This window comes from Parasphingorhabdus sp., assembly GCF_036568145.1.
Lineage (GTDB): Bacteria > Pseudomonadota > Alphaproteobacteria > Sphingomonadales > Sphingomonadaceae > Parasphingorhabdus.
On sequence record NZ_DATCTC010000034.1, the window covers coordinates 1 to 44,279 of the forward strand.

The 44,279-nt window shown below is 54.9% G+C and carries 34 protein-coding genes and 1 pseudogene; 17 read left to right on the forward strand and 18 right to left on the reverse strand.

The annotated features are described in order from the left end of the window. Window positions 1–1,065: 1,065 nt before the first annotated feature. The 4 genes from VIN76_RS13930 to VIN76_RS13945 all read left to right on the forward strand — a co-directional run bounded on the left by VIN76_RS13930 (window position 1,066) and on the right by VIN76_RS13945 (window position 5,759). Window positions 1,066–2,238 (forward strand): ATP-NAD kinase family protein, encoded by a 1,173-nt coding sequence (locus VIN76_RS13930; RefSeq protein ID WP_332042472.1) that lies wholly within the window; start codon window positions 1,066–1,068, stop codon window positions 2,236–2,238. A 26-nt stretch (window positions 2,239–2,264) separates the two neighbouring features. Further along, window positions 2,265–3,662 carry an aminomethyl-transferring glycine dehydrogenase subunit GcvPA gene (gene gcvPA, locus VIN76_RS13935; RefSeq protein WP_332042473.1) on the forward strand — a complete coding sequence of 466 codons (1,398 nt, stop codon included), beginning with the start codon at window positions 2,265–2,267 and terminating at the stop codon, window positions 3,660–3,662. Window position 3,663: 1 nt separating this feature from the next. After that, on the forward strand, window positions 3,664–5,217 hold the full coding sequence (gene gcvPB / locus VIN76_RS13940) for an aminomethyl-transferring glycine dehydrogenase subunit GcvPB (protein WP_332042474.1): 1,554 nt from the start codon (window positions 3,664–3,666) through the stop codon (window positions 5,215–5,217). Window positions 5,218–5,507: 290 nt separating this feature from the next. Next, the gene (locus VIN76_RS13945) at window positions 5,508–5,759 is read left to right on the forward strand and encodes a hypothetical protein (protein WP_332042475.1); all 252 of its coding nucleotides are present in this window, start codon (window positions 5,508–5,510) and stop codon (window positions 5,757–5,759) included. A gap of 88 nt (window positions 5,760–5,847) precedes the next feature. Here VIN76_RS13945 and VIN76_RS16285 read toward each other — a convergent pair whose 3' ends face one another. Together VIN76_RS16285 and VIN76_RS13950 are read right to left on the reverse strand one after the other, a co-directional pair. Further along, window positions 5,848–5,979 (reverse strand): DUF4260 family protein, encoded by a 132-nt coding sequence (locus tag VIN76_RS16285; RefSeq protein WP_414696372.1) that lies wholly within the window; start codon window positions 5,977–5,979, stop codon window positions 5,848–5,850. 199 nt (window positions 5,980–6,178) lie between these two features. Continuing rightward, window positions 6,179–6,850: an AraC family transcriptional regulator gene (locus VIN76_RS13950; protein ID WP_332042476.1), complete on the reverse strand. Its 672-nt coding sequence runs from the start codon at window positions 6,848–6,850 to the stop codon at window positions 6,179–6,181. Window positions 6,851–7,575: 725 nt separating this feature from the next. On the opposite strand from VIN76_RS13950, the gene VIN76_RS13955 reads away from it, so the two are divergent. The 11 genes and pseudogenes from VIN76_RS13955 to VIN76_RS14005 all read left to right on the forward strand — a co-directional run bounded on the left by VIN76_RS13955 (window position 7,576) and on the right by VIN76_RS14005 (window position 21,430). Then, a complete protein-coding gene (locus VIN76_RS13955; protein WP_332042477.1) occupies window positions 7,576–7,764 on the forward strand; it encodes a hypothetical protein in 189 nt (62 codons plus the stop codon). A 279-nt stretch (window positions 7,765–8,043) separates the two neighbouring features. Next, window positions 8,044–8,352: pseudogene (locus tag VIN76_RS13960) on the forward strand (amidohydrolase family protein); the annotation flags it as partial. 66 nt (window positions 8,353–8,418) lie between these two features. Continuing rightward, entirely contained in the window at window positions 8,419–8,547 is a 129-nt protein-coding gene (locus tag VIN76_RS13965) for a hypothetical protein (RefSeq protein WP_332042503.1), read from the forward strand. Window positions 8,548–8,550: 3 nt separating this feature from the next. Then, entirely contained in the window at window positions 8,551–9,945 is a 1,395-nt protein-coding gene (locus VIN76_RS13970; RefSeq protein WP_332042478.1) for an alginate export family protein, read from the forward strand. 237 nt (window positions 9,946–10,182) lie between these two features. Then, window positions 10,183–11,133, forward strand: a complete 951-nt coding sequence (locus VIN76_RS13975) for a zinc-binding dehydrogenase (protein ID WP_332042479.1) — start codon at window positions 10,183–10,185, stop codon at window positions 11,131–11,133. Window positions 11,134–11,707: 574 nt separating this feature from the next. Beyond that, window positions 11,708–13,972 carry an autotransporter assembly complex protein TamA gene (locus VIN76_RS13980; protein ID WP_332042480.1) on the forward strand — a complete coding sequence of 755 codons (2,265 nt, stop codon included), beginning with the start codon at window positions 11,708–11,710 and terminating at the stop codon, window positions 13,970–13,972. A 1-nt stretch (window position 13,973) separates the two neighbouring features. Continuing rightward, the gene (locus tag VIN76_RS13985; RefSeq protein ID WP_332042481.1) at window positions 13,974–18,200 is read left to right on the forward strand and encodes a translocation/assembly module TamB domain-containing protein; all 4,227 of its coding nucleotides are present in this window, start codon (window positions 13,974–13,976) and stop codon (window positions 18,198–18,200) included. Further along, window positions 18,200–18,424 carry a hypothetical protein gene (locus tag VIN76_RS13990; protein ID WP_332042482.1) on the forward strand — a complete coding sequence of 75 codons (225 nt, stop codon included), beginning with the start codon at window positions 18,200–18,202 and terminating at the stop codon, window positions 18,422–18,424. The genes VIN76_RS13985 and VIN76_RS13990 overlap by 1 nt, the downstream gene beginning before the upstream one ends. Next, complete coding sequence (locus VIN76_RS13995; protein ID WP_332042483.1) at window positions 18,421–19,470, forward strand: YihY/virulence factor BrkB family protein; 1,050 nt, start codon at window positions 18,421–18,423, stop codon at window positions 19,468–19,470. Before VIN76_RS13990 ends, VIN76_RS13995 begins: the two co-directional genes overlap by 4 nt. A gap of 110 nt (window positions 19,471–19,580) precedes the next feature. Continuing rightward, the gene (locus VIN76_RS14000) at window positions 19,581–21,038 is read left to right on the forward strand and encodes a phospholipase D-like domain-containing protein (protein ID WP_332042484.1); all 1,458 of its coding nucleotides are present in this window, start codon (window positions 19,581–19,583) and stop codon (window positions 21,036–21,038) included. A gap of 68 nt (window positions 21,039–21,106) precedes the next feature. Further along, the gene (locus tag VIN76_RS14005; protein WP_332042485.1) at window positions 21,107–21,430 is read left to right on the forward strand and encodes a helix-turn-helix domain-containing protein; all 324 of its coding nucleotides are present in this window, start codon (window positions 21,107–21,109) and stop codon (window positions 21,428–21,430) included. Window positions 21,431–21,480: 50 nt separating this feature from the next. On the opposite strand, the gene VIN76_RS14010 is transcribed toward VIN76_RS14005, so the two are convergent. Continuing rightward, window positions 21,481–22,839 carry a PAS domain S-box protein gene (locus VIN76_RS14010; RefSeq protein WP_332042486.1) on the reverse strand — a complete coding sequence of 453 codons (1,359 nt, stop codon included), beginning with the start codon at window positions 22,837–22,839 and terminating at the stop codon, window positions 21,481–21,483. 265 nt (window positions 22,840–23,104) lie between these two features. Here VIN76_RS14010 and VIN76_RS14015 point away from each other — a divergent pair, with 265 nt between their 5' ends. After that, window positions 23,105–23,470 carry a PRC-barrel domain-containing protein gene (locus VIN76_RS14015; RefSeq protein ID WP_332042487.1) on the forward strand — a complete coding sequence of 122 codons (366 nt, stop codon included), beginning with the start codon at window positions 23,105–23,107 and terminating at the stop codon, window positions 23,468–23,470. A gap of 91 nt (window positions 23,471–23,561) precedes the next feature. Here VIN76_RS14015 and VIN76_RS14020 read toward each other — a convergent pair whose 3' ends face one another. The 3 genes from VIN76_RS14020 to VIN76_RS14030 form a co-directional block, all read right to left on the reverse strand. Then, a complete protein-coding gene (locus tag VIN76_RS14020) occupies window positions 23,562–23,906 on the reverse strand; it encodes a hypothetical protein (protein ID WP_332042488.1) in 345 nt (114 codons plus the stop codon). Between the two features lie 131 nt (window positions 23,907–24,037). Further along, complete coding sequence (lpdA, locus tag VIN76_RS14025) at window positions 24,038–25,453, reverse strand: dihydrolipoyl dehydrogenase (protein WP_332042489.1); 1,416 nt, start codon at window positions 25,451–25,453, stop codon at window positions 24,038–24,040. A 99-nt stretch (window positions 25,454–25,552) separates the two neighbouring features. Then, the gene (locus VIN76_RS14030; RefSeq protein ID WP_332042490.1) at window positions 25,553–26,875 is read right to left on the reverse strand and encodes a pyruvate dehydrogenase complex dihydrolipoamide acetyltransferase; all 1,323 of its coding nucleotides are present in this window, start codon (window positions 26,873–26,875) and stop codon (window positions 25,553–25,555) included. Between the two features lie 162 nt (window positions 26,876–27,037). On the opposite strand from VIN76_RS14030, the gene VIN76_RS14035 reads away from it, so the two are divergent. Next, complete coding sequence (locus tag VIN76_RS14035) at window positions 27,038–27,493, forward strand: universal stress protein (protein WP_332042491.1); 456 nt, start codon at window positions 27,038–27,040, stop codon at window positions 27,491–27,493. A 12-nt stretch (window positions 27,494–27,505) separates the two neighbouring features. On the opposite strand, the gene rnr is transcribed toward VIN76_RS14035, so the two are convergent. The 12 genes from rnr to VIN76_RS14095 all read right to left on the reverse strand — a co-directional run bounded on the left by rnr (window position 27,506) and on the right by VIN76_RS14095 (window position 44,049). Next, complete coding sequence (rnr, locus tag VIN76_RS14040) at window positions 27,506–29,809, reverse strand: ribonuclease R (RefSeq protein WP_332042492.1); 2,304 nt, start codon at window positions 29,807–29,809, stop codon at window positions 27,506–27,508. Beyond that, window positions 29,809–31,344: a proline--tRNA ligase gene (gene proS, locus VIN76_RS14045; RefSeq protein ID WP_332042493.1), complete on the reverse strand. Its 1,536-nt coding sequence runs from the start codon at window positions 31,342–31,344 to the stop codon at window positions 29,809–29,811. Before proS ends, rnr begins: the two co-directional genes overlap by 1 nt. Window positions 31,345–31,414: 70 nt before the next feature. After that, complete coding sequence (gene phaR, locus VIN76_RS14050; protein ID WP_332042504.1) at window positions 31,415–32,029, reverse strand: polyhydroxyalkanoate synthesis repressor PhaR; 615 nt, start codon at window positions 32,027–32,029, stop codon at window positions 31,415–31,417. 209 nt (window positions 32,030–32,238) lie between these two features. Then, a complete protein-coding gene (gene alr / locus VIN76_RS14055) occupies window positions 32,239–33,294 on the reverse strand; it encodes an alanine racemase (RefSeq protein ID WP_332042494.1) in 1,056 nt (351 codons plus the stop codon). A gap of 18 nt (window positions 33,295–33,312) precedes the next feature. Further along, entirely contained in the window at window positions 33,313–34,965 is a 1,653-nt protein-coding gene (locus tag VIN76_RS14060) for an MFS transporter (protein ID WP_332042495.1), read from the reverse strand. Window positions 34,966–35,018: 53 nt separating this feature from the next. Next, window positions 35,019–36,989, reverse strand: coding sequence for an acetyl/propionyl/methylcrotonyl-CoA carboxylase subunit alpha (locus VIN76_RS14065; protein WP_332042496.1), 1,971 nt, complete (start codon window positions 36,987–36,989; stop codon window positions 35,019–35,021). A 2-nt stretch (window positions 36,990–36,991) separates the two neighbouring features. Then, the gene (gene bioB / locus VIN76_RS14070) at window positions 36,992–38,077 is read right to left on the reverse strand and encodes a biotin synthase BioB (RefSeq protein ID WP_332042497.1); all 1,086 of its coding nucleotides are present in this window, start codon (window positions 38,075–38,077) and stop codon (window positions 36,992–36,994) included. After that, on the reverse strand, window positions 38,074–40,224 hold the full coding sequence (gene scpA / locus VIN76_RS14075) for a methylmalonyl-CoA mutase (RefSeq protein WP_332042498.1): 2,151 nt from the start codon (window positions 40,222–40,224) through the stop codon (window positions 38,074–38,076). The genes bioB and scpA overlap by 4 nt, the downstream gene beginning before the upstream one ends. Beyond that, window positions 40,224–41,009 carry an enoyl-CoA hydratase-related protein gene (locus VIN76_RS14080; RefSeq protein WP_332042499.1) on the reverse strand — a complete coding sequence of 262 codons (786 nt, stop codon included), beginning with the start codon at window positions 41,007–41,009 and terminating at the stop codon, window positions 40,224–40,226. Before VIN76_RS14080 ends, scpA begins: the two co-directional genes overlap by 1 nt. Window positions 41,010–41,045: 36 nt before the next feature. After that, the gene (mce, locus tag VIN76_RS14085) at window positions 41,046–41,480 is read right to left on the reverse strand and encodes a methylmalonyl-CoA epimerase (RefSeq protein WP_332042500.1); all 435 of its coding nucleotides are present in this window, start codon (window positions 41,478–41,480) and stop codon (window positions 41,046–41,048) included. A gap of 45 nt (window positions 41,481–41,525) precedes the next feature. Beyond that, window positions 41,526–42,512 (reverse strand): DUF808 domain-containing protein, encoded by a 987-nt coding sequence (locus VIN76_RS14090; protein ID WP_332042501.1) that lies wholly within the window; start codon window positions 42,510–42,512, stop codon window positions 41,526–41,528. Between the two features lie 10 nt (window positions 42,513–42,522). Continuing rightward, the gene (locus VIN76_RS14095; RefSeq protein WP_332042502.1) at window positions 42,523–44,049 is read right to left on the reverse strand and encodes an acyl-CoA carboxylase subunit beta; all 1,527 of its coding nucleotides are present in this window, start codon (window positions 44,047–44,049) and stop codon (window positions 42,523–42,525) included. Window positions 44,050–44,279 lie beyond the last annotated feature (230 nt).

Genomic DNA, 44,279 nt, shown 5'->3' on the forward strand with positions numbered 1-44,279 from the left:
TCTCCTCCTGCTCGCCGGCGTAGCACTCGTCGCCGGTGCGATCGATGCGACGCGCCGGATGAGGCGGGCTATTGACCATTCTGCCAAGCAAGCCTGCGCCGTCAGCGGCCCATTGATATGACAATTGGATGGTCCGCCCCCACAGCAGCTTTGGCTACCGACCGCCGACCGCGGAAACAGCTTCGCCGCGATTGCCGCCTTCCTGTTCCGCTACACTCCACCTCCAGGCGACAATGGCAACGGAGGCAATACTGCAGTAACAACTATCCGACACCGGCAGAATGTGGCGATGACCTCCCAACCCCGGTCGAGGACATGCGCGGCGATAGCCCTGCCGAAGCCCGAAGAGGTGCCGGTGAGGAGAATATGGGACATTGCATTCTTCCTCGATGGATTAGGAGATACGTAGGCGGCTCGCCTTATGAAGCGCGGACGAAAAGCCCATATTTATGAACGCGGTCTTCGTGCTGTGCTTGGTGATACCATAGCTACCGGAGCGGTTCTGGAACGGGGTGGAGATGGAGGCGATCACTTCCGGACATGGTGTCGCCCTGCATCCCTCCGATCTTGCTGCCGGTAACACTAGCCCACCGGACCAGAGCAAGGCGGAAAACTCCAGACCCGAGCGGTCCAAGGTTGGGTAGCAGTGCACAAACTGCTTGGCTCTAATCCGGCCGGTGGAAACCAGGGGGACACGTCACTTGCGCCGGACTCCGGGCGAGTAGCCGTGACCCGCTCGATAATCTTGCCCAGTTACCCACTCGGCTCCTTGGCTGACGTCAATGACGTGGGAGCCGGCGGGTAAGGACTTCCACCACGGTCAGGCATGTAGCGACGTCAAAACTGGCATTGACCGCAAGAGTCGCGCATCCACGGCAATATCTGCGCCGCACCTCGAAAAACTTCACCCTAAGGTAAGCCTCTATCGTCGGCCTCCGAAGATTACCGAGACGAAGGAGATAGTTGTGATCGATATTAGGTATAAGATGGAAAGATGTCCTTCTTGCGCAATATCTAAGTAGGTTCTTCTATTCATAAGCATCTACCGATGCAGAGATAATATTAGTGGAGAGGTGTGCAATGATATTCTCCGATCACGTAAGTGCTCACGGCAGGGCGGCCCCATCGTTGGGGTTCATTGTCAACCCGGTTGCGGGGATGGGCGGGAGTGTCGGCTTGAAAGGCACGGATGGAGAGGCGATCGTCCGCGAGGCTATTCGTCGCGGGGCCTCCCCGCTGGCAGGGCAAAGAGCAGCTAAAGCGATCACCCGGTTAACCGCCTCTTTGCCGCAGGTGAATGTCTTGACCGTCGCCGGTCCAATGGGTGAGCAGGTAGCGCGCGAGGCGGGGATTGAACCCAGCGTGTTGAACCTTTCCCACGTAGGCTCGTCCACCAGCTCCGATACGCGCAAGGCCGCCCAATCCATGGCAGAATTGGGCGTCGACCTGATCCTCTTTGCAGGCGGCGATGGCACCGCACGCGATATACTTAGCGCGAGCCGCAATCAGGTGCCGATGTTGGGTGTGCCGGCGGGCGTGAAAATGCATTCCGCCGTCTTTGGCACTACGCCTGCCAACGCGGGTCAGCTCGCTGCCCTGTTCCTGGCTGGCAGCCCGCGCGCGCTCTTGCGCGACGCCGAAGTGATGGACTTGGATGAGGATGCGATCCGTGCCGGCACGGTTTCGGCGCAGCTTTATGGCTATGTGCGAAGCCCATTCGAGCGTCGCCTCGTACAGAATGCAAAAGCCGGCTCTGTCCCGGGAGAAAACGAGGCACTTAACGCGGTGGCGCGGCAAGTAGCCGAGGGCATGCGGGACGGCACGATCTACATACTTGGGCCAGGAACGACCACACGCCGCGTGGCAGACGCTCTTGGTATCCCGTCCACGCTGCTGGGTGTCGATGCAGTCCTGGACCGCAAGGTCATTGGTCTCGATCTCAATGAGCAGGCACTTTTGCGTATTATCGGCGGGCGGCAGGCCGAGATCCTCGTCAGCGTGCTCGGCGGGCAGGGCAGCCTGTTTGGGCGCGGCAACCAGCAGATCAGCGCTGAAGTGATCCGCAGGGTGGGACGCGACAGGATCAAGGTTATTTCGACTGCTGAGAAGCTGATCAGTTTGCCCTCAGGGGCGCTACAGGTCGACACCGGAGACCCCGAAATCGACACCATGCTGACGGGACATATCCCCGTCATCACCGGCCCTAACCGCACCATGTTGGTCAAGGTTCGGATCTGAAAACCGCTAACCAAGGAGTAATCTGTATGAGAGAAGTGTCAGCCCATCCCTATATGGCCAATTCGGTGCCGGAAATTCAGCAGAAGATGTTGGATTCGATCGGTGTCGCCACGGTTGAGGAACTGTTCGTACAGATCCCCCAGGATCATCGCCTTACGCGTCCGCTGGATCTCCCCCCGGCTCTGAGCGAGCGCGAATTGCGCCGCCATATAGAGGGGATTCTCGCCAAAAACAGCAGCACAGAGGTTAATCTAAATTTCATCGGCGCGGGTATGTGGCAGCACCATGTGCCCGCCGCCGTCGACGAGATCGTGCGCCGCAACGAGTGGCTTACTTCGATTTTCGGCGAGCCCAGTTCCGATCACGGACGCAACCAGGCGTGGTTCGAATTTTGCAGCCAGCTTGGAGAGTTGCTCAACTTCGATTTTGTTGGTTTGCCGGTGCGCAGTTGGGGCTCCGCTGCTGGCCACGCCATGCGCATGGCCTCGCGGCTTACCGGACGCAACGAGGTGGCGGTCGTGCGGGCCATCGATCCAGAGCGCTTGTCTGTAATCCGCAATTATTGCGAGCCGCCAGAGATGGAGCATCACATCGCGATCCGGCTGGTCGCCTACGATCCCGCAACCGGTCTGATCGACATGGACGATCTTCGCCAAGCCGTCACCGATCGCACCGCCGCCGTCTATTTCGAGGTGCCGTCCTATCTCGGAGTGATCGAGGATCAGGCTGCCGAGATTGCCACCATTGCCCGCGCGGCAGGTGCCGAGACGATTGTCGGCGTAGATCCGATCTCGCTCGGCGTGCTTGCTGCCCCGGCCGACTATGGCGCGGATCTGGTGGTCGGCACGATCCAGACACTAGGCGTCCATATGCATGCCGGTGGCGGCGTAGGCGGATTTATCGCCTCACGCGACGAACCGCGTTATGCCCAAGAGTATCCGACGCTGTTCATCAGCATCGCAGAAACGCTCAAGCCCGGCGAACATGGCTTTGGCCTCGGGCTGTTCCACCAGACTTCCTATGGCCTGCGGGACAAGGGCAACGACTGGACCGGTCACTCCGTCTACATGTGGGCGATCGCCGCCACCGCCTATATGGCAATGATGGGGCCGCAAGGCTTTGCTGATGTCGGCAAGCTGATCCTCCAGCGCGCCCATCATGCCGCGCAGCTCCTGTCCGGTATCAAGGGCGTGCGCGTCACATTTCCGTCCGGCTTCTTCAAAGAGTTCGTCGTCAATTTCGACGACACCGGCAAGAGCGTCGCCGATATCAATGATGCGCTGCGTGCCAAGGGCATCTTCGGCGGTCGGGATTTGTCCGGCGATTTCCCCGAACTCGGCCAGAGCGCACTCTATTGCGTAACCGAGATCCATACCCTGTCCGACATCGAGCGCCTCGCCGGCGCCCTCAAGGAGGTATTGTAAAATGAGCATCGAACTCAAGAAATATCAGGCACCGGTCTGGAATGAGCCGGTCATCATGGAAATGGGCCATCCCGGCCGCCGCGGCGTGCTGTTTCCGCAGGCCGAAGCTGCGATGCCCGACGGTATCGACGATGCTATCGAGCTGGTTCCGCCGGCGCTGCGCCGGGAGGACAAGCCCGCGCTGCCCGAAATGTCGGAGCCCGAAGTCCTCTACCATTATCTGCGGCTGTCGCAGCAGACACTGGGCATGATGGGGATCAGCCTGTTCGGTACCTGCACGATGAAATATAACCCGCAGATCAACGAGGCACTGGCATGGCGTCCGGAACTCACTGAACTCCACCCGCTCCAGCATGAGGACACCATGCAAGGCGCGCTGGAAATCGTGCACAATATGGACCTTATCCTGCGCGAGGTGTCCGGCATGGACCAGTTCGTGTTCCAGGCGGGTGGCGGGGCCGAAGCGGCCTTTACCAGTTGTGCGGTCATCCGCGCCTACCATGCCTCGCGAGGCGAGCTGGAACAGCGCGACGAGATCATCACCACGATCGCGACCCATCCGTGCAATCCGGCAACCGCCGCTGCTGCCGGGTTCAAGGTGATCACCCTGATGCTCGACGAAGATGGTTATCCGTCACTCGATGCCCTGAAGGACGCGGTGTCCAATCGCACCGCTGCGATCATGGTCAACAATCCCGACGACATGGGAGTCTATAATCCCGAAATTAAGGAGTGGATCCGCATCGTTCACGAGGCGGGCGGCCTCGCCTTCTACGACTCCGCTAACCTCAACGGCACCATGTCCAAGATCCGGGCGCGCGAGATCGGCTTCGATGCTTGTATGTTCATGCTGCACAAGACGTTCGGCGCACCCAAGAGCGGCGTCGGTGGTCCGGCGACCGGAGCCTATGGCTGCTCGGCGGAACTGGCACCCTTCCTTCCCGCGCCGCTGGTAAAGCGCGAGGGTGATCGCTACCGGCTCGATTACGACCGGCCGCAGAGCGTCGGCAAGATCCGTGAGTTCTGGGGTAATACCCAAGTGGTCCTGAAGGCATATGCTTGGGCACGTGCGATGGGAGCCGAAGGCATCGCACAGGCATCCGACATCTCGGTGCTAGGCAATAACTATATGGAAAAGGGGCTCCTCGCGATCCGCGGCGTCACCCGCTCGCAGCCCGATGCAAAGCTGCCCCGTCTCGAGATGACGCGCTACTCACTCGAGACGATGAAGGAGGAAACCGGGGTGGACGTCCATGACGTTCAGAACCGGATGTCCGACTTCGGCATCGATCCGATCTGGAGCAGTCACGAACCGTGGCTGGTGCCCGAACCCTTTACCCCGGAGGCCGGCGAGATGTACGGCAAGGAAGCGCTGGACCGCTGGATCGCGGTGCTCGCACGCATCTCCGACGAAGCCTATTCGACCCCGGAGATTGTCAAGACCTCGCCCCATAACCAGGCCACACATCGGCTGAAACCAGGCGAGACCGACGATCCTTCCAAGCGGGCGATGACCTGGCGTGCATTCCAGAAGAAGCGAGCGCAAGCGGCTTAGAGCAGATGGCGGCGGTGTGATGCGACACTGCATCCACCGCCGCCTTCCACGATCGAGGGCCGCAGCGAACCCACCGAGAAGTACGGACTCGCGAGGCATTTCCGGGGTTCCAACTGAAAGGCGATGTCGAGGGCGGTTCACGGTGAGACGTTCTGCCGGGCGGTGGGGACACGCCGGATGCCATCAGAATTGCGGAGTCCACCGCGTGCAGAGAGGCGCCGGCCGGAGTGCTCGCGTGTATATATTCTTTGAACCAATTTACTATCCGGTGGGATATAGAAAGGAATATCATGAGTTTTAGGGCTATTATGGAAGATTGGGCCGTTTTTGCTCAAGATGGTGAGGTGAGTATTGGTACTGTACGATTCGTCCAGTCCAACCGATTGCTTGCCTACATTGAGAATTATGGCGAGGTTATTCTCGACAAGACGGATGTTGCCTGGGCCAGTGAGGGCAAGGTCGTGCTGCAGCCGGGCTGCCTACCGCGAAAGGTCTTGGATGCCATCGCGCATGCCCATGATCAGGAGCTTGGGACCCGATAGCCAAGCGACACACCGCCCCTCGAGCGCTAACGGCCGCAATGACCCGGCTCATCATCCTGTCCCGCGACCTTCCGACGGAAGAGCGAGATCACTGCCCAGGTGCTGGCTCGATCATCTCAAGATGAGTGAACCTGAAGCCACTACTTGCCTTGAGGTCATTGCCGAGAAGGCGGTCAAAATCCGAATGTGCCAGCCATAGGGCGCCCGTCGATGGCAGCACTTGGCGCGAGGTCTATGACCGCCTGACCGCAGAAGACAACCACGTCACGGACGTGCAGATGTCGCATCGCGCAGGTTCGAGGTTCGACGTTCGAGGATGTCGAGAACGGTTACATGCTGTCAATGACAAAACCCGACGAAGTGGCCGATGTGATCCGGCAGGCTGCCGAAGCGGTTGAAAAATCGAACGCGGGGGATCGTTACTGCAGTGCGATAGACCGGACGGGATCGCGAACGGCCCGACGATAGTCGGTCGGACTCAAGCGCATGTGCTTGAGAAATACCCGGGCCAGGACCTGGTTCGACGAGTACCCAACCTCCAGTGCGATCTGCGTGACCGGAAGGTCCGTCTGTTCGAGGAGTTCGCAGGCTTTCTCCACCCTCAACCGCGTCAGGTAGACACGCGGCGGCACGCCGACGCTTTGCTTGAACATGCGGGCAAAATGGAACGGCGAGAGCCGTGCCTCGGCCGCCAGATCGTTGAGGCTTATGTCTTCCGACAGCCGCTCATGCATCAGTTCCAGACAGCGCCGCTCCGCCCACGGGGCAAGACCGCCTCTCGCCGGAGTGAACGGTGCTCCGCCCAAACGGCAAATCTCGGCTAGGATCTCGCAACCCGCCGCCTGGGACAGCAGCCGGGACGGCAAACCCCCTTCCTCACCACTCAACAGCCACAGTTTTCGGAGTGCTGATTGGATGGCGGGCGCCCTAAACGACCCTTTAGCACGTAGCAGGCCTTCCACGGTGAACGAGCCGTCGTTGGCATCATCGAGCACCTCTTTCCACTCGGCCATCGGAAAGGCCAAGCTGCGAAGCCGAAAGCTGATATCAACTCCGACGGTATTGGCGAAATTCGGCGGTGCGAAATACAAGTCGCCCCTTTCACTTCTCACATCGAAACATCCAGCTCCGAGATTGCCGACAAGTCGGCGCCCGCCGACCATATCCTCGCTCAGGACTAGATCTGGAAGTCCTGGACGGGACATAACTCCAGCGGGTCGGACTGAATCGAGCAAATCGAGAATCCTACCCGCGGATTTAATCGTGCGAATATTGTGGGCGCGGTCACCGGCAGTGTGCCATTGGGCAACGGATGAACAGGCAGGCACGGTCATTGCTGTGTCTCCTATTGAATTATCGTCTCCGCGATCTGCGCGCACGTCCCCAACTGGGCCGCCACCCCAGCGCGTCCGCTAATCTAGCCCCGTGGCAGCCTCCACAATACCTGCAGGACAAGCACGCGGGTGCGCGTTTTCGCGACCTATCGGGCCAAGCTCTGGTCTTCGCTCCGTGTGTTCGACAATTACATAGCAAATGGTCAGCGCTCCTGAAAGTCGCTCCTGCGCTTTCACCGCAAGATCGGCACCAATGCGACAGATTTAGCGCCGCAGGGCCCAAGAACGCTCGCTAAAGCTTAGTCACAGTGAAAGGCCCGGCACACAATGAGCAGTCGGTCCTGCGCGAATAGTGCTTCGGATCCCCCGTGGGAACCAATGCGCGAATAATTCTGATGCGGCTAGAAAAATCGTATCGTTCTGTCCCAGATCAGGAGGAGAGCAAAAGTGTCCGGCAAACTTGAAGTTCCGACCCCACAGAATTGCCAGATCATCTTTATCGACCACCAGCGGCAGATGGCGTTCGGAGTGCGGTCAATGAGCATTCCGGAGCCTACGGCATGGGCGTCGATTACGCCTATACCGTGTTTCACAAAGCGGAGGAGCGCGTGAAGCATGGCGTCCGGCTTGCTCCCGTAGCGGTCGGATCGGTGGCCGCCGCCGCTGAGTAATCATACGATGTGCCGGTCTCGACGGCCCTTGCCCCCAAGCCGTCTAGCCCCACCCGGCGCATCTGGCGGGCCTGCTCCACGCGGCAGGCCCGCCCCTTTCCTGAAGCCGGGGAGATGATCGCAGCAAGGACGCGAGAGATGCGCGAGACCCGATGGAACAGCTTGGCAGGCGCTGCGAGCGTCACCCGCCGGCAGGTCACGAAATCTGGCACCGCGCTCGGCGTGCTCGCCCTTTCTGCGCCTGGCTGGTTGCGCGTGCAATTTGACGAGGAGAACAGCATGACCGACACGATCATCACCAATGCGCGGGTAACGACGCTTGACCTCGCCGAGCCCAAGACCCACGTGATCGACGCCGGGGGACGGCGCGTGATGCCGGGTCTGAACGACAGCCATACCCATCACATTCGCGGCGGTCTCAACTACAATATGGAGCTGCGGTGGGAGGGCGTGCCCTCGGTTGCCGACGCGCTCCGCATGCTGAAAGAGCAGGCTGCACGCACACCGGCACCGCAATGGGTGCGGGTTGTCGGCGGCTGGTCTGAGTTCCAGTTCACCGAACGGCGCATGCCGACACTGGAGGAGATCTGGATCATCCCCGAAGCACAAGACATCGCTCCGGGATACGAGCACAAGCACTTTCCGCGTGAGAGGATGGAAGGTCGCCTGCGTCTCAACGGCGACGAGTTGAGCGAGGGTGACAGTGCCAAGATCGAGTGCGAGCGGGTGATCGAGTTCGACACCGATCACCGGGCCGAGATCCTGCTCTTGGAGCTCACATAGCCGATGCGCGCGCTTCGATACATCGGCTGCCTCGCCTTGCTTGTTGCTGCCGCGCCCTCTGCGAAGGCTGAGGAGGTGTGCCGCCTTGAACCTGCTAAGCTGCGCTTCGACGATAACTATGAGTGCTTCCGTCAGTCCGAGAACCGGAAAGGTTTGCCCGCAGCCTTCAAGTTCATTCCGATCGACCAGAATGGGCAGGCTTTCCTCAGTCTCGGTGGAGAGGTGCGCCAGCGTTACGAATACACCCGCGAACCTCTTTTTGGCGCAGATCTCCAGGACGAGTCCGGCGTCTGGCTTCAGCGCTATACGTTTCATGGCGACCTCAATCTTGGGCCGCACGTCCGCGTATTCGGGCAACTGTCGAGCGCGCTCGAGACCGGCCGCGCGGGTGGGCCGAATCCGGTTGAAGAGAATGAGCTCACACTGCAAAACGCTTTCGTCGACCTCAGCCTCCCGCTTGGGACTGACACGGCCCTGACCCTGCGCAGCGGACGACAGGAGCTGATGTTCGGCTCAGGCCGGCTGGTGGACGTACGCGAGGGCCCGAACGTGCGCCGCACCTTCGATGCGGCGCGTGCAACTGTCGAATTTCCTGGCTGGCGAATCGATGTGCTCGCGGCTCAGCCGCGCCGCCCTCGTCCTGGGATATTCGATGACGAGTCAAACGAAGAGCAGGCGCTATGGGGCGTCTATGCCGTCGGTGAAGACTGGCTGCCCTTCGGCGCGATCGATCTCTACTACCTCGTTTACCAGAACGATGCCGGCGCGTTCGCGCAAGGGACGGCACGTGAACGCCGTCACTCGATCGGCGCGCGTTTCCATGGCGGCAAGGGTGGATGGGACTGGAACTGGGAGGCAATCTACCAGTTCGGCAGCTTCGGCGACGGTACCATCTCGGCCTGGTCGATCGCCAGCGAGACCGGCTTTGCGTTCGAGGACAGGCCATGGCGGCCGCGGATCGGGCTCAGCGCCAATATCGCGAGCGGCGACGACGATCCGGCCGACGCCGAGCTCGGTACCTTCAACCCGCTGTTCCCGCGCGGCAACTACTTCTCTCAAGCTGCAGTGCTCGGCCCGCGCAACTTCTTCAACTTTCATCCATTCGTGACCGTACGGCCCGCGGACACTTGGTCACTAACCGCCGACATGAATCTCTACTGGCGACTGAACAAAAATGACGGTGTCTACGCGCCCGCGGGCCAACTGATCCGTCAGCCGTCCGGCAGGAACAAGCGTTTCGTCGGCTCAGCTGTCTCGCTCACCTCGGAATACGCCCTTGCCGAGAATCTGATCCTCACTGCGATCTATTCGCATTTTTTCGCGGGTGACTTCATCCGCGCGACCGCCCCGTCGGAAGACATCGATTTTTTTGAGCTGACATTTCAGTTCAAGTTCTGACCGCGAAAGGAGCAAGCACTTACCATGACAAAACGCAAAGAACTATTCCCTACAAATCGCCATGCCCTCATTTTGCGCTCGAAACGCATCATCAGGAGATCGCTAATTACATCCGGGATTTTCTCCAAACTATCCGGAATTTGTGATCAAACGCGGCAGGAGTAATATTCTGTCGGAAGCGGGTTAACGGGAATGATCTTATATAATTAAAGCTGTTCAGACTCAAAGGAGATACCAATGCGAATAGTTCAAATTTCTGATTTCGGAGGACCCGAGGTTCTCAATATCATAACGGCCCCAGATCCTGAGCCAGGCCCCGGTGAGGTACTAGTTAGGGTACGGGCTACGTCGGTGAACCCAGTTGATATTCAACTGAGACGTGGGGATTATTCTGACGGGGTGAATTTACCCGCCAGGATCGGCGTCGATGTGGCAGGGGTCATTGCCAAAGTCGGGCCAGGAGTTTCGCGGTTCGCAGTGGGTGATGAAGTATTCTATGTCCCGAGGTTGTTAGAGAACGAGGGCAGCTATGCTGACTTCCACGTCGAACAAGAAGCTATCGTCGCCAAGAAACCTTACTCGCTCACCTTCGCCCAAGCTGCTGCACTTCCTCTGGCAGCAGGCACGGCCTGGGAATGCCTTATTGAACGCGCTCAGTTGCAAGCCGGGCAGCGCGTCCTGGTTCATGGAGGCTCGGGCGGCGTAGGAGTCTATGCCTTGCAAATCGCTTCCGGAGCTGGCGCTTTCGTTGCCACGACGTGCCGGAGTGAAAACTTCGATATGGTCAGAAACCTGGGCGCACATGCCTGTTTCGATTATCGCGAACCGGATTTATACACTGGTCTCGCAAGCGACCCAAGGGAGAAGTTCGATGTTATCCTAGATACGGTCGGTGGTAATACGATAGAAAACAGCCTGACTTTGCTCAAGCCCTTTGGCAAAGTCGTGTCGATTGTCGATCAATCGACACCGCAAAATCTTATTTCTGGATGGGCCGTCAACGGGAGTGTCCATTTCGTGTTTACGACCCAAAGCGCCGCGAGACTTGAACGACTACGCGACTTTGTGGATTCTGGCCTATTAAAACCGGTGATCGAAAGGGAGTATACGCTCGATGAAGTAGTGGAAGCGCACCGAGCAATCGAACGTGGCCAAAGATCGGGCAAGATCGTTCTGACTACTGAGTGACCCGCTTTGGGCTGAGAAATATTTGAGATAAAATGGTCTGAGCCCGAAGTTTCTGCCCGCTTCGAGTAGAGCCTTGGGCTGCGTCGATGCCCTTGCTCGCACGTGATGGCAACAGCCGGGTTGCCGGTTGATCCGTAACAGGAAGGAGATGATCCAATGACCAATGAAGACGCACGCTAAGTAAAGCGTAAATTACGGATAATCCTAGCCTTCCAGCGCGGCTTGATCTTGCCGCTCGCTTTCCAGATCATCGGTGACGGGCCGCCCTTCCCTCACCCATTGCCCCCGGCCCGTCATCACTCGCTTGAATCTGGAGATCCCGTTGATGCCGCCTAGGTCGCGGCACCCATTAAAAGAGCAAACTTACCGGAGCCGATTAGCAGGCGGGTCCGCCAGCTTATTCATCCTGCAAAATCCATGACTTGCCTCAAATGTAGGGAACCTTTCTCAGGTTCGTGCATTATTTTTCCGGGTATTGAGGAGGGCAGCTTTGTCAGCGTATGATATATGACAAAATATCGCGGTTCAAAAGTCGAGGGCGTTTGTTGCCAATACAGGACAGGTGGGTGACAGCTTGTTAAATTTTCTGCCCGAAACAAAACCTGCCGGCTTTTCAGTGCGCAAAGCCTTCCCGCTCCTGCTGCACAAACATTTGGGATTGAGCGCGCTCGCCATCGCTCTCGCTGCTAATGGTACGGCGAGCGCCTATGCTCAGGAGGCGCAACCTGAAATCCAGCCTGACCAGGCGGAAGCTGCTCCCATTATTGATGATGAGGAGTTTGACAGAACCATACCGTCGATCGATCCCGCCATTGATAGCGGTGAGCCTATGGGCAGCGTCGAGGATTGGGAGGCGGAACAGCAGCGTCTTGAGGAAAAAGCCCGGCAGGAAGACGTCGAGGATGGAGTATCCGGACTTCCCGCTCTACAGGACCGCAATCCTTCCGAATTACTTGCCGACCCGCCTGTCAATGACCCGGAAATAGATGACCCGCTAACCCCCCTTGAAAGTTTCGACGTCGAGCCATTTGACGAAAGTCGATATACCGAAGAAGCGGAGTCCATCGATTCCACCGCTTTGCGATATGATTACCGGATTGAGGGTTTGGATACTCTGGCGGACGACAGCAATATATATCCGGCTGACAAAGATGACATACGCTCACGCTTTAAGGAATTATCGGTCCTTGAGGATGGCGATGGCAAGGCTACGAACGGCGCAATGATCTCCGCGCGTCTGGAAGAGGACCAGCAACTCCTGATCGACATTCTTCAGGGGCAGGGATATTATGATGCGACAGTCAATGGCTCTGTCGAACTGCCAGAGGAAGAAGGCGCACGCGTCGCGGTTATTTTGACCGTCAGTCCCGGACCGCGCTATAATTTCGGTTCGATCAAGTTCGACGCCCCGCCAGTCATTCCAGCCGACCTGATCGAAAAAAGCTTCGTTCCAAAAATTGGTGAACCGATTGTAGCCGAGCGCGTGCTTGCCGCCGAGGCGAATATCGCGGTGCAACTTCCGCAGCAGGGCTACCCATTTGCCGAAATAGGGCAGCGTGACATATTGCTTGATCCGGAATTGATAACCGGTGACTACACATTGCCCGTAACGCCCGGTCCACGCAGCAGTTTCGGGGATATTGTTACATCAGGCACAACCGCGTTTGATGCAGACCATATTGATGTTCTGGCGCGCTTTGAAAAGGGCGATTTATACGATAGCCGAAAAGTTGATGATCTTAGACAGGCGCTGGTGGCAACCGGACTGTTTTCTCTGGTTTCCGTGAAGCCGCAGCAGACGGGTGAAGCCGCGCCGGACTCCACTGAATATACTACGCTCATGGTCGATCAGGAAGCCGGGCCGCCGCGCACGATTTCGGGTGAAGCCGGATATGGTACGGGTCAGGGATTAAGGGTTGAAGGGAAATGGACCCACCGCAACCTTTTTCCTCCCGAAGGCGCGCTTATTGCAAGCGGAATAGCAGGGACGGCGGAACAGGGTGCGTCCCTCACCTTCCGCCGGTCCAACGCTGGCCGCCGTGATCGTACGGTCGACTTAGCCCTTGTCGCCTTGCACAGCGATTACGAGGCATTCGAGGCATTCACCGGCGGCCTGAGCGGGCGTATTTCTTATCAGAGCACACCGATCTGGCAAAAGAAACTCACCTATAGTCTTGGCTTTGAAATACTCGCTACCAATGAAAAAGATTATAATTTTGATGCTGGGTCAAGGGAGAGCAGAACCTATTATGTCGCCGCCCTGCCCAGCCAAGTGACTTTTGACAAATCCAACGACTTGCTCAATCCGACCGAAGGTTTTCGTATCACTGCCAAGCTGTCTCCGGAGGCATCACTCGGCAGCGGGACGCAACTTTATGGCCGCGGGCTACTGGAGGCGACGGGCTATTATCCGGCAGGAGATAATCTGGTACTGGCTGGCAGAGCGAGAATTGGTTCCATCATGGGAGCGGATCGCGAACTCATCGCACCGTCACGGCGCTTTTATGCCGGTGGCGGCGGATCGGTTCGTGGTTTCGGTTATCAGGAGCTTGGCCCCAAGGACCCGGACGACCGGCCGATAGGTGGTCGCAGTCTGGTCGAGGGTGCCGCAGAGGTTCGTTATAGATTTGGCAATTATGGTATAGTGGGCTTTGTGGATGCGGGACAGGTTTACACCAGTTCGACACCCGGATTTGACGATCTGCGCTTTGGTGTCGGCGTTGGTGGCCGGTTTTATACCAATTTCGGCCCATTAAGGCTGGATGTTGCGACACCGATAAACCGGCAGCCCGGGGAATCGCGCATATCCATCTATGTTTCCATCGGACAGGCATTTTAACATGGCTGATGAACAAACAGTTGAAGGTGAATATAACGAACGGACTCAATGGAGCTGGCCCAAGCGGATAGGTGTGGTTGCGGGCGCGCTATTAGCGCTTCTGCTGGTTGTGCTTGCCGGTGCATATTTCTGGGCGGATACCGATAGCGGCAAGCGTTTTGTTATCAACCAGATCGAAGCATTGGAATTTGAAAATGGCATGACGTTTGAAGTCGGTGCCATTGAAGGCTCAATCCATGATCAGATGAAATTACGCAATCTTGCCATTCGTGATCCGCAAGGCGTGTTTTTGTCTGCGGCCGAGGTTGCCGTTGATTGGCGCCCGCTGGCTTTTATATGGAGCCATGTCGATGTCCGGTCGCTGAAAATTCCGACTGCCCGCCTGTACCGGCTTCCCGCATTTAAAGAAACGCCGCCGACGAACGATCCTCTGCTTCCTGATCTCGACATTGATATTGGCACATTCGAACTGGGTCGCCTGAATATTGACCCGCCGGTAACGGGACAAAGGCATGTCGTTTCCCTAACCGGAAATGTCCATATTGCAGACCGCCGGGCGGTGGTAGATGCAAATGGAAGTGCGCTTGCCGGCATTAATGTCGCTGGCGGGGATAAATTCACGCTCAAACTGGACGCAACGCCCGAACAAAACCGGTTGGATGTTGCGCTGAACCTCAATGCGCCGGAAAATGGATTGATCGCGGCGCTCAGCGGGATAGCGAAGCCGATGCAATTGGCGATCAATGGCAAAGGCGACTGGGAGAAATGGGACGGTAAATTGAGCGGCACTAGTGGTGGTGCAATGCTCTCTGATGTCGATCTTACTGCCCGTCATGGTGCATTTACAGCCACCGGCGAGATGCGACCCGGATTATTGCTGGCAGGGTCTGCACAAAATCTGTTCGAGCCCGTCACGACTATTGATTTCAAAACGATTGCGGAAGAACGCCGGTTCCAGTTGGACGGATCAATCGCCAGCGATAATTTCGTGCTGGAAGCAGACGGGCTTGTCGATCTCGGCACTAACCGGATGCGCGATCTGGCGGTTGAGTTCCGGTTGCTGAAACCCGGCACAATTGCGAAAAATCTCAATGGTGCGGGAATTGTCGCGCAGGCAACTCTCAACGGCGACTTTACCTCACCGGAACTGGCCTATATTGTCAACGCCGCGCGCATAGGATTTGATGAAACCACGATTATCGGGCTGCGGGCCAGTGGTAGTGCGAAAATGGATGAGGAAGGCTGGCTCATTCCTCTGGAAGCACGTGCAAGGCAGATTGGCGGACTTAATGCGGCGGCGGGCCAGTTGCTGACCAATGTCCGGCTGAATGGCGATCTGGCTTATGCCAATGGACGGATATTATCGGACAATATCAAAATCCGTTCTGACCGGATTGATGCGACGGCCATTGTGCTCGCTGACATGAATGAGGGCATCTATACCGGGGCTCTGAAAGGCCGGGTCAATGATTACCGGATAGACAGTGTTGGTGTGTTCAACCTTCAAACGGATGTTGATCTGGAAAGTGCGCGTGATGGTGGCTTCCGTCTTGCGGGGCGGGTGCGGGCGCGGTCGAGCCGGATATTTAATGACGGCGTTCGCGATTTCCTTGGCGGTAATTCGTTGATCGTTGCCGATGTGAGTTATGGAAGCGATGGAGTCGCCCGTGTAGATAGTCTGAATGTAGCCGCGCCTGCGTTCCGGCTGACCAGTGGCAGTGGAAGCTATACGGCGGATGGCGGCATTAATTTTACAGCGCGCGGAGTCTCGGACCAATATGGTCCGCTGGGCGTGGATGTATCGGGCAGCGTTACCCGCCCCGTGGCACGTATTGCCGCCGCCCGGCCGGGGCTTGGAGTTGGACTGCAAAATGTTGTGGCCACCGTGCGCGGTAGCGACAAGGGATATGCGGTGATAGCGGACGGCGAGAGCGATTACGGTGCGCTTGATGCCAATGTTGATATTCTCGCCGGGAGCGGCCCGCTCACCATAGCCCTGAATGAAGGGACCAGCTTTGCAGGTGTGGGCCTGACGGGTCAGATCAGGCAGACGTCAGCAGGCCCGTTCGCAGGGCAACTGGCGGCCAAGGGTTCCGGCATTAATGGCAATGTTATGCTGTCGTCATCAAGCGGCAAACAACGTGCCCTTATTGATGCCACCGCGCAGGATGCCACCCTGCCCGGCCCTGCCAATTTGATGATCGGGCGTGCGATTATTGATGCCGATATCATTCTTTATGACAGCCCTCACGTGATTGCCGATGTGCAGCTTGCCAATATGCGCATGAACCAGCTTGAAATCGCTTCGGCGCGGACGAAGATAGACTATCGCGATGGTCAGGGTTCAGCAAAACTCATGGCAGAGGGGCGCAACGGCTTTCCGTTCCGCATAGCGGCCAATTCGGTTTTGCAACCCGACCTTTGGCGTGTCGCGCTTGATGGGCGAGCCAATGGAATTGACTTCAAAACCCGTAATCCGGCGCAGATAATCCCCGAAAATGGTGGTTATACATTAAAGCCCGCAACCATTGATCTGTCGAAAGGCAGCATCCAGCTTGCCGGAGAATATGGCGAGGGTATGAATATCCAGAGCCGTTTGGAAAATGTCGATCTTGCGCTTATCAACCCCATCATGCCAGGACTTGGCCTTGGCGGTCAGGCAACCGGGAGCCTCGATTTCGCGCAAAGTTCGCCCAGCGTTTTTCCGCGTGCCGATGCCCGGTTGAAGATCAATAATTTCACGAGGACCAGCCTTGCTGCGCGATCCCAACCGGTGGATATTCATCTGGTCGGACGGCTTCTTGCCGATGGCGGCAATGCTCGGGTAATAATCCGCCGCCGGGGCGCGGCGATTGGGCGGATGCACGTTAACCTGAGACCGCTTTCCCCCGAAGCGGGGCCATGGACAACCCGGTTGCTTGCCGCTCCGCTGAGTGGCGGATTGCGCTATAATGGGCCTGCGGATACATTATTCTCGCTGGCCGCTCTGCCGGACCAAAGCCTGAAAGGCGCTATTGGTGTTGCAGCCGATTTCTCCGGAAGGGTCCAGCGGCCCCAACTAACCGGTGTCGTGCGCGCCAACAATCTGGTTTACCAGAACGAGCAATACGGTACGCGGCTGACGAATATGAAAGTCAGCGGGCGGTTTACCAATGACCGGCTAGAGGTTGAAACGCTTACCGCAAATGCGGGCGACGGGACGGTTAGCGGAAGCGGTTTTGTTTCGCTGAGCTCCGCTGAGGGCTTTCCCGTGCAACTCGCCCTCGACCTTGACAATGCACAGCTTGCCACCGGTTCAGACCTCGCCACTGCTGCGACCGGGCAGTTGCGGGTGATTAACAGTTTGAGCGAACCTGCCACCATCTCTGGCAGGTTAAGCCTGCCTGAAACCCGCTATAAAATCGTTTATGAAGGCTCTGCAAAAGTCGCGAAACTGACCGGAGTGCGGCGCAAACCTCCAACGGGCCGCAAGCGGATAACCGGCGACGCTGAACCTATATCCGGTGTTCCGCAGGATTGGCTTCTGGATATTGATCTTGTCGCCGACAACAAAATCTTTGTTAGCGGCATGGGCCTCAATTCCGAATGGTCTGCGGACATACATATTGGCGGCACAACCGGTAATCCGCGGATTGAGGGAGCCATCAATCTGGTGCGCGGCGACCTTGATTTTGCAGGCCGCTCATTTGAATTGCAAGAAGGACGCCTGCGTTTTGACGGCGGTGCTCTTAGCAATCCGACTATCGCTCTTGTCGCATCGGGTGAGGCCGATGATGTGACCGTCAATGTGAATGTCAGCGGCACCGGAGAGAATCCGGATATCGCGTTTTCCTCTACCCCTAACCTGCCGCAGGACGAGATTATGTCGCGTATCCTGTTCGGCAATTCCATAGGTGAGCTGTCCACAATTCAGGCTGTTCAACTGGCGGCTTCGCTGAACAGTTTAAGCGGCGGTAGCGGCGGTCTTAATCCGCTTGGCGTGCTACAACAATCGTCGGGTATCGACCGGCTGCGCATATTGGATTCCGATGAAGAAACAGGACGCGGCACATCGCTTGCCGCCGGCCAGTATATTTCCAATGATGTCTATGTAGAAATTATAACCGATGCACGCGGTCATACGGCAACCCAGATTGAAATCAGCCTGACCAAGGCGCTTTCGGTGCTCAGTCAGGTCGGCAGCTTTGGCGGCTCCACAGCCAACCTGCGCTATCGCAAGGATTATTGATGCGTTTCGGCTTTGTCTTGCTTGCCGTTTTTACGCTGCTATCCGCCTGCCAGCAGGAGCCGGACTTTGAAGAGCGTTATAAGGAGCAAAGCGAAATCTTGGAAGAACAGGGCCGGTTGATCGAGAAATCCGTGGAGCATCGCTTGAAAGCCGCAGAAGAAGCGGCAACTGCTTTGGGTCAGGACGAAAATATTGAACCGTCAAGGAGCATTCAGGATCAATGAGCGACGAAAGCGCCGACAAACTGCCCGACGATGTTCCCGGATCATCCGCCCGCACTCCCTTGCATATACCGCTGAAAGGATGGTGGACGATTATCAAGCGCGTCTATGTGATGAACGATTTCCATAATCTGCCTTTGCTCGCCGCCGGGGTAGCATTTTATGCGTTTCTTGCCTTTGTTCCGCTCATCGCTGTTATCGTTCTTTTATATGGGCTGATCGGTGATCCGAAAGCTGTTGGGGCCAGCCTCAACCTGATCTCCGGATTCGTCCCGCCGGAGGTGCTGAGCATATTACGCGAACAATTGTTACAGATCGTGACCACCAGCAAAGCCGCTCAGGGTATTGGTCTTGCGCTCGCGTTACTGCTTTCCACTTATGGTGCAATGCGGGCGGCAAGCGCGATTATGAAAGCGTTGAATATTATCTATGAAGAGCATGAAACGCGCAACATCCTGGTAACGACCGGAGTGGCGGCCGCGATAACCCTTGGCATGGTCGGGGTGGCGCTGGTCGGCATAAGCGCCATTTCGGTTTTCAGCTATATACGCAATTTCCTGTCCGGCTATCTGGGCGGATCGACTTTGACACTGATCCAGATATTAACCTGGGTTGTGGCTGGTGCACTTGTCAGTTTCTCCTTCGCGATATTTTTCCGTTTCGCTCCTGACCGGCGTGCTGCCAAATGGCGGTGGCTGTCCATGGGTTCTGTCGTGTCCACATTATTATGGGTCGCTGTCACTCTCGGGTTCGGATTCTATGTATCGAATGTGAGCGATTATAACGCCACCTATGGATCTCTGGCCGCGGTGGTGATTTTCCTGATGTGGCTGTTTTTATCTGCTTATTCGGTTCTGATTGGTGCGGAGATAAATGCCGAAGCCGAACGGCAGACATTTCAGGATTCAACCGTTGGCAGGGATCGCCCGTTGGGACAGCGCGGAGCGGTTATGGCTGATAATGTCGTCCTTAATGAAGCAAGCAGGAAAATCCTGGAAAAGCAGCAGCGACGACGGGCAAACCGGGCTGCCCGCAAGGCGTCGGGATAAAAGTCGTCGGGATAAAAGACAAAGCTGCATGAATATGCATAACCCTATGGTGCAGCCAGTAAATCTCTGCGATATTAGCACTTCTTATTGATTGCCGGAAAGGAATGGCAATGACAGACACGGCCTGCATATTTGATAATCCGCGTAATTGCTGGGCCGTTGAAAAAGCGGACAAGGCTTCTGTCATCATTGATGCGGAGGAATATTTCCGTCATCTGCGTCAGGCGATGAAAAAAGCGCAGCGCAGGATTATTCTGGTCGGTTGGGATTTTGATGCGCGGGTCGAGATGCATGACACAGAGCAGGAGCCAGAGGGGCCATTGGAAATTGGCCATTATGTGGACTGGCTTATCAAGCGGAACCCGCAGCTTCAGATATATATTTTGCGGTGGGATACTGGTGCAATCAAATCCATATTTCGCGGCAAGACAATAATCACCCTGACCCGCTGGCGCTTTAATCCGCGCATCCATTTGAAATTGGATGGCAAGCACCCGATTGGTGCTGCACAGCATCAAAAGCTGGTGGTTGTAGACGAGGATACGGCCTTTTGCGGCGGGATAGATATTACGGACAATCGCTGGGACACGCGGTCACATCGCGAAGTTCAGCCGCAACGGATACAGCCCAATAATGATGATGCCGGCCCATGGCATGATGCCGCTATGGCTGTTCAGGGACCAGTGGCGAAAAAGCTTGCCGAATTTGCGGTTAAACGATGGAAAGTCGCTGGCGGAACAAAAATGATAGAAACAACGACCGCAGATTGCTGGCCGGGCGAACTGGAACCTGATTTCCGGAATGTCAATGTTGCCATAGCCCGCACCCAGCCCGAAACTGACGATCAGGAAGCCATATCCGAGATTGAACAGCTTTATATCGACATGATCGCCAGTGCGGAAAAATTTGTTTACGCGGAGAGCCAGTATTTTGCTTCGGGCAAGATTGCCGCAGCCATTGCAGCGCGCCTGCGGGAGAAAGACGGCCCGGAAATTGTTGTCGTAAATCCTGTGGGTTCCGAAGGATGGCTGGAGCCAGAGGTTATGGACACAAAGCGCGCGCAGTTCATCAGTGCGCTTATGGATGTCGATCATGAAAATCGCTTCCGGGTATTCCATGCGCTCAACGAAGCAGGTAGCCCAATCTATATCCATGCGAAACTCGTGATTGTCGATGACCGGATCATCAGGGTGGGGTCATCCAATATCAACAACCGCTCGTTGGGTTTCGACACGGAATGTGATCTGGCGATTGATGCGGGAAGCAGTGGAAATAAAAAAGATCGCGAGCGAATAGCAAGCATACGCAATGACTTGTTAGCGGAGCATCTGGGAACCGGTATCGAGGAAATCGAGGAAACGCTCGCCCGAACAGGGTCGTTGATCAAAACAATCGAGCAATGCCGTTCAAACGGAACCACTTTGCGTGATTACCGATTACCAGAGCTTGACGACCTTCGTGAATGGGTCGCTGATCATAGCTTGCTCGATCCTAACAGTGCTGATGAGAATTTCGCAGGATTACAAGGAAAGCGGAAATGGCTAAATAGGTTCTGGAAGCGCCGCTAGATAGCCCTGCCCTCCATGATCAGCCGCCCCCATGGCCACAGCCGGATTACTGAGATAAGGTTCCCTGCATGAGTGAAACGATTCGTATAAGCGGGCGCTTGGTCGCCGCAGCACGGGCTTTGGCTGGTGTTAGCCAGGCGGATTTCGCTGAAGCAAGCGGCCTTTCTGCTGAAACCCTGAACCAGCTTGAGCTTGGTGGTAGTTCCTGGATCAAATCCGAAAATGATGTCGAGGCCGTCAAACGGGGGCTGGACCATTTTGGAGTGGTTGTTCTGGAAGAATCGCACGATATGGGCGCGGGCGTCAGGCTGAAATTCACGCGCGCGGACGTAAGGCAAATCTCTCGCCTGGAAGGTGAAGGCGGGATGATCGGATCTGACGACGCGCCTTGAAGTCACGGTTATCCGGGATAAGCACTTTCCATCATACCGGATACGGTCTTTCAATCGGCGTTGAAGTAACAGCGGAACCTGACACCGACCGAATCAAATTCAATTTTCGGCCTGTCCTTCATGGTTGAAGCCAACGCACGTTCAATCAAATTCGTTCCAAATCCACGTGATTGCGGCGTCGAAACTTCCGGGCCTCCACTCTCGGCCCATGTGAATTGCAATGCACGCGAATCCCCATAAGATGTAAATTCCCAGCTTATCGAGATACAGCCCTTTTCATTCGAGAGTGCGCCATATTTCACGGCATTTGTACCCAGCTCATTGATCGCCAGCGATAGTGCCAGTGCAGGACGCGGGGGCAATATATGTTCCGGGCCGGTCGCAGTGATCCGCGAACTTTCTATTCCGCCAAACGGGTGGACAGCCTGTTTGACAACGGCCTTTATATTGGATCCTGCCCAATGATCCGAAACCAACAGGTCATGCGAGCGGCTAAGCGTATGCAGGCGCTCCATAAATGCATCTTTGCCCTGTGTATCTTTCGGTAAAGACATGCTTGCAATGGACTGCACAATGGCCAGCGTATTCTTGATCCGGTGGTTTAACTCCCCAGTCATGATCTCAAGATCATGCTGATATTCCTTGATCTCGGTTATGTCTTCCACAACCGTGATGTAGAATAATATTTTTCCGGTTTCATCCTTGAGCGCGGATATGGTCAGGTTAACCCAGATAGTCTCGCCATTTTTACAATAATAGCGTTTCTCTACACTATAACCGTCCCGGTCTCCGTTATTGAGCTGGTGAAATTGATCGGCATCAATATCTTGATCTTCCGGATGCGTGATGTCCCGGAACGTCATGTTTAACAGCTCTTCGCGGTCATATCCCGTGATGGTGCAGAGTTTCTGGTTTACGCGGATGAAACTGCCGTCCAGTCCGACATGCAACATTCCCATTGCTGCATTTTCGAACGTGCTGGCCAGCAACGCCCTTTCTCTGGCCAGCCTGCTCTGGTTCCTTCTTTCTTCAACCAGGCTGCGGGCCTCAATAACTGTTCCAATAACCTGTCCGCTTTCGGTGATCGGGCTCGCGGTATAGGCGACAGGGTAAAATGTTCCGTCGCTATGGACGAAAATATCCTCCCCCTGCTCCCGTTGTTTTGCGGGGAAAGCGCTGTGGACGTGGCAATCCTCCAGAAGGCAGGGATTGCCACCTGGCATGATACGATGAATCACGTCATGCAATGGCTTCCCGGTAAGCTCTTGCAGGCCATAGCCGGTCATTTCTTCCCCGGCCGGATTGATATAAATACAATGCTGATTGGAATCCAATACGAACAGTGCCGCATTGGCATTATTGCATATCGCCCTCAATGATGCGGCGATGTTATGTTCGCTTAATGGCATGAGGTAAACTATCCACGAATCAGGGACTTGGCAAACAAAATAAGATCAAGTCCTGCGCTACACAGAGGGGTATTTTAGGTCTGTTTGTGCCTCGATATGACGCATGGTCAGAAAAAGATTCCCTCGGTGAAAAATTTACAAATATTGCGGAACGAATTTTGGCCAATGGTGTTGATAGAGTGTGACGGTGGTTCATCGCCCTCCCCCCTCCCGATGGACTGAGCCACCGTCACAACTTTCCCGATAGAGAAAGGACCCTGAAACCATGCAGAATGACACAGAACGAGCTAGTGAAGTTATTGCCAGTGATCGTGTAGAAGGAACTGCCGTTTACGGCGCCGATAATAATAAAATGGGAACTGTTGACAAACTGTTGATTGGAAAGCGCAATGGTCAAGTGACCGACGCGGTACTCTCAATCGGCGGTTTTCTTGGAATAGGCGACGAGAAACACAGCATTCCATGGTCAAAGCTACACTATGACACTGAGCTTGGCGGTTATAAACTCGACGTAGACGAGGAGCAGATCAAGAATGCCCCCCGTTTTGATGCAGAGGATACTGACCGCGTTTATGATCGTGAGTATCAGACGCGCGTCTACGACTATTGGACAGCCACCCCTCACTGGTAATATCAATCTATGATATAAAAAAAGGTCCGGGAGATGCATTCCCCGGACCTTTTTTGTGCCTGAAACCTATGAACTGGCTTAAAGGCGAAGCCTATTGCTGCTTCACAGGTCTGGTATTGGAGCTTAGATAGCTCGCATAACCTTCTGTGAAAGAGGATAAAACGCTGGCTGCTTCTTCATTGGCATAGGATGTGGCTTCTGCCTCGCTACTGCCAAATTCCAGTTCGTCCTTCTTGATCGCCGCAATCATTGCATTACGCTCTTCAGCACAAGCTGTTTCGGCAGCTTTTCTGAACGCCGCTCGTGCTGTTTTCTGGTCAAGATGGGTAACTGTAAAGTCGGTAAGGCAATTGGAATAATTAACCCTGCTTACTTCCGCATCAACCATGGCTGTGCTTGCAGCAGTTAAGAGGGCGAGGCCATATAATATAGACATAAAATCCTCCTGGATATGATGAAGCATTATATCATGGTTTGACAGTTTTGTGCTATGAAAAACATAGTCGCATAAGAAGGCAATAGAGCGATATAAGGCCCGGAAATTGCCTATTTTTTACCAAATAATCCTTACATATGTAGAACACGTTCATAAGCGTCGAGGACACTTTCATGCATCATCTCGCTCAGCGTCGGGTGCGGGAAGACAGTGTGCATCAATTCTGTTTCGGTGGTTTCCAGCGTTTTTCCGATGGTATAACCCTGAATTAGCTCGGTCACTTCCGAACCGATCATATGCGCGCCCAGCAGTTCGCCGGTTTTGGCATCAAACACGGTTTTGACAAAACCTTCGGTTTCGCCCAGCGCAATCGCCTTGCCATTGCCGATAAACGGGAAATTACCCACCTTGACGTCATGGCCCGCTGCCTTTGCCTTTGCCTCGGTCAGGCCAACACTGGCGATTTGCGGGTGGCAATAGGTGCAGCCGGGAATATTGTTGGGGTCCATCGGATGGGGATGGCCACCTTTACCCATGTCTGCGGCGATCGCTTCTGCTGCAATGACGCCTTCATGACTGGCCTTATGCGCCAGCCACGGTCCGCCGGTAACATCGCCAATGGCATAAATACCTTCAACATTGGTCCGGCACATCCCGTCGGTTTTGATATGGAAACGCTCGTCCGGTTCGATACCAAGCTCGTCCAGCCCCACAGTCTCGACATTGGGCTGGATACCCACGGCGACAATGACATGGCTGAAATCATAGGATTTCGCTTCACCCTTGCTATCCGCAATCTCTGCCTTGACGCCTTTGTCCGACGTTTCGATGCTTTTGACACCGGCGCCGGTCATGATTGTCATTCCCTGCTTTTTCAAAGACTTCTCAAGGAACTTTGAGATTTCTTCATCTTCAACCGGAACGATGCGGTCCATCATTTCGACCACGGTCACATCTGCGCCCATGTCATTATAAAAGCTCGCAAACTCGATGCCGATCGCGCCGGAACCGATAACCAGCAGCTTCTTTGGCATTTCCGGTGGCGTCATGGCGTGACGATAGGTCCAGATGCGCTTTCCGTCAGCTTTGGCAAAGGGCAGATCCCGTGCCCGTGCGCCGGTGGCGATAATGATATTCTTTGCGGCAAGCTCTTCCTCACCCTTGTCGGTCTTGACTGTGACCTTGCCTTTTTCGCTGATCTTGCCATCGCCCATGATGACATCGATCTTGTTCTTCTTCATCAGGTGCGTGACGCCCTGGTTAAGCTGTTTCGCCACGCCGCGGGAGCGTTTGACCACCGCGTCAATATCCGCGCTGATATTCTCCGCCGCCAGACCATAATCCGCCGCCCGTTTCATATTGTGGTACACTTCCGCCGAGCGCAGCAAAGCCTTGGTCGGAATACAGCCCCAGTTGAGGCAGATACCGCCCAGATTTTCCCGCTCCACAATCGCGGTTTTAAGGCCGAGTTGCGATGCACGGATCGCGGCGACATAGCCGCCGGGGCCGGAACCGAGAACGATGAGGTCGTAAGATTTATCAGTCATATTTGTCTTCCAAGATTTAATTTATCCGCACGAATAGGTTGCTGTGCCAAGCCACCGGTGCATCAGTAACAGTGCAACGAGGCATGTCGGCAATTTCTATCAGGCCAGCATTCCCAGCGGGTTTTCAACGGTTTCCTTGAACGCTTTCATAAACGCAGCGCCCGTGGCGCCGTCTATCGCGCGGTGGTCGAAGCTGCCTGTGACGGCCATGATCGTGGCGATCTGAACGCTGTCATCTATCACAACCGGTTTCTTGATACCGGCGCTGATCGCCAGGATCATTCCGTGCGGCGGGTTGATAACCGCATCAAAAGTCGTCACGCCGAACATACCCATGTTGGACAGGCTGGCCGTACCGCCCTGATATTCGTGCATCTTGAGCTTGCCGGCCTTGGCCCGCTCGGCAAGGTCTTTCATTTCGGTGGCGATGACGCTCAGCGATTTTGTGTCCGCGCTGGTAATGATCGGAGTGATCAAGCCGCCGGGGATGCTGACCGCAACGGCAATATCGGCGCGATGGTAGTGGATCATGGCGTCATCGGTAAAGCTGACATTGCTGTCCGGCGCCTGCATCAGCGCGACCGCCTGCGCCTTGATCATCAAGTCATTGACAGACAGCTTGATGCCGCGCGGTTCCAGTGAAGCGTTGAGCTCACTCCGCAGTTTCAGAAGCTTGTCGATATTGACGTCAATGCTGACCCGGTAATGCGGGATGGTCTGTTTCGCTTCGGTCAGGCGGCGAGCGATGGTTTTACGCATGCCGGACAGTTTTTCTGAGCTATGCGGTATTTCAAAATCATCAGCCGCTGGCTGAGCGCTTGCCTGTGCGGCGGCGGGGGCCGGTGTGGGGGCTGCGGCTTCGCTTTTGGCTGGCGCCGTTCCGCCTTCGGCTGCATCAATGTCGGCTTTAACAATTCTGCCACCGGGGCCTGATCCTTTCAGAGAGGACAGATCCACGCCTTTTTCTTCCGCAAGGCGCCGTGCCAGCGGGCTGACCTTGATACGATCTCCGTCGGAGGCCGGGGCTTCCTTTGCGGCGGGAGCTTGCTTAGGTGCTTCTTCCTTCTTCGGTTCAGATTCGGATTTTTCGTCTGATTTCTCCGGAGCCGGTTTTTCCTCTTTCGCCTGCTTCGGTTTCTCGCCACCTTCTTTGGCATTGGCAGCGGCGTCAACATCCTCGCCTTCTTCGGCGATAATGGCGATCACATCACCGACTTTGACTTTATCGGTCCCCTCGGCAACGACGATTTTTGCAATCGTGCCTTCATCGACCGCTTCAAATTCCATGGTCGCCTTGTCCGTTTCGATTTCCGCCAGTAAATCCCCGGAAGCGACCTTATCCCCTTCTTTCACAAGCCATTTGGCAAGCGTCCCTTCCTCCATGGTTGGTGATAGAGCTGGCATTTGAAGATTGATTGGCATGGAGAGAAAACCCTTATTCTATATGATTATTGCTGGCGTTTATGCGCAAATACCAAGAAAGCGCAAGCTGCGTAAATCTTGCATATCACAAGCTTTTATCGCAAGCATGGTTTTAATAGTACACATACGCAGTTGGTTGGAACACTCGGTTGGGGATTTATCATGCGTACTTATCTGGTGGTTATTGACGAAACAGAGGAAGCGAATATTGCGCTGCGCTTTGCTTCGCGCCGCGCCATGAAGACTAACGGGGCTTTGCATATTTTGGCTATCGTCAAAAGTGAGGAATTCGTGGCATGGGGCGGTGTTCAGGCCACGCTCGAAGAAGAAGCGAAGAACCGCGCCGAAGCGCTGGTATCCAGCGCCGCCGGGACTTTATTTGAAGAAACAGGCATCCGGCCATCCATCACCGTCAAATCAGGCAAAGGTCCAAAAGAAGTCCGCAAATTGATGGATGAAGTCGATGGGTTGGCGGCTCTCGTCCTTGGGGCCGCCGCAAATGGTCCGCCCGGTCCCTTGGTAATGCACTTTGCGGCCACCGAGTCGGGCAATCTTCCCTGTCCGGTCATGGTTGTGCCCGGTTGCCTGAGCAAGGAAGAGATTGACCGGCTCAGTTAATATCCCGGTCCGCTATTTTCTACCGCGAGGAATATTCCGCGGCTTTCCCTGCTTCCCTTTGATATATTTTGCCTTGCCCTTGGCTTTTTTCCCAGCTCTCGGCCTTTCATAGCGCCCCGGCATATGATTGGCTCCCTCGGCCAGTTCGAACAGCAAACTTCCGGTAGCAGGATTGGCTTCCACCAGGCGCAAGTCGATTTTCTGGCCGACATTATAGGTCGTGCCGCTATCAACGCCTTCAAGCTGTTGCTGCTGTTCATCATAGTCAAACCGCTCGGCACCCAAAGTGCGGACCGGGACCAGCCCGTCGCCGCCCAGTTCTTCGACCGTAGCAAAAAAGCCGAAATTCTGGACACCGGTTATACGGCATTTCAAAACCTGCCCGACATGATCGGACAGATGCGCCGAAATATAACGGTCAACCGTTTCGCGTTCGGCCATCATGGCGCGCCGTTCAAGCTGACTGATCTTTTCCGAAATAATGTCCAGCCTTGCCGCAATGTCGTCGCTGAGGCCGCTTCGCTCCGGAATGTCCGGGTTCGCCGGCTTGGGCTGCTCCAATTTGCAGGCACTGACCAAGGCGCGGTGAACAATCAGGTCGGCATAACGGCGGATCGGGCTGGTAAAATGGGCATAGCTTCCCAGTGAGAGGCCAAAATGCCCCATATTGGTGGCGCCATAATAAGCCTGTGTCTGGCTCCGCAATATCTGTTCCATGACCAGCGGTAAAATCTCCGCTTCCCCGACCTGTTCGATCAGGCGGTTGAAAACAGAGGGTTTGATCACCTGCCCCATCGCAAAGCTGATATCAAAGCTCTTCAGATAATCTTTGAGCGCGACCAGTTTTTCGCGGGAAGGGATTTCATGGACACGGTAAATCAGTGGTGATTTCTTGGACTCGAGCATTTTGGCCGCTGCAACATTGGCTGCGATCATAAAATCCTCGACCAGACGGTGGGCATCAAGCCGCTCCCTGACCGCAATTTGGGCAATTCGTCCCTGATCATCCAGAACCACATGTTTTTCCGGCAAGTCCAGATTAAGCGGCTCGCGCCCGTCACGGGCTTCGGACAACAGCTTCCAGCAATCCCAAAGCGGATCCAGAGCGGGTTCTTTCATAGGATGGTCGAGTTTGCCGTCCATCGCAGCCTGGGCATCCTCATAAGCGATGTTGCCGCTTAGCCGGACAATCGCCCGTGTGAAGCGGGATGATTTTACTGCACCTTTAGCATCGATTTTCAGGTGGCAGACCAAAGCCGCACGTTCGACACCCTGTTTCAGTGAACAGACATCGGTGGACAAAGCCTCGGGCAGCATGGGCACAACCCTGTCGGGGAAATAGACGCTGTTCCCTCTTTTATAAGCCTCTTTGTCGATCTTGCTGCCGGGACGCACATAGAAAGACACATCGGCAATTGCCACTATCGCTTTGAACCCGCCAGCATTACCGGCATCATCGTCCGGGGCGGCCCAAATCGCATCATCATGGTCGCGTGCATCCGCCGGGTCGATCGCAATGATAGGCAGATGGGTTAAATCTTCACGGTCATCCTTGCTGAGTGTCAGCTTGGCCGCTGTTTCTGCTTCATCCAGCACATCGGATGGGAATTCACGCGGAATACCGTATTTGTGAATGGCGATCATGCTGAATGATTTGGGGGCAAAGGGATCACCCAGAACTTCTTTTACCCGTGCCTTTATTTGCGTGCCGCGACCCACCGGTTCGGCAAGGACAAGATTGCCGACATCCGCTTCGCCCAGATCGGAAATCGCGGTGCTGCGCCGGATTTTACGATCCACGGATTTCAGCCAGAACCTGTCCCGTTCGTCCTTTTCAATTATGCCCATCAACATGTCGCTGCCTTGGGCCAGTTTTTTCATGATGAAGGCAATATGCCCCTGCCCGCGCTCTTCCGTGCGGGCCAATATGCGGTCACCAACCGCCAGTGCGGCACGTCGACCACGTTCCTTTACGCGCAGGCGCGGAGCCGGTACGCCATCGACTTCCCAGCGTTCGGGCATGCCAATGGCTTCATTGCCGTCAATTTCGACAATTTTCAGGACTGTAACTTTCGGGATGCCGCCCATTTTATGAAACGCCCGTCCCGGAGTGCTGTCGATCAAACCTTCATCAGCCATGTCTTTCAGCAACGCTTTAAGAGCGATCTTTTCAGACCCGCGGAGCTGAAACGCCTTGGCAATTTCGCGCTTTCCAGCGGGCTGATCCGACCTTTCGATAAAGTCCAATATCTGTTTACGTGAAGGAAGCTGCTTGGCTTGCTGCCCCGACAGATTTGATTTGGACGATTTGGCCATCAATAAGCTTTACCTATAAGTATCCGTTCGACTGCCGGTTTTCCTGTAAATATGCAGGCCCCGTCTACTGGTGCGGCCTGCTGCGGCACATTACGGAAAGTCAGCTTCAGTTTTTTTAGCCGTTCTTCAATCTCGTCCAGCTCCTCACCCGTGGCGCGGCACCATTGGACTTCCAGCCAGCCGGGATATTTCTTGTTCTCTTTATAGAATTTTTCGACATCTGTAAAATCGGTCACGCCCCGCGTGATATTGGCGTCCAGCCGCTCTTTGGCTTCGATGTATAATCTGGTTTGAATTTCTTTCAGCAAGACTGGCACCTGATCGGCAAAGGCATCCTTTGAAAGGATATGGGAATCGAGCTTGCCACCATCTTTGTAAAGCGCATCACGGCGCAGCATGGAGACATTGCCTTCGCCCACGTCACGCGGGCCAATTTCCAGAATAAGAGGCGCACCTTTCTTCACCCAGGACCAACGCTTGTTCGATGCTTTAGCTCCGCTCTTGTCCAGTTTTACACGGACATTTTCGTCAAAGGCACGCAAACCGCCAAGCTGTTTTGCCAGCGCGGTGCAGAAGTCCAGAACTTCCTCATCTTCGGGTTTATCGCGTAGCATCGGTATGATTACGACCTGATAAGGCGCGATGAGCGGCGGCACGCGAAGGCCGTCATCATCACCGTGCGTCATGATAACGCCGCCAATAAGCCGCGTGGATGTACCCCAACTCGTCGTATAGGCGAATTGGAATTGCCCTTCCTTATCCTGAAAACGGATATTCTGGGCTTTGGAAAAAGTCTGGCCAAGGAAATGGGACGTTCCGGCTTGCAGTGCCTTGCCATCCTGCATCATTGCCTCGATCGAATAGGTCGCGTCCGCACCGGGGAAGCGCTCATTCTCAGGCTTCTCGCCAGCGACAACCGGCATTGCGAGAACGTCTTCGGAAAAGCTGCGATACATTTCCAGACTATCGAGCGTTTCCTGCATCGCCTCATCACGGGTGGCGTGGGCAGTATGCCCTTCCTGCCAAAGAAATTCGCTGGTGCGCAGGAACATCCGGGTCCGCATTTCCCAGCGCACGACATTGGCCCACTGGTTAATCATCACCGGCAAATCGCGCCAGCTTTGAACCCAGCGCGAAAAGGCTGTGCCGATAACCGTTTCCGACGTTGGGCGGACAACAAGAGGCTCTTCCAGCTTCGCTTCCGGATCGACGACCAGCCCGTTTTCATCGTCCTTCATCAACCGGTGATGCGTAACCACGGCCATTTCCTTGGCAAAGCCGTCCACATGTTCAGCTTCCTTGGCAAAATAGCTTAGCGGGATGAACAGCGGGAAATAGCAATTCTCGTGACCGGAGGCCTTGATCCGCTGATCCATCAGAAACTGCACCCGTTCCCAAATGCCATAGCCCCATGGCCGCATGATCATGCACCCGCGGACACCGGAGTCTTCGGCCATATCGGCTTCGGCAATTACTTGTTGGTACCAGGCTGAAAAGTCGTCTTCTCTGGTGACGGATAGAGCATTTTTCTTCACGTAATTTGGTTCCTGTCGGAGAATATTCTTATGTTTCTGATCTTTGATTCAATTCAATGGAAAGGCAGAATCAATCGTCGAGCTTGTCGATTTTTGACTGGATCTCCGCAAGCTGTTTTTTCAGTTCCCTGATTTCAACATCCTTGGCTGACATTCCGTCATCATCCTGTTCGTCTTGGGATGCGGTCTTTGTACCCAGTCCCAAGGGGTTTAGCGCCTTTTCAACCACAGAACCAAGCGGGCTTGATTTTAAAGCATTTTCGATGGCTTCCTGAAACTGTTTCTGGTTCTTGACTGCCATCTGGCCCAGCGGGTTTTTGTTCAATGCCCCTTCAACGGCTTCCTGAAACTGTTTCTGGTTCTTGCGGAAATTTTCCATCGATGCTTCAAGATAGGAAGGCATGAGCGATTGCATGCTATTCCCGTACATGGAAATTAATTGGCGCAGGAAATTGACCGGAAGCATATTCTGTCCGCTGCTTTCCTCATCAACAATGATCTGTGTCAGGACATTATGGGTAATGTCATCACCGCTTTTGGCATCAATCACGACAAAATCCACGTCATCGCGCGTCATCTCGGCCAGAAAATCAAGCGTGATATAGTTTGACGTTTGCGTATTATAGAGCCGCCGATTGGCGTATTTCTTGATAATGATCGGGCTGTCCGGATTACCCTTTTTCATCTTGTTCACGTTACCTCCTGCCCGCCATATCACGTAATTATTTTAATTTTATCATGATATGTCATTTACAATATTCTTCATGATCCGCACACTAAACATAATTGTGCAACGCCGCAACTAAAGCCGTGTTCATGGCACGCCGGAATAGAAATATTCCAGAAACTAGCGGTTTATCCTATGTGCAAGTGCGATATGGCAGTTGCACAGTTTCAGGTCCAATAGCGGGCGTAACGATTACCAAGGCTGGTGATAAGCTCATATTGCGAGATCCCTGACAGCGCTGATGCACACGGCAGATCATATTCCGCCCTCACCCAATCGGATTCTTTAAGATGCGGAGCATTTGAAATATCCACCGCAATCAAATCCATCGACACTTTACCCAATACCGGCAGCTCAGCCTCTTCATTATAGAATATACCCTGATTTGAAAATCCGAGCAAATATCCGTCGGCATAGCCCATGGCCAATATCGCAATCGGATGCTCCCGTGTCGCAGTATAAAGGGCATTATACCCCACCTTGTCGCCTGACTTAAGCATGCGAACCTGCAATATTTGCGCTTCGGGGAAGACGACTTGCTGAATTGATCCGGAAAGCTCTGGCCGCTGCTGCCCTCCGTAAAGGGACAGGCCCGGGCGGGTGCAGTCAAAATGATACGCACTTCCCAATGCGATACCGGCACTGTTGCCAAGGCTTGCCCGCTTACCCGGTATATGCTTCAGGGCGGCGGTATATTGTGCCAACTGATCGGCATTTTGCGGACTGTCTTCGTCTGCCGAGGCCAGATGGCTCATGACAATGTCTATATCGAGCGTGCTCCAGTCAAACTGCCCTAGATCCGGAACATTAACGCCAAGCCGGTTCATCCCGCTATTCACCATGACGTCACATGGCAAGCCGGTTTCCTGCCAGCGCTGCGCCTGTTCCAGACTGTTGAGGACCGGTTTAGCGGCTGATAAGAGCGCGTAAGGCATGTCCTCTTGCCGGACGCCGTTCAGGACAGACAAGCGCGTGCCGGATTTTATCTCTGCCTCCAGCTCTTTGGCTTCCTGCCAGTTGGCGACAAAAAAGTCGGAGCATCCGGCGGCTTGCAAATACCGGAAAACCTCTACCGCGCCGAGGCCATAGGCATTGGCTTTGATGGCTGCACCGGTACTGGCACGGCCGCTCATCTTATTCAGATTTCGCCAATTTCCAACCAGCGCGCTGCTATCCAGACGCAATCGTGCCGGAGAAGGAATCGCAATGACTTTATCGTTCATCAGATAGCGATAGTCAGTTTATTTTGCTTCGTCGAGTGCCGCTTCCGGATCATTTGGCAGACCCCACCATGTAACCAGCAAAGCCATCAGCACCACGCCCCAAGTATACCAGAGCCCCGAGAAAGGAGCGCCTGTTTTGGCAATGATGAAACTGGCAATAAACGGGAGGAAGCCGCCAAAATAGCCCGTGCCGAAATGATAGGGTATCGACATGGAACTATAACGGATACTGGGCGGGAACAATTCGGATAACAGCGCCGCTGTGGGGCCGAAAGTCATACCGGCAAGCAAGGATAGCCCCAGCAATGCGGCAACTATCATCACGATATTGAACGCCGATGGTATGACCGTTCCCAGCGGATAGCCCGCATTGGAAAGAGAGGTGCTCAGCGTTTCATCGCGCTGCTTGCTATCCGTCCACGAATAACCGCTCAAGTCCTCTGTGACACCGCCTATATCCAAACGTAACTCATCCGATGATTCCAGCGTGTAAGGCACATGTTTTGCGGTAAGGCTTGCCAGCAATTTACCGCAATCATTCGCCTGCTCTTCCGCAAAGGGATTGAAATCGCAGCCCGGCCCGCTGACGGTTATGGGAGCCGCTTTGGACGCTTCCTGCAAATCCGGGTTTGCAAAGCTGCCCACCATCCAGAAAAGCGGAAACAGCAAGATCAGAGTGAGAATATAGCCCCAGACAACCGGCTTTTTGCGGCCAATCCGGTCGGACAATTTACCGAACATGATAAAGAAGATCAGGCCAAAGAAAGCGGAGGCACCGACAATTATTTCCGCCGCCGTGCTTTCAATCCGCATCGGTCCTTTAAGATACGCAAGGCTGGAAAACATGGCAGTATACCAGATGACCGTTAATCCGGCGGCTAGCCCGAACAGAGCCACGAAAATCCGCTTCTTGTTACCCGGATAGGTAAAGCTCTCGACAAAGGGGTTATTTGCCATCTCGCCCGCTTCTTTCATCGCGGTGAAGACCGGGCTTTCGGAAAGTTTCAGCCGCATCCACAAAGAGATGGCCAGCAAGAAAATGGAGAGAAGAAACGGCACGCGCCAGCCCCAGTCATTCCACACCGCGTCAGACATGAATAGCTTGCAGGACAAAACCACGATCAGGCTGAGGACAAAGCCGCCCGCGACGCTGGCCTGAATGAAACTGGTATAAAAACCGCGCTTTTCTTTCGGCGCATGTTCGGCAACATAGATGGCAGCGCCGCCATATTCCCCGCCCAGCGCCAGTCCCTGAAGCACGCGGAGCAATATCACAATGATTGGAGCGGCGATGCCAATGGACGCTGCAGAAGGCGTGAGCCCGACCCCTGCCGTGGCGATCCCCATCAATGTTACGGTAACGAGAAACGTATATTTCCGCCCCAGCTTGTCACCAAGATAGCCGAATAAAATGGCGCCTAATGGCCGAAAGCCAAAGCCTACGGCAAACCCGGCCCAGACCATCAGGATTTGTAAGGTTTCATTCCCGCTGGGAAAGAAAGCCTGTCCGATGATCGCGGCCAGAGTGCCGTATATGAAAAAATCATACCATTCGAAAATCGTGCCAGCGGATGATGCTGCTATGACAAGGCGTATTTCTTTTTTGGTAGGCTCCCGCGCCGGGGACCTATCAGATTCATTGCCTGATACTATAGCAGCGTCACTCGCCATCGCTTCCCCTTCCCCCTAAGCAAGCCCCGCTCAATCCGAGCGGTTAGATATTCTTACTCCAGCTCCAATATGACCGCATCAACGGCCAGACTATCGCCTTGCTCTGCGGACACGGATTTGACAATTCCGTTTTTCTCGGCACGCAGAATATTTTCCATCTTCATGGCTTCTACCACGGCCAAGGGCTGCCCTGCTTCCACGGCGTCGCCTTCTTTTACATGGAGCGCGACCAGCAAGCCCGGCATCGGACAAAGCAGATATTTGGACAGATCCGGCGGGATTTTTTCGATCATATGCACGGTATGCTTCGCGATATGGCTAGGCAAAACCTGAACATTATGGGTCGCGCCATAGGTATTCAGCGCAAACCCGCTAGTGGTTTTAGCAATTTTGACCGAGAGCGGTTCATCGCCAATGCTGGCCAGGATCAGGCTATCGCCCGGTGTATAGGCCAGGGACAGGTCAACTTCCTGACCATCAACCAGGATTTCATCTTCGGAGACAGTAACCTGCTGGATAGTATCGCTAATCTTGACTTGCCAGTCCGATGGCGGCTGTAACCGCTGGCCAAGTTGATTATCGACCCGCCGCGCACGATCGGCGTGGGCGGTGGCCGCAAAGGAAGCGATGGCGGCCAGATTGCGTAGCAGTTCATCCGAAGCGGGCGCGCCCTGAAAACCGTCAGGATATTCTTCGGCAATGAAATTGGTGGTGATATTTCCTGCACGGAACCGCTCATGCTGCATCAGGGCTGAAAGGAAATCGATATTATGACCCGGTCCCTTAATCTCGAAACGGTTCAGGGCATCAATCTGCCGGTCAATCGCCTCGATACGGGTGTCGCCATAGGTAATCAGCTTGGCAATCATCGGGTCGTAAAAGATCGATACCTCGCCGCCTTCGGTTACGCCATCGTCCACCCGGATGCCTTCTTCGGCTTCTGGGGGATTATACCTCACCAATCGGCCCGTTGATGGCAGGAAGTTCCGATAAGGATCTTCGGCATAGACCCGGTTTTCGATTGCCCATCCGGTCAGCGTCACTTCATCCTGCGTCAGAGGCAATTTTTCGCCGTAAGCAACACGGATCATCTGCTCGACCAAATCAAGTCCGGTGATATATTCGGTCACGGGATGCTCGACCTGAAGCCGGGTATTCATTTCAAGGAAGTAAAAGCTCTTGTCCGCTCCAACGATCAGCTCGACCGTGCCGGCGCTGTGATAACCAACGGCCTGAGAAAGGGCGACAGCCTGTTCACCCATTTTCTTGCGCATTTCCGGATCAACAAAGGGGGACGGTGCTTCTTCAACGACTTTTTGATGGCGGCGCTGGATCGAACATTCGCGCTCGCCCAAATAGATCACATTGCCATGCTTATCGCCCAGTATCTGGATTTCGATATGGCGCGGCTGCTCGATAAATTTCTCGATAAATACGCGGTCATCGCCAAAGCTGGCAAGCCCTTCGCGTTTCGTGGCTTCAAAACCTTCACGCACGTCTTTTTCGGACCACGCGAGACGCATGCCTTTACCGCCGCCGCCTGCGCTTGCCTTCATCATCACGGGATAGCCGATTTCGGTGGCGATCCGGACAGCATGTTCGGTGTCTTCAATCTCGCCGATATGTCCGGGAACTACGCTAACACCGGCCTTTTCAGCCAGTTTCTTGGACTCGATCTTGTCGCCCATCGCGGCAATGGCATTGGGCGGCGGCCCGATGAAGGCGATGTTGTTCTTGGCCAGTTCTTCCGGAAAGCTTGTGCGCTCGGAAAGGAAGCCATAGCCGGGGTGCACCGCTTCTGCTCCGGTTTCCTTGCATGCTGCGATAATTTTATCGGCAACCAGATAGGATTCAGCCGCAGGGGAAGGCCCGATATGCACTGCTTCATCAGCCATCTCGACATGGGGCGCGCGTGCATCGGCATCGGAATAAACCGCCACTGTCTTGATGCCCATTTTCTGCGCGGTCCGGATAACCCGGCAAGCAATTTCACCGCGGTTGGCGATTAGAATCTTTTTAAACATGTTTATTCAGCAGCCTCTAATTGGTCTGTTAATCGGTCATTTCTCGGGGCCTCGGCCTGCATCGGGGTGAGGCCCAGTTTTTCAAACATTGCCTTGTCGGCATCATCACCGGCATTTCCGGTCGTCAGCAGCTTGTCGCCCGTGAAAATGCTGTTCGCACCGGCCATGAAGCAAAGCGCCTGCGTGCTTTCTGACATGGATTCCCGTCCGGCAGACAGGCGCACCATGGATGCGGGCATGGTAATCCGTGCGACCGCAATCGTGCGGACAAATTCAATGTCGTCAATTTTTGCCAGCGGTGTATCGGCCAGCATGTCGCCAAGCACTGTACCCTTAACCGGCACCAACGCATTGACCGGCACACTTTCTGGATGCTTCGGCAATGTCGCCAGCGCATGGATGAAGCCAACCCGGTCTTCGCGGGTTTCGCCCATGCCGACTATACCGCCGGAACAGACGTTGATCCCGCTGCTGCGAACATTTTCAAGCGTTTCAAGGCGATCATCAAATGTCCGGGTCGTGATGACCTTTTCATAATGTTCGGGCGATGTGTCTATATTGTGGTTATAATAATCCAGCCCCGCTTCCGATAGCATGTCGGCCTGTTTCTTGGTCAACATGCCTAGCGTCATGCAGGTTTCCATGCCCATCTGGCGCACGCCTTTGACCATTTCGATAATCGCGGGCATGTCGCGGTCTTTGGGATTGCGCCAAGCGGCACCCATGCAAAAGCGGGACGAGCCCTGATCCTTTGCTTGCGCGGCCGTTTGCAGCACCGAGCGGACATCGAGGAGCTTTTCAGCCTTCAGACCGCTTTCCGCGTGGGCGGACTGATTGCAATAGCCGCAATCTTCCGGACATCCGCCGGTTTTTATCGAAAGCAGAGTCGAAAGCTGAACCTGACCCGGTGTATGATGTTGACGGTGGACCGTGGCGGCCTGGAACAACAACTCGTCAAAAGGCAGGTTGAACAGGTCCGCAATTTCTTGACGCGACCAATTCTGCCGGACGTCACCCGCGGGCGATGGAGTGGCTCCATCGTTGTCCAAGGCTGGATCAGACGCACTGGTTGTTTCATTCAAACTCATTCGGAATCTTCCCCGTTCTTGGGCGGCATATTGTGGCCGAGGAGACGCAATATATCGGCGGCACATTCGACAATATTACTACCCGGTCCATAGATTCCGACTACGCCGGATTTGCGAAGGAACTCATAGTCTTGCGGAGGAATGACGCCGCCTGCAAAAACCTTGATATCGCTGCGACCGGAATCCCGAAGCATCTGGATCAATTCGGGGATCAGTGTCTTGTGACCAGCGGCAAGGCTGGAAGCGCCGACCGCATCAACATTTTCGGCCAGAGCCAGATCACGCGTTTCACCGGGCGTCTGGAACAATGGCCCCGAAACAACATCAAAGCCCATGTCGGCAAATGCGCTTGATACGACATTGGCCCCGCGGTCGTGTCCGTCCTGCCCCATTTTGGCGACAAGGATTTTGGGTTTGCGGCCAAGGCGCTGGGAAACGGCATCGACACCGTCCACCACCAGCGCATATTGCGGATTGCCTTCATAGGCCGCGCCGTAAATTCCCTTTACCGGCGTGGGCTGCGTTGCATAGCGGCCAAAGGCAGCTTCCATCGCATCCGATATTTCACCCAGAGAAGCCCGTTTGCGCGCTGCATCCACGGCAAGAGCAAGCATGTTGCCATTGCCCTTGGCCCCTTCGGTAATCGCTTTCAGGGCAGCCTGACAGGCATCTTCGTCACGCTCTTTGCGCATCTTGTCCAACCGGGCAATCTGGCCCTGCCGGACTTTCGCATTGTCGATATCAAGCGTTTCCAGCGGGTCTTCGTTTTCGCGGACATATTTGTTCACGCCAACGATGACATCCTCGCCTTTGTCGACCCGAGCCTGACGCCCAGCGGCGGCTTCCTCGATCATGCCTTTGGGCCAGCCATCGGCAACGGCCTTGGCCATTCCGCCCTCAGCATCAACCCGCTCAATAATCTCCCAAGCCTTTTCAACCAGTTCGTCGGTCAGCGCTTCGACATAATAGCTGCCGCCCAGAGGATCGACGACTTTGGTAATGCCGGCTTCTTCCTGCAAAACGATCTGCGTATTTCGCGCGATACGGGCAGAAAAGTCGGTGGGTAGCGCAATGGCTTCGTCCAGCGCGTTGGTGTGGAGCGACTGGGTTCCGCCCAATGTCGCGGCCATCGCTTCTATCGTTGTGCGGATGACGTTGTTATAAGGATCCTGCTCGGTCAGGGACACGCCCGATGTCTGGCAGTGGGTGCGCAGCATCTTTGAACGCTCTGATTTTGCGCCCAGATCGGTCATGACCCGATGCCACAAGGTCCGTGCCGCACGCAGCTTGGCAACTTCCATGAAGAAGTTCATGCCAATGCCGAAAAAGAAGCTCAGCCGTCCGGCAAACGCATCAATATCAAGTCCGGTCGCCATCGCCTGTTTGGCATATTCGCGGCCGTCTGCAATGGTGAAGGCCAGTTCTTGAACCGCTGTCGCTCCGGCTTCGTGCATATGATAGCCGCTGATCGAAATGCTGTTGAATTTCGGCATATGCTCTGACGTGTAAGCAATAATGTCCGAAATGATCCGCATCGACGGTGCAGGCGGATAGATATAGGTGTTACGCACCATGAATTCTTTAAGAATATCATTCTGGATCGTACCGGCCAGTTGATCCTGCGATACGCCCTGCTCTTCCGCCGCAACGATGTAGAATGCCAGGCAGGGAATAACAGCGCCGTTCATGGTCATGGAAACCGACATGGTATCAAGCGGGATACCGTCGAACAGGATTTTCATATCCTCGATACTGTCGATTGCTACACCGGCCTTGCCGACGTCACCGACCACGCGGGGGTGGTCGCTGTCATAGCCGCGGTGGGTTGCCAGATCGAATGCGACCGACAGGCCCTTCTGGCCCGCAGCCAGATTCCGGCGATAGAAGGCGTTGGATTCTTCTGCCGTTGAGAAACCGGCATATTGACGAATCGTCCACGGACGCCCCGCATACATGCTGGCCTTCACACCGCGCGTGAAGGGACCGAAGCCGGGAAGCCCCGGATCAATGCCCTTTTCGCTGACATCTTCCGCCGTATAAAGCGGTTTTACGGCAATGCCTTCTGGTGTTTCCCAAGTCAGATCACGCCCTTTGACCTCTTTATCAGCAAGCGCTTTCCAGTCTTCTATCGTCGATTTAGCAGTCATTATTCGCCCTTAAACTCAGCTTTACGTTTTTGAAGGAAAGCAATCGCGCCTTCCCGTGCATCTTTACTGTCGCCAGCGACTCGTTGTCCTTCGGCTTCCTTGAACAGGGCCGAAGCATAGTCGCTTTCCAGCGCCGCAGCCAGATTTTGGCGCATCACGCCCAATGCTACCGTGGGGCCGCCAGCCAGCCGTTTGGCCAGCGCACCGGCTTCATCCATCAACGCATCATCTTCGACGCATTTATAAACCATGCCCCATTCAACGGCTTTCTCGCCGGAGACTTTCTCGCCCAGCAGCATCATTTCAGTGGCTCTGGCCTTGCCAACCAGACGGGTCAACATCCAGCTTGCCCCGCCATCGGGAACCAGACCGATATTTACAAATGCCTGCAGGAAATAGCCGGACTTGCCAACAATCGCAAAGTCGCTCGCCAATGCAATGGAGGCGCCGACACCGGCTGCAGCGCCATTCACGGCGGTAATGGTCGGAATATCCAGCTTGGAAAGCTTCAGCATCAGCGGGTTGTAATGCTTGATCAGCGAAGCATAGGCCGCCTGCCCTCCGGATACTGCACTTTCGCCGCCCTTGGCTTGCAAGTCGGCACCGGCGCAAAAGGCGCGGCCTTCGCCGGTAATGATAAGCGCGCGAGCATCTTCCAGCCTGTCCAGTGCATCGGTTATTTCATCGGCCATGCCCAAAGAGCAGGCATTCATCCGTGATGGCTGGTTGAGCGTGATCGTTGCTACCTGATCGGCAATTTCCAACTTGATATTTTCGTACTTCATTATTTTTTCTCTCCTTCATGCCCCGGATAATCTAGATCAATGATCCTTGGGCGTTTCCATGATTTCGGTTAACATCCCGCCCATATCCTTGGGATGCACAAAAAAGATAAGCGTTCCATGTGCGCCGATCCGCGGTTCGCCCAGGACACGCTTGCCCATTGCTTCGAACTCCGCTTTCGCCGCGTGAATATCGGGAACCTCAAAACAGATATGATGCTGTCCGCCCAAAGGATTTTTAGCCAGGAACCCGTGGATAGGACTATCTTCGCCAAGCGGTTCAATCAGTTCGATCTGGGAGCCTTCTGTCCCGTCAGCGCCCGGCGTATCGACGAAACAGACCTTCACGCCCTGTGCAGGCAGATCAAACGGGTCATGGATTTTCGTTGCTCCCATGACATCCCGCCAATGGGCAATGCTGTCCGGTATGGAAGGAGTGACGACACCTATGTGGTTTAATCTGCCAAGTTTCATTTCATACTTCCCTATAATTCTCAATTAGCCGCTATTTGCTGAGCGTTAGTGCGCCGCTCCGTGCGGCATGATTTTATGGATGATCGGCGCAAGGATTGAACCGATAACTATGCCCAATATGGCGCTTAGAAATGCAAAGACGGTCCAGTCCAGAAATCCGGACATGGTTTGCGGCGTTAAGGCCGCGATGGGCCGGGCGATCATTTCTATCAGATGCTCTGGACCATGCCAGCCAAGAGCCGCGGCATTATGCACAAGTAAACCGCCGCCAACCCAAGCCATGGCGACCGTCCCGATAATCGATATTGCAGAGAGCAGCTTTGGCATAAACGTAACCAGGCTGCGTCCGAATGAAGAAATAAAGCCCCCATTCTTTTGCGCCAGATGCAAGCCGATATCATCCATTTTCACGATTAAAGCGACAGCCCCGTAAACGGCGACCGTGATAAGAATACCGATCAGCGCAAGGATTATCGCCTGTTGCCACCAGACTTCTCCGGTTACTTCCGACAAGGCAATCGCCATGATTTCTGCGGATAAGATCAGATCCGTTCGGATGGCCCCTGACACCATTTTATCTTCGTGGACTTCGCCCTCAATAATTACCGGGGCTTCCTGCTTGTTGGTTTCGTCAATCTTCAGCAGCTCAAGAACCTTTTCCGCCGCCTCATAGGACAGAAACAAACCGCCGATAATCAATATGCCGGGAATAAGGAACGAGGCAAACTGCCCCAACAACACCGCCGCAGGCAGCAGGATCAAAAGCTTGTTCTTAAGCGATCCCTTGGCAATTTTTGCGATTATGGGCAGTTCACGTGCCGGGCTGAACCCTGTTACATAGCTTGGCGTCACGGCGGCGTCGTCAATGACCACTCCTGCCGTTTTGGCCCCAGCCCGTGATGCAGCAACTCCAATATCATCGACCGATGTGGCCGCGACTTTCGCAGCAGCGCCAATGTCGTCAACCGAAGCGGCTGCGACTTTGGCAATGGCTGCCACGTCGTCCAGAAGAGCTACTAATCCTGATGGCATTTTCTATGTTCTACAACGGAATATTATCATGTTTCTTCCAAGGGTTTTCGAGCTGCTTGTTGCGTAGCTTGCGTAAACCCAAAGAGACGCGCCGACGTGTTGCGTGCGGCATGATGACTTCATCAATAAAGCCTTTTTGCGCTGCAACAAACGGATTGGCAAAGCGGTCTTCATATTCCTTTGTCTGAACAGCAATTTCTTCCTCGGTTCTGCCGCGGAAAATAATCTCGACCGCGCCTTTCGCGCCCATCACTGCGATCTCGGCAGTCGGCCACGCATAGTTCAAATCGCCGCGCAAATGCTTTGACGCCATAACGTCATAGGCACCGCCATAGGCTTTGCGGGTGATGATCGTGATTTTGGGAACGGTCGCCTCGGCATAGGCAAACAGCAGTTTCGCGCCATGCTTGATAATGCCGTTATGTTCCTGTGACGTGCCGGGCAAAAATCCGGGAACATCGACCAGCGTGATAATCGGTATATTGAACGCATCGCAATAACGCACGAAACGCGCCGCTTTTTTGGATGCGTTGATGTCAAGACAACCTGCGAGCACCATCGGTTGGTTTGCAACAACACCGATGGTTTGCCCTTCGATCCGCCCAAAACCGCAGATAATATTTGCCGCATGGGCAGGCTGGATTTCAAAAAAGTCGCCTTCGTCAACCATTTTGCGGATGACTTCGTGCATATCATAAGGCTGGTTGGCGTTCGCCGGGATCAACGTATCAAGGCTGTCTTCAATCCGGTCCCACGCATCGGCCGTTGGCCGCTCTGGCACTTCTTCACGATTGCTAAGCGGCATAAAGTCGATGAAATCACGGGCCGCCAGCAATGCCTCAATGTCATTGTCATACGCCACGTCAGCGACACTGGTTTTTGTCGTGTGTGTAACTGCGCCGCCCAGATCTTCCTGTGTCACAATTTCATTGGTCACGGTTTTCACAACATCCGGTCCGGTAACGAACATATAGCTGCTGTCCTTCACCATGAAGATGAAGTCCGTCATTGCCGGTGAATAGACTGCGCCGCCAGCGCATGGCCCCATGATCAGGCTCAGTTGCGGAATGACGCCGCTGGCAAGAACATTGCGCTGGAAAACATCGGCATAACCGCCAAGAGACGCCACGCCTTCCTGAATACGCGCCCCGCCGCTGTCGTTAATACCGATAACCGGCGCGCCGACCTTCATTGCATTATCAAGAACCTTACAGATTTTCTCTGCATGGCGCTCCGACAGGGAGCCGCCGAAAACTGTGAAGTCCTGACTGAAAACATATACCAGACGGCCGTTGATTGTGCCGGAACCGGTGACAACACCGTCACCCGGTATTTTCGTTTCCTCCATCCCAAAGTCGATACAGTTATGTTCGACATAAGTATCAATCTCTTCAAACGAACCTTCATCGAGCAACACTTCGATCCGTTCACGCGCGGTCAGCTTCCCCCTGGCGTGCTGTGCGTCGATCCGCCTTTGTCCTCCGCCTAGATGAGCCTCCGCACGTTTGGCTTCGAGTTGCTCGATGATCGTCTGCATGTATCCTCCAAGGTGATTGGATAGTGGTTAGGTTTGAAAGTCCCTTGCCAATGGAGCGAGCAAAGTGCAATCGTCAATATAAATTAATTGCTCAATTAAGTTTTTTTTGAAACCACCCTGGGACATACCGAAGTCGTAGCGTCAAGCAGGTTCATTACGGAAACCACAAACACCTGTCATTCCCGCGCAGGCGGGAATCCAGCTACCTAAACCTCTCAGAAGAAAAGCTG

What these genes read in the sequence shown, in the direction of transcription:
- gcvPA (WP_332042473.1), top strand. Translation starts at nt 2,265, where the DNA reads ATGAGAGAAGTGTCAGCCCATCCCTATATGGCCAATTCGGTGCCGGAA.
- gcvPB (WP_332042474.1), top strand. Translation starts at nt 3,664, where the DNA reads ATGAGCATCGAACTCAAGAAATATCAGGCACCGGTCTGGAATGAGCCG.
- VIN76_RS13945 (WP_332042475.1), top strand. Translation starts at nt 5,508, where the DNA reads ATGAGTTTTAGGGCTATTATGGAAGATTGGGCCGTTTTTGCTCAAGAT.
- VIN76_RS13965 (WP_332042503.1), top strand. Translation starts at nt 8,419, where the DNA reads ATGGAAGGTCGCCTGCGTCTCAACGGCGACGAGTTGAGCGAGGGTGAC.
- VIN76_RS13970 (WP_332042478.1), top strand. Translation starts at nt 8,551, where the DNA reads ATGCGCGCGCTTCGATACATCGGCTGCCTCGCCTTGCTTGTTGCTGCC.
- VIN76_RS13975 (WP_332042479.1), top strand. Translation starts at nt 10,183, where the DNA reads ATGCGAATAGTTCAAATTTCTGATTTCGGAGGACCCGAGGTTCTCAAT.
- VIN76_RS13985 (WP_332042481.1), top strand. Translation starts at nt 13,974, where the DNA reads ATGGCTGATGAACAAACAGTTGAAGGTGAATATAACGAACGGACTCAA.
- VIN76_RS13990 (WP_332042482.1), top strand. Translation starts at nt 18,200, where the DNA reads ATGCGTTTCGGCTTTGTCTTGCTTGCCGTTTTTACGCTGCTATCCGCC.
- VIN76_RS13995 (WP_332042483.1), top strand. Translation starts at nt 18,421, where the DNA reads ATGAGCGACGAAAGCGCCGACAAACTGCCCGACGATGTTCCCGGATCA.
- VIN76_RS14000 (WP_332042484.1), top strand. Translation starts at nt 19,581, where the DNA reads ATGACAGACACGGCCTGCATATTTGATAATCCGCGTAATTGCTGGGCC.
- VIN76_RS14005 (WP_332042485.1), top strand. Translation starts at nt 21,107, where the DNA reads ATGAGTGAAACGATTCGTATAAGCGGGCGCTTGGTCGCCGCAGCACGG.
- VIN76_RS14010 (WP_332042486.1), bottom strand. Translation starts at nt 22,839, where the DNA reads ATGCCATTAAGCGAACATAACATCGCCGCATCATTGAGGGCGATATGC.
- VIN76_RS14015 (WP_332042487.1), top strand. Translation starts at nt 23,105, where the DNA reads ATGCAGAATGACACAGAACGAGCTAGTGAAGTTATTGCCAGTGATCGT.
- VIN76_RS14020 (WP_332042488.1), bottom strand. Translation starts at nt 23,906, where the DNA reads ATGTCTATATTATATGGCCTCGCCCTCTTAACTGCTGCAAGCACAGCC.
- lpdA (WP_332042489.1), bottom strand. Translation starts at nt 25,453, where the DNA reads ATGACTGATAAATCTTACGACCTCATCGTTCTCGGTTCCGGCCCCGGC.
- VIN76_RS14030 (WP_332042490.1), bottom strand. Translation starts at nt 26,875, where the DNA reads ATGCCAATCAATCTTCAAATGCCAGCTCTATCACCAACCATGGAGGAA.
- VIN76_RS14035 (WP_332042491.1), top strand. Translation starts at nt 27,038, where the DNA reads ATGCGTACTTATCTGGTGGTTATTGACGAAACAGAGGAAGCGAATATT.
- rnr (WP_332042492.1), bottom strand. Translation starts at nt 29,809, where the DNA reads ATGGCCAAATCGTCCAAATCAAATCTGTCGGGGCAGCAAGCCAAGCAG.
- phaR (WP_332042504.1), bottom strand. Translation starts at nt 32,029, where the DNA reads ATGAAAAAGGGTAATCCGGACAGCCCGATCATTATCAAGAAATACGCC.
- alr (WP_332042494.1), bottom strand. Translation starts at nt 33,294, where the DNA reads ATGAACGATAAAGTCATTGCGATTCCTTCTCCGGCACGATTGCGTCTG.
- VIN76_RS14060 (WP_332042495.1), bottom strand. Translation starts at nt 34,965, where the DNA reads ATGGCGAGTGACGCTGCTATAGTATCAGGCAATGAATCTGATAGGTCC.
- VIN76_RS14065 (WP_332042496.1), bottom strand. Translation starts at nt 36,989, where the DNA reads ATGTTTAAAAAGATTCTAATCGCCAACCGCGGTGAAATTGCTTGCCGG.
- bioB (WP_332042497.1), bottom strand. Translation starts at nt 38,077, where the DNA reads ATGAGTTTGAATGAAACAACCAGTGCGTCTGATCCAGCCTTGGACAAC.
- scpA (WP_332042498.1), bottom strand. Translation starts at nt 40,224, where the DNA reads ATGACTGCTAAATCGACGATAGAAGACTGGAAAGCGCTTGCTGATAAA.
- VIN76_RS14080 (WP_332042499.1), bottom strand. Translation starts at nt 41,009, where the DNA reads ATGAAGTACGAAAATATCAAGTTGGAAATTGCCGATCAGGTAGCAACG.
- mce (WP_332042500.1), bottom strand. Translation starts at nt 41,480, where the DNA reads ATGAAACTTGGCAGATTAAACCACATAGGTGTCGTCACTCCTTCCATA.
- VIN76_RS14090 (WP_332042501.1), bottom strand. Translation starts at nt 42,512, where the DNA reads ATGCCATCAGGATTAGTAGCTCTTCTGGACGACGTGGCAGCCATTGCC.
- VIN76_RS14095 (WP_332042502.1), bottom strand. Translation starts at nt 44,049, where the DNA reads ATGCAGACGATCATCGAGCAACTCGAAGCCAAACGTGCGGAGGCTCAT.